Source organism: Novipirellula galeiformis (genome assembly GCF_007860095.1).
Classification (GTDB): domain Bacteria; phylum Planctomycetota; class Planctomycetia; order Pirellulales; family Pirellulaceae; genus Novipirellula; species Novipirellula galeiformis.
This window is the reverse complement of the sequence record NZ_SJPT01000019.1, coordinates 1-45,497: the sequence shown is the minus strand read 5'-3', so window position 1 is coordinate 45,497 and position 45,497 is coordinate 1. Positions and strand designations below refer to the sequence as shown.

Here is a 45,497-nt window from a genome sequence, read left to right as displayed (position 1 = left end):
CAATGTCACCGACTTGCAGGTTGCGAGCTTCCTCGAGCCGCAAGCCCATCGAGTAGGTCGTCCAAAAGAAGGCTGCAATCCGCTCGACTCGGCAGGCGTCGATGATGCGGTGGACCTGTTCGATGGTGAGTACTTCGGGCATCGTTTTGGACCGCTGCAGCTTCATTGTGGCGAGCGTCTGCCAGTTCCGCTTGCAGGTTCGCGAGTAGAAGAACTTGATACCTGAGAAGGCTACACGGATCGACCCGTACGCGAATTGTTTTTCGTTCTTGAGGTACAGGAAGTATCGCCGCAGTTCGGCTTCGGTGATCCGGTTGGGGCGTTTTTCGCAGTAGTCGGCCAGTTGTCGCACGGCTCGCAGGTAGCCGTGCACGGTGCGTTTGCTCATACCGGCAAGCTGCAGGTCTTCGTTCATGTTCTGATAGAGCTTGCCGTCGAAGTAGGGAGAAGCGGCAGGGAGGTTGTCGTAGTTGACCATGGTAGAACCTTGTTGAGAGGGTAAAGAAAACAACAAGGAAACATGCCTGCGCCGTGAGCACCTGCTAAACTAACGATCGAAAAACCCAACCACCCCGCCGCGATAGCGGCTTACTTGAACCATTGCGTGCACACCGAGCGGTGCTGGAGACCAGCTTCGCTTTCCAATCACACTGGTTTCCACCGCCAGGTGACGCCGAACGTTATCGCAATTAGGAAATCACTATGCAATGGATCGGAATCATCAGCTTGTCCATTGCTTGCTGCGTTGTTTATGGAATTTTGCATGACCAAGTTACTGCGAGAATTTGCGTCGAATACTTTACGATTGGTCATCCTCCAGTCTTTTCAACGCAAGACCCAACTTTGCTCGGCATCGGCTGGGGGGTAATCGCAACGTGGTGGGTAGGTGCTATTCTGGGTGTTCCACTTGCAATGGTGTCCCGCCTTGGCACAGCCCCAAGGAAATCAACCGCCCAGCTTTTTCGCCCGATGCTCATGCTAATGATGTTGAGTGCATCATTTGCGACTGTCATGGGGACGGTCGGATTCATCGCTGCTTGGAACGGTTGGGTATTTCTCGTCGACGAGTTGGCGACTCGCGTTCCTCCCGAAAAACACGTCGCGTTCATCACTGATCTCTGGGCTCACAGCGCCAGTTACTTTGCAGGATTCGTCGGAGGCATCATACTCATGGTTCATACTTGGCGTTCGCGACGCTTGAACACAACACCCACGAAGGCAGAACCAAGCGTAGGACACGAAGTGGCGGGCAACGCGTTTTGATTTTGGATAGTTTACTGGCCGCCACTCGGTCAACCCCAACGTTCATCGACCTGAAAACCCTGGAGACAAAAATGAAACGCAAACGACTCCTCTCTCTTAGTCTCGCGACTGCTGCAAGCTGCCTCGCGATTTTCGTCGTGGTCTACGCTTCGGTCGAACGTCCCACTCCCATCAATCCGCTTTTGACTGCTGTCACGAAAGTGACTCTCGGTTCCACTGCGGACCAAGCGGATGCCGCGATGGGGATGCCGCCCATTTCGGTAACCGAAACCAACGGCTATCTCATGAGCCCCATGGTGATGCTTGCATCCGAAAATGAACTCGCCCCAAAAGACAAAGTCGAACCGTTCTCACTTCGTAAATACGCGAGCGATGCGCACTACGCTGTTGTGGCTGTGCGACCCGACGGTCGGGTTGCGGGTAAATGGGCTGGTTCGATTCCGAACGAACGATAACAATTTAGGCTTTGACATCGCGGAGCGAGGCACGAGCGGAGCCGATGTTCAAGGCCTTGGTTCAAGAAGGCCGGTGGAACGCTTTGAAGATTCAGCGATCGCCTAGAGAATTCAAGTAGGGTTTTGCTTTCTTGTCGCGTGACCGCAGGGCTGAAGATGGTGGCGGAGATGGCCCGGGGTGCCACGTTGCAGCCAGCAACTGGGCCGCTTTGTGCGTTTCCTGATTGTCTGCCAGTGCGGCTGCGGGCCTCGTTTTTCGCGACCTGCGCAGACCGTCTGCGACCGCACTCCTGGTGACGCTTCGTTTTTGACGGTTCGAACGATCGTAAGCCGCATCGTTTAGCTCGCCTTTTCCAGCGGTGGCCCGCGGCTATAGATCACTCGGTGGTTTCGATCAGTGATCTTGATGACCGACAACGGACCACCGCAGTCCGTGCAGCGGCTCGCTGGAGGAGAGTGACTTTCCTTTCGAGCTAACATTGCCAGCGTGAACGTCCAGCCCAAGAACAACCAGACCATCCAACGGACTTCCTCGATACGGATCCGATGGTTGGGACTCATCCAGCCGTAGTAGCGAACTTTCTGAAAGCCGCGCGGCAGCACGTGTTGCAAGAACCCCAATGTGAAATCAAGACCGCTGACCGTCCGCCGCTTGCTTCGCTTCGTGCCCGAAGGCGTGTAGCGATACGTGACGGAGTCTTCGGTGCACGACACGATCCGGTTGTCGCTGATCGCGACGCGGTAAACGTATGGAGCCAAGTACTTCAGCACCGCTTGGCCGTTACCCACCGGTTTGATGTCAACATTCCACTTCTTTCGCCACACTTTCGGATCGACCTGATCAAGCAGCTCAAGTTCTTCCAATCGCGTTTTGAACTTCTCTTTGTAAACGCGACAGGGCGTACCGTGATGCATGAAAAAGTTTTCCGCAGTCGCTTGCCAACAGCCTTCGGTTTCGTTGACTCCGCCACCGGGGACCACGAAGTGCACGTGAGGATGGTAGACCATGGGATCGCGTCCCCAGGTGTGCAGGACGCCGAAGAAGCCGAGTTGGCACCCGGCGAGCGAACGCATGGCACCCGCCACGTCGCGAATCGTGTCACTACCGCAATCGAAGATGGCAGTGTAGCCTTCGCGACGATGGCCGCGCAGCAGCGAACGCAGTTCCTCCGGAACCGTAAAAGTGACCAGGAAGTGATGCACCGGCAACAGTCGTTCCGACTGCTTGGCGAGCCAACTCTGCGTCTTGTGCTTCTGGCAGTTGGGGCAGTGACGATTGCCACACGAGCGACCGATGAGGTGTTTCGCTTGACACCTCTCGCATTCGATCAGGACACGGCCCAACGCGCCAGTGCGGCAGCGGGTGATGGCATCCAGGACGATCCGCATGGGAAGCGGCACTCGGTTGCCGAAAGCTTGCAGCAGCGCCGGTGCGTGCTGTCGGAGGCAGCTCGCAGCGGTGGGCATCGCTTAACGTCTGCGAAAGATCTGTTCGATCGTTTCTCTGGCGTTAGCCTCGGCGGTGTCGGTCAGATGCAGGTAGATCATCGTGGTCTGCAGGCTGCTATGGCCGAGGTACTGCTGAATGACCTTTAAGGAGACGCCCGCTTCGAGTAGATGTGTGGCATAAGAATGTCGGAGTGTGTGGATACTGACACGCTTGGCAAACTTCAAGTCGACGGCGATTTTGGACATAGCTTTTTGGACGGTTGATGTTTGGATGGGCGTATCGGACGTGCCGGATTGTTGGTGATTTCGCCCTTCCGCGGGAAACAGGAAGCGGGGATGTTGATGCGTCACCCAGTGTTGCCGGAGCCAATGGAGAGTCGAAGTTGGCAGGGGCACGTAGCGATCTTTGGCTCCCTTGCCGCGATGGATATGGACCATCATTCGCTGGGAATCAATGTCACCGACTTGCAGGTTGCGAGCTTCCTCGAGCCGCAAGCCCATCGAGTAGGTCGTCCAAAAGAAGGCTGCAATCCGCTCGACTCGGCAGGCGTCGATGATGCGGTGGACCTGTTCGATGGTGAGTACTTCGGGCATCGTTTTGGACCGCTGCAGCTTCATCGTGGCGAGCGTCTGCCAGTTCCGCTTGCAGGTTCGCGAGTAGAAGAACTTGATACCTGAGAAGGCTACACGAATGGAACCGTAAGCGAATTGTTTTTCGTTTTTGAGGTACAGGAAGTATCGTCGCAGTTCGGCTTCGGTGATCCGGTTGGGACGTTTTTCACAGTAGTCGGCGAGTTGCCGAACGGCTCGGAGATAGCCGTGCACGGTGCGTTTGCTCATGCCTGCGAGCTGCAGGTCGTCGTTCATGTTCTGATAGAGCTTGCCGTCGAAGTAGGGAGAAGCGGCAGGGAGGTTGTCGTAGTTGACCATGGTGGAACCTTGTTGAGAGGGTAAAGAAAACAACAAGGAAACATGCCTGCGCCGTGAGCACCTGCTAAACTAACGATCGAAAAACCCAACCACCCCGCCGCGATAGCGGCTTACTTGAACCATGGCATTCACACGGAGCGGGGCTTGCGGCTCAGTTTGAAATGGACACTCTTACTCTCCCCGCCCGGTGATGCCGGACGTTCCCCGACTGAGATGCATGGCTGACGTCGATCCGTATCAACCGCCTGGCAGCGTCACGATTGAGAACGATCCATCACCACCAAGTGTATCCCGTTTTGCTGCAATCGCAGCGATCCTATTTCTCGTGCTTCCGATACTGTTCGGCGTTGCAGGGTTCGTTGGATATATCGCTCTCGCAATTTCCCTTGAACGCCAACCGGCAGAAAACGAAACGGTCCTTTCGCATGGCCAGCAAGCAATGTTGATCTCGCTACCGATCTGCACAATGATTGCAGCATCAGCCGGATTTGCGTTGGCCTTTGCTTTCGTGCGTCAACGCGCTTTGAGCATCATTCTTTTGTTCGCGACCTCCTTGTTGGGATGGCTGGTTACGCGGTCTCTCTGGAATTCGCAAATCGCCCAATACGGCCGTGACGCTTCTGAAACTGTTCTATACTATCCTCCCGCAGGCTATGCTGCGGCGGCCATGTGCCTTGGTTTGTTGCTCTTGCTTATTTCGACGGTTCGTCGCGCAAAACGCGGGGAACCATGAAATGCACGTGAGGACGGGAGTCGCGTTTATTGGTCTGCTTGCAAGTCTTTCTCCCGTCCCGCGTGATTTCTACCGATCTACACACCGTCAGACTGTAGCCATGCCAATCAGAAATGCAGCATCATTGATTGAAACGCTCATAGTTCTTGGCATCATAGGTGTCCTGGTTTCACTCCTACTGCCTGCCGTCCAATCTGCACGGGAACGAGCACGCGAAGCCGTCTGTAAGAACAATCTGCACCAAATCAAATTGGCACTCGCGAATTATCACAGCACCCATAAGAAATCGGCAATTCCGGGCCGTAAAACCCCCGGTGTCGTGGGGGGGGGTGGGCTATCGACCTCTTACCATTCCTTGAGCAGTCCAATCTCTCTAATCTTACACTCAATGGATCGGACCCCAACAACTGCCCTACGGAACTGAAGTCCCTACCGAGGATCATGCGATGCCCAAGCCAGGAAAGGCGTGACAATGGCGATATGGTCGATAATGCAAACTATGCGATCTACATGCCGGATACTCTAATACTGGACGTTCCTAATGGTTTTGCACACCCCTGGCTTGCTTCACCGATGGTCAAACGCAAGGATTTGTTAGTAATCCCCGGTCCGCACAATGGTGGATATTTTGATCATCATGGCAATTTCTTGCTGAATGGTAACTTCTCCGATGCAAACGGGAATTCTCATGGCAGCCTTTAAAATGTAGAACAAAGCGGATGCACCGCAGTCGCCGAGCCTGTCCGACTTACTAAACAATCAACCCCGGCGACGAGGTGATCCTCGTCGTTCTGGGATCGGAAAAATCGGACTCGTACTCAGGGCGCAGCCCGGTACTCGTACTCGTACTCGAAAAGGGGCACCAATGACCGAACCCATCTTCGACCACGATCGACTCGACGTGTACCGGTTGTCAATCGAATACGTCGCGGCATCGTTTTCCACCGCAAAAACACTTGGCGGTCTTCATCGTCACGCGCGACCAGTAGCTTCGTGCGGCTCAGTCGATCCCGCTAAACATTGCCGAGGGCAACGGCAAACGCAGTTTGAAGGATCGCAACCGTTTCCTCAACATCGCTCGGGGGTCCGCACTCGAATGTGCGGCAATCGGCGATGTGCTTTCAGCGACCGGCGGTCTTGACAAAGATCGGCAGGCCGAACTGAAACGCACGCTCAATCGCATCGTTTCGATGTTGACGCGGTTGATTGCTCGGGCCGATGCGGTATCGGAACCGGCAGTCGAGTACGAGCACGAGTACCGCGATGCTGAGTACGAGTACGACCCGAAAGTAGAGCGAGAACCCTGGGATGCAACGAAGCGGCGGCAACGTCGGTTCTTTACATCGACGTCCTCTTTCGCTGCTCGCTGATCCCAAACGTTCTGCTCTCATGATCGATCACCATCATGAAACACGTGCGACGGGATGATTCAAAACCCGTACGAACCGCCCACTTCGGTTGCAACGGTACCTCCCGTCCCGACATCATCATCGCTTCGAATAACAAGGTGGATGTCCGGCTTGTTGGCGCTGACCGGGGTCATTTTTCTACCGTCATTGATCTGGAGCATTTTTATTCCCGGTGGCATCGTCTGGTTGTGTTGGCTGCTGATTGCAGTCGGTGTAAAACGTATAAACAACAACTGGTTCTGGACATTTAGTGTGCTTTGGAACGTTGGCTGGCTCGCTTTCTTTCTCCCTGCGTTTCTAGATCATCCACCGGGGCCGGTGCTCGTTGTGGTACATTACTCTCTCGCGGTTGCGTTCTCACTGATCGCAATCACGTTGAACGTCGTAAAGGGCTAGCGAACAGCACCACCCACTGCACCCGAGCGGCGAAGTGGGGCGTTTTGAAAGCGGAGATCAACCGTCGCCGCCGGCTGATCGGTAATGTTCGTCGGACAGAGGAATCGCGATCCAATGCAATTCAGCCTGCAACACCTCCTGTATCTTACGTCCTTGGTCGCGGCACAATTGATGCTGCGCTCGTACTGGATTTCAACGGGCGTTCCGGCGAATGCCGCGATGATATCACTCTCGCTTGCGGCGATTATCGCTTTCTATCTCGGTTGGACGCGCCACCGGATCCTCCACGCAGGTTTGTTAGCGGGCGCGACTGCTATGCTCTCGGCGCTGGCGATCGCAACGGAAGTGATGTTCGGCTCGACTGCGACAAATTTCATTCCCGTAGACCAGAAGGGAATGTTGCCAAATCTGGTTGCCCTAGTGGTGATTTCAATTGCCGGTGTCGTGTTGGGTACATTTCTCGCGTATCTGTCATGCCTGATTCGGTCGTGGATTGCGTCGCATGATTCGTATCGAATGGCACGGATTGCCGCTGCTGCAGCAGTGCTTTCGTTGCTCGTGCTTTGCTGTTCCCCTCTCCGTGGCGTTTCAGACGCCCATGCAAAACGTGTGCGTTCGGCTATGAGCCAGCAACAAGTCGAAGCGATCCTGGGGCCTCCTAATCCGTTGCCCGACCTGCGTCGTAAGGGAGAATCGTTTTGGGACGCATTCACCCACTTTGGTCGGCGCTATGTGAGGGTTCACGTCATTTACGACAGCGACGGCATTGTGCTAAGCGCGGACAGCGATGGTTCCTGGACAACACGCCCGTGGCTATACTGGTAGCGTCAATCGACAATCAGTACGGAACATGCAAAGCGATTCATGACAACGAACTATCCCGTGGTCCGGAGCCGCGAAGACAGACGTTTTTGAAATGGACAATTTTTCGTCGCCGCCCGGTTACCGCTGGCGGTCGTCAGGTCAAGAGTTGCGCAGACGATTGATGCGCGGTCGACGTTTCAGTTGGCCGGTGTCTTTATACGACATGATTCACTTCTTTGATCAGCCAGGCTCTCGCTGATTGGGATACCGGGATTGGAATACCGGTTGTTCGCTGCATGCCGGTTTGGACAGCAGGGTTTCTTGTTGGCTAGAACGAATCCCGATGCTCGAAAAGATGCGCTGTCGATTTTGACCACGAATCACACGAATAAGTCCATGCTCGAAAAACATTCGTGTCATTCGTGGTTCAATTTTTTCCCACCTCGCACCAAATTGGCGTTGATGCCAAACGGTCGGTACAATTTTGCGCAAGGTGATAGGGCGATGGTCGCTCTTTCGCCGCTCCATCACAGACGCACCATTTGGTGCACCCGAGATCGCGAGCAGGCTTAGTTGGTCGCTAGAGAATCGCTCGCGCGATCCAGGGGACCATGGCCGTCCCCGACTGGCCGACTTCGACGCTTTGTACTGCATCTGCCCCATGTCCGATACATCCCCCCAACCTAACGCAACGCCGGCCCCCGACGAAATTGCTCGGGTGCGGGGCGTGGTTGCGTCTCGCGGGCTTGCTGGTGCGGCCAACGACACAAAGTGGGGACGTCTTCTTGACGCGATGCGGCAGCGATCGGCTTGGTGCCCGTCTTTCCGCTACAAGTGCGTCGATGGTCCCGCTTCAAACTGGGACACCGAATGGTGGTACCACGTACCGCTGCCGATGATCTCGGTCGAATGGCTTGACATATCCTTAACTCAACCTGTTCAGCGTGGAATGCTGCTCGAATCGGAGTCGATCGATCACTCCGCTTGGATCGTAACGCTGCTTGACGAATGCCGTTTCTGCTACGACATGGTGGGCGACGTCATTCGCATTCACGGCTATTTACCCAAATCGTTCGACCTCCTCGACGACCGCAATACGTGCGGATAACCATCCGAGGGTGACGGCGCGGCGGTGATCGCCGTTTTCGCCTGCTTGCAAGTCGTTCGCGCGGCCCCGCTGCCCCCTACCGAGCCTGCGGTCGTTGAGTGGTTGGTCGAACGCCAGACTCCATGATTGTTACTTGATCGTTTGCCACGCTCCGTTTCGGTGGCTCGATCGCTTGCCGCTGCCAACTAACGCGGGGCGAAGCCTCACGGCAAAGTCATTGGTGTGCGATGAGAGCAGATCAGTGTTCTCTCCGACTGGAACACTAATCGGCACTAATCAACACTAATCGATTCGCGGTCTTACCAATGCCGGCATACCAGCGCAGTTGGTGTGTCCGCTGATCGTTGCTGGTTTGCGAATTTGCTCGATCGATTGTTGCTCGGCCTTACTTCAGTCGGTATTTTGAAGGGACACGGAATCGATTCAGTTGGTGAGTCGTCCGCCACGTAAGCCCAGCGCAACAACCATGTGTTGCGCACGAGCGGCGGCAGCACGTTTTCCTGGAAACAACGTCGCGGGTCGCCGCCGTGTGAATTCCGCCGCTATCGGGACTGGCGATCCTGTCCCAAATGAATTCTACAACCACAATCATTCTGCCCGGACTCGACGGTACTGATCTGTTGCTTGCCGCCTTTTGCAAGATGGCCCCCGCATCTCGCGATGCAACCGCCTACACGCTTCTTGACGATCCAGCGGCGGACTACGGTACGCTTTGCGATCACTATTCTGAACGGATTCAGGCTCTCGAATCGTGTCACTTGGTAGCAGAATCGTTTTCGGGGCCGCTCGGAATCCTGCTCGCACACCGTCACCCCGAAATCATCAAACGCTTGACGCTAGTCGCCACTTTTGCAAAGTCGCCGGCCCCACTTGCAGCGTGGTTGATTCCATGGTCGATCCTCTTTCGACTTCCGATGCCAAACTTTGTTGCTCGCCGTTACTTCGTTGGCCCAAACCAATCGCTAATCAACGAATTAAGAAATGCCGTTCGCCAACCATCGCCTCGAACACTCGTTCGACGGATACATTGCTTGATGAATGTTGACGTCACAACGCAGCTCTCTGAACTAAAATGCGAACTCGTATATTTACGTCCGAAACATGATCGACTTGTTCCCTATCATTCACTGAATACAATCGTAAAAGCGAATCCATCTGTTTCCGTTTTCGAAATTGACGGTCCGCACCTGATTTTACAAACACAACCAAAACTAGCATGGGACTTTATCGTAGGTGGACACCGTCAACCGAATGCCCCGACTACAAAACGATGAACCGTCCCCGATTTGCATCGCGCGTTCGCGTCGCTCATCATACCTTTCACTCGGCCCGGTTATCTTGGTCGTTCGTCGACCTGAATACTTCACCTGATGAAATCGATCACCTGCGCGCGACCACGCCAATTTTCATTTCGATCGATGCTCGCAAGTATGGGATTTCTGGCGGTTTACCTCGCGTTGATTGTTCCGAACTACGTCGCATTTCGTCACGCATTGGCAAATTCTGCGTTTGGGATTCCTGCAATGTCACGCCAATACGCGCTGACTTGGTTCACCTTAATTGTCTGTACCGCTATTTTGCTGCCCCCGCTAATTAAGTTGCGACTAAAGACACCCACGATTGCCTTTTTAGTTGCATCGATGTTCGCGATGATCCTAAACGGCATCCTGCCAGCTGGTATGATGTGACATGTGGGCTGGGGAACTTTCGCCGCTCAAAATACGACGAACCCACTGATGAACCGCCGGCGGCCACGAGCGTTTGCTCCAGTGGTTACGTCGATCGGGTCGACGCGGTTATTGTCAACGTTCGCAGTCAAGCTCAGCTGGAAAATTCCGCAATGGATTTGACGTCCGCCCGCTTGCGACGCTCGCTTCTTCACGCGATGAAGGCGGGACTTGTTTCGACCCTGCTTACTTCCCTGTTGGCCATCGCGTACATCGTGACGCTCCCCGAGCCTGAAGCGGGAGCATCACAAGATGCTCGAGAGTCATACGCCGAATGGAAGCAATCGCTGTATATTCCTGTAGCGGTCGTGGCGTTCATAGAGGTTCCTTTGATTGTTGCCTCAGCACGTTTCGCATCCCTGTATCCGCCTCAGCCATTGAAATTCAAATGTTCACTCGGCCTCACGGCATTAGCTGCAGCAGTCGCTCACGTAGCAACCGCGTCGGTGAAAGGATCGCCGAATCACGCGACTGGTCTCGTTGGCGCTATCGCTGCTGTTATTCTCCTGACATCCATCGGATTTCGTCGTGAAGAAAGTCGGGAGTTAGGTCCGGGCAATCATCAAACCTAGAAAGGATGCGAACAAATCGGTGAATAGGAGGGCTCGGCGCAGTCAGTCCTGAAGTCATGTCCTCTCCTCGCCCCCGTTACCTCAACCGCTCGTCGTGTCGAATTGGTCTCCCGAAAGGGAAACTGACATTGGTCACCGGTCATTGCAACGATAAACTTTCGCAAGCTACTGTTTCCCTTCACGGAGGACGCCATGCGTTACATGAAATTGATCTTTGCGGTCACGCTCACTATTGTCTGTGCGATCGCCATTGTGAACCGGAGTCCGACGAAGGCTATTGCTGATGAAATCGCGGACGTTGACAAGGTCTTCCCTGTCTCTCATCGTCTCAACGACCTCCCGGTATGGAATCAGGACGGCAAGACATTTAATCCAATGATTCTGATGGCGTACCTCAAGGCATCTGCCGACACTGCTGGGTGGGGTAAGACGTCAACGATGGCTCCGTACCCTCCCGAGAAACCTTCGGTCTTGGTGATCTCGACAACGAGTGCCGACCATGATCTGATCGCTGACGCACTCAAACGGTTACGAGATTCAATGGTTCAAACTGACGTAGAATAGCGACGAACCCTCGATTGGCCCGGAGTGCTCAAAAGCGATTTCCCTAATGGTTGATCTCTCGTTCGCACTCGGTCAACCGTACCATTCGTCGGCAGAATGAGGCTGTATCGGCACCCGCAAACGCACGTGAGCTTCAAGCGGCGATCGGTGGCGTTAAATGGTGACATACGGCGAGACATTGCCCTCAAACTCACCGCAGCAGTCGCAGATCGAATTGCGCGTCTGAATCAAATTGGCGTACGCCTTGAGCCGCCCTTCGAAAGAAGTAAACGTGAACGATCCCGCGAACGCAGACGAAGGACCTGTGCCTTCGAGAACTTTGAACTGCAACCGAAGGACACGGCTGGTCATCCTGATCGGTGTGTGTTGCGTCGGCTTCTTCATCGCTGACGTGGCGACGCCAACCTGCTTCAAGGATGCGTTTCCGGCGATGCTTGCTTTGGGTGTCGTGACAGCACAACTGACCGTCATCTGTGTGTGGGGGACATTGGTTCGCGGCACGTTTTGGATTCGACTTCCGTGGACTTTGCTGCTACTCGTGCTTTCCTGGTGCGCGTTTGCGTGGGGGATCACGCTTGAGAATGGAAAACCTGATACCGAATCGATGCTCGGGACGGCTGTGCTTTTGATGTTTGGGTTCGTCACCAGCTTTGTGCCTTTGAAGATTGCTGCGATGTGCTTTCGATGGCAGATCGTCCAAGATTCTGCGGACGATCAAAACGCGGGACGAGACTCTCGCTACGCGATTCGTGACATCATGATCGGAACGCTCCTATTGGCACTATCAATGGGGATCGGGCGCGCGATGTTGCCGGATGAGGATATTAGCTTCACACGCGTCCTGCATGCGAGTGGCCTCGACAACGCTGAGCCATTGATTGCAATTACAATCTATGGGATTGTCAGTCTGCTCGTGAAGCTGCCCTGTATTTGGATCTCGCTCGGAGAAAAAGCAGAGAAGATTAAATCGAAAATCGGCTTGTGGGTTGTGTACTGCTTGGTGTTGGCGATTTTCGAGATTGGATTGCTGACTGCATTGCTCGGGAGCCCAGGAAGCCAATCCCAAGAACTGTTTGCGGGGATGATCATCAGCCATCAAATAATGGGCGCGATCATGTTGGGCGTATGCCTCGCGCTCCGTGGGCTGGGTTATCAGCTGGAGCGGTCCCTGAGCAGGAAAGCGGAGCACAAGTCGGAGGATGAATCCAATGCCACTACTTCCGTTCCCGACCCCGAATCTGTTTGAAGTAGAAGACGCTGCCAAGCTCAGTCACTCGAGAGTAATTTCACGGTATGATTCACCCACTAATGCGGTTAACCATCGCGATCGGGACCGGGGGGCCGGATCGCTCCGGCGGCCCTCTCCCACAGCACCGGACATGCGGGCCCGTATCCGGCGGCCCGAGCACGAGTTTTAAGTCATTGAACAACAGCCAACGCCACAATGAGTTGACCGACGGACGGCGGCCTGTCTCCGAAAAGCCTGACATGCGAGCGGACCGAAATACGTACTTGCTCGTTCCCTTCGGGCCTTTGCTGACCACATGGGCCGACTACGATGCCCTCTGCTGACTTCCAGTCGGCACCGAGCAACTTTCTAGTGCACGGCCCTGGCTTTCGGGCGAGCCCTACTCCCAGGTACGCCTACTGGATCTCCCCAGATAAGGGATCGTGATCTGTCCCCGCCCAAGTGCCACATCTACCTACGCTCCGTGTTTTTCCCAGGCATCTGCCGGGCTTCCGGTTCGGTTTCACAGTCAGCAGCCTGCTGTGATCTGATGAATCGCTCCGCGACAGGCCTGGAGTCATCGGCCTCCGATCGGGTTTCTGTTCGTAACAAACGCGGATCTTGGCGTGAAGATGGCCAGCGACGATTCGTTGCTGGTCTACCGAACATCTTCGCAGGCTCCTCCCCACCGATCGTCACCTCCGGCGCAGTTGCCGCGTCGTCCTGGCAATTGGCCTCGTACTGTTCATTACGAGCTATCCATTTTGCATCATGACTACCATAAAGAAACCGGAACTAAGTACTTGGGACTGGCTTCCCGCAAGGGAAGTGGCACCCCACAAGATCACGCCCATTGTTGGGTGTACTGCACACGAAGCACGGCTTGCGCGGGACTTGGCCATCACAACCGTTCTGCCAATGGAATGAAATTTCACAACGCAAGGTCGATGGTGACGTAAATGAGACGACACGAACTTGCAATTAAACGCCAAGCTCCCTGATTGTTGGTTGATCGACTGGCACGCTCCATGTCGGTTGTCCGATCGCTTGCCGCTGCCAACTAACGCTGGGCGAAGCCATTAGTGTGCGATTAGCGAAGATTAGTGGTCTTTCTTGCTGGAACACTAATTGCCACCCATGAGCACTAATCGATTCACGGTCTTGACAATGCGGGAATACCAACGCAGGCGATATGCCCGCTGATCGTCGCCGGCTTGCTAATTTGCTCGGTCGAATGTTGCCCGGCCTTACTTCGGTCGATATCTTGAAGAAACACGAAATCGATTCAGTTGATGAGTCGTCCGCCACGCAAACCCAGCGCAAGAACCATGTGTTGCACGCGAGATCGCGATCTGAGTTACTTGGCTGTTAGAGAATCGTCTGCGCGATCCGTGTGAATACCAATGTTACCCGAATCACGTGCGCATGATTAATGATTCACGCTCATTCGTATGGTTCGCGGGTAACGACGGCGTGGGACAATCTGCCCGCGAATCACGCAAATGAACGCCAATGTTGCACTGTCGAAACGGCGTGAACCGCATCGCGTTGGACCGCGCTGATCGAGATGTGATAAACTGCGGTTGGTTGTCCGGGACGGTCACGGGCGCCCCGATGCGTGAATAGCGAGGGGGGCATCGGTTGAACCGAAGTTCCGAACTATCTTTTCTAGGCCATCACAACGTCCACCGCCGGAACTCGATTCACTCTGACGTTCGTTGTCTTGGTAACAGTCGAAACAGAAAACGATCCGAGGTAAGCCGTGTTTGGAATCGGTCCGATGGAACTGTTGATCGTCTTGATTGTCGGCGTCTTGACAATCGGGATTCCCATCTGCATCGTTGTTTTGCTTGTTCTTCTGTTGCGAAAACAGAACAACGCGAGTGGAGACAGTCCCCAAATCTCGCAACTACAGCAAGAAAACCAGCGCCTTCGGGACGAATTGGCGACACTAAAAAGGACGTCCGAAGGGTGAACCAATGCATGCGATGTAAAGAGAACGAAGTCCTCACCGCTTCACCCCGACGAACAATCGCGTGCACCACGCGAACGCGGGTCGGGCGTTATCCGACTGAAGTCCCGGGGCCATTCCGGCAATGGCACATCGGCGGTGGTGATGGTTCTGCCCCCGGCTTTACCTGCACGCACTTTGCAGAAGCGATAGCCCCCTGCTTGACTCTTAAGGAAACATCCCGTCGGACGCTGCCTGACATCGCATTGGTGTTTGTGGTCACACTGATTTTCGCATCTCTTGTTTTTTTGCTGGGGTTTGCTTTCGCAGTGGGCCTGGCTTGGCACGAGCAGTCCCAATATCCCGATGACGCCTCAGCAGGAAGTGTCGCGGCCATCGCGATCGCGACGACTTCGTTTGGCGGTTTATTTGGGGAGACTTATCAGCTTCGTCGAGTCTCTCTCTCGGGTCATGAAAGGCCGCGAGCGTAAGAGCCAGCAAAGCAAATGCCATTTCCATGCACCGGAGCCGGTATACTGGTCGTTATGGGATGGAGAAAGCTACACAGTCGAATCGGTGCGCGTGATCTGCGCGGTCGATGATTTGATCGCAACATCGTGGGGCCGATCCAGTGGTCCGCGTTCGTACCGTCGGCGCTCGAAATCGTGGGACGTCGTAGACGCTTTGAATCGGACGACGCGCCGTCGAGGCTCTTTCTCCACTGCATGATTGGCAAAAACATATGGGGCAAAAAGATGCGTAACGTGTGGAAAGAGTTCAGCGTCGCTATCGCCCGGATCGATTCGTCATTTTTTGCCTTTAAATCGATCAGCGCGGTTGGATTGAACAGGAGGTCGCAGAGGACACGGAGCACAGGGCCGTTCTCGTCTGTCCTGTGTTTGCCCTAAAACGCCGCTAGTTCTTCTGAACGCTTGCATATTTGCTGGCCGACAGCCGTTCCCCACATCTTCTAACCTTCTATTTTCTAACCTGCCTGTCCGGCGCCCCGTATGGATGCTGCAACAACAAATTGGCTCAAGATGCTCTGTCCCCGTTGGCATGGGATGTTTTGCACCACTAATGAACACTGATAATCACTAATGGTGGCGCCCGAACTCGGCACATCTGAATTCATCAGACCTCGGTTTCCTGGGATTCGTATTTGAAGTCACGGTTTGATTGGTGCGCGGTCGGATTGAACAGGAGGTCGCAGAGGACACGGAGGCGATGGTCAATTCAGCTCGATTCCCTCCGTTGCCTCCTGTTCATTCATTTCTTCTTGCGGCGAGCAGCCCATGCTTGCTCGTACGCGGACAAACGTTGCCCTGGCGATCGAGCTTTCGTATCCTTTGGATGTGCAGTTGTCCTGGTGGCGGCTCGTCCGCTCGGACCGGGTGATTACCGCCGTTGACGCTGTTCATTGCTTGGAACGGGGGCTGAGATTAGTGTTCATTAGTGCCGATTAGCGGTTCGTGTTTCCGGATGTTTTGCACCACTAATGAACACTGATAATCACTAATGGTGGCGCCCGAACTCGGCACATCTGAATTCATCAGGCCTCGGTTTCCTGGGATTCGTATTTGAAGTCACGGTTTGATTGGTGCGCGGTCGGATTGAACAGGAGGTCGCAGAGCAAACGGAGGCGATGGTCAATTCAGCTCGGTTCCCTCCGTTGCCTCCTGTTTGTTTCTGTTCGCGGTGGACAGCCCACGTTCCAACGTACCAGGACGCATGTTGCGCTGACGAAAATCACCTTCGGCATCATTTGCTGTGAGTTGATGGGTGTATGGTAGATCCGGGCAACGAAAGCAAACCAACGTCTGCCGATTTGAACACGGGCGACCAACGCCTGAATTGTCGAGGCAGCTTGCGAGGTTCGATTGCCCTCGGCGATTCGGATCGAGACGGTGGTGGCGGCTTCGTCATATATCGCTTGCTGTCGTTTGCCTTGCGACGGTTCGGTATCGCGACTCGCTCCGATGATCAGATAGGCGATCAAGGAAGTTTTGCTCCCAAAACGAGAGCGGATTTCGCAGATTCAGCTGCGGATGGCAAACACTTCTACTTTTGCTCTCCATGCGATCAAGACATGGAAATTGATGAAAACGACCGGTGCGTGAGGTGCAGGTACACGGTTTAAATTCACCACAGCGGATAAAGTTTACATTCACCAAATGTACGCGGCCGGGAGCTTACAATTGGAGCATCGACCGTGCGTACTCGGTGATTTTAGACATTAGATGGCTGAGGGCCTAAAGCATGCGACAAGAGAATTCAAAACGAATTGGCCAAATTAGTAAATTGACGCGATATCCAGTCAAATCGATGGCTGGCGTTGAAATGGAACATTCCGACCTTGGATGGCATGGGCTGGTCGGAGATCGGCGATTCGGTGTTCGCCAGATGAAGAACGCCAGTGGATTGGCATGGCTAACGGCGAATCGAATGCCCGAGTTATTGATGTACCGTCCTTGCGACTTCGATACCGATTCTGGCGAACGACTCCCAACACGCGTTCAAAGTCCAGCGGGTGATGTGTTCGAAATCGAAGGCGACAAACTGAGGGCTGAGATACGCGATCAGATTGGCTGCGATGTCGAAGTAATGGCAATGAAAGACGGGATTTTCGACGATTCGCCAATCTCCGTTATCGCAACCCAAACCGTTTCGACGCTGTGCAATGAGGCCGGAGTGGCCGTTGACAGTAGGCGATTTCGGGCAAACATCGTTTTAAATTGTGACGAGGTTGCCCCTTTCCTTGAAGACGATTGGGTCGGTCGCGTGCTCATGTTTGGCGTGGGCAACAGTGCACCGGCGGTTCAGATAACGAAACGCGATGTGCGCTGCAAAATGATCGGTCTAAATCCCGATACAGCACAACACGACCCCTCGGTGGTGAAATCCGCAGTCAAGTTAAACGAGAACAATGCTGGCGTTTATGGCGACGTGATTCGCACTGGCACGATAAGCATTGGTGATCCGGTGTTTGTATTGGACAGCAATGCAGGCTAAGGATTGTCTAAAAACCCTCGTAACAACATGCTGCACTGGACTCCGCCGACCACATTTTTCAATGATACGATCGCACCAACGTCCCGATCATCATCGGGGCGTTATCCAAACGAGAATCTGACATGAAGCCACTTTGTTTTTTCATCACGTTTACACTCGCGGTTTCGTCGTGGCCTCCTTCCACGGGCGTCATTAACATTGCCGCCGAAGAAACATTGTCGTCGTCGCCGGCGGTGTTAGATGCCAAAATGGGACAGGCGTGGGAGGTCACATGGAACCGATTCTTCCAAAAGGATGTGCAGACATTTGCCGATTACTTGAGCAGTTATGAACCGGGGAAGGAGCTCTCCCACTTGCCCACGGCGGAGGAAGTGCGGCGACAGTATCCCAACCCTTGTGGTTACGGCACGGGGATGGAGGACGGAATGATCCTGGGCGGCGCGATGCTCAGCATTATTACTGACATGTACGCAGTCACCGAAGATGAAAGCCTCCGCGAAAGCGCCAAGCAGGTCTACAGCGGTGTGCGTCTCTGCGCCACGGTTCATGGTGTCCCCGGATTTCTCGCCAGGAATGTCTGTCGGGATGACCGCAAAAGCGTTTACATCAACTCTTCGCGAGACCAATACACGCATGGGGTACACGGACTCTGGAAATTCTATCGGAGCCCGCTGTCCGATGATCAGACCAAGGACGAGATTCGAAATATCCTGATGGCGGTGGCGGACCGAATGATTCAGTTTGTCACGCCGGAGAACGACTACGACTTTTGTCGCGCCGATGGACAACGGTGTCCTCTGGGGATCTGTCGCATGTGGAATGTACAGGCTCACGAAGCTGCCCGGCTGCCGATGATTTACGCCGCCGCCTGGGATGTCACCGCGGATCAGAAATACTATAGGCAATGGCGGAAATATGTGGCGAAGGCGGTACAGCAATCCACCGATCCCGATAAGAACACGCCTGCCTATGCAATTCTGCAAATGCAGTGCTCGTTGGAACTGCTCTATCAATTGGAACAGGATGATGACTTGAAGACGCAAATGAATGAGGTGATGCAACACCTGGCTAGATTGGCTGAAAAACGATCGAAGCGGGTCTCGGCGCAGCTCTCAGAGAAGACAGCGGAGGAGCGACGAATGCTTGGCCCAGACTGGCGCACGGTCGACAACTGGATCAACCAGAAGGGGTACCCCAACCCACAGTGGGGCTCCTATCGAGAAGTGTGGCATTTGACACGCGAAGCTGGCGAGGCAGCAATGGTGCCACTGATGGTGGATCATCCAGCGATTTCGGCCGAGCAAAGCAAGCGATTGAAGGAATTGATTCGGAGCACCGAATATTTACAAAACTCCAGTTGCGGGATCATCTATCACTTGGGTGCCTACTGGAAGGCTCGCTTGACCGGGAGCCTCTGAATCGACTTAGGCAAAGAGGCAACACGATGCATCGCAGCATTGGCTAATTAGAGGATTGCACGGGAGTGGCGGTAGCCGTGCGTATCGAAGTGGATGACCAGCTCCCGGTCGCCGTGAACTCAAATGTTCCATCAATACCTAATGACCGAAACTGAAAAACAAACTGCACGCTCAACTTCAAGCGATTTGCCGCGACGCTCGGTCGTTTCAGTCGTGGGTCTCAATTTTGCGATATTTGGTTTGATTGCGGCTGTTCTGTCGCCGTGGATTCTTGACGCGATCGCGCCCGAACGAAAACCGATGGATCAGGTGGCCGTCGAATTCGCCACTAAAGTGAAGGATCGACTCATCGCGAAGGCCAAAAAGCAAGAGTATGTACCGCCTGTACAACCGGACGAGGGTTTCGATATCGCGAAATGGTATCCCGCGGGCACGATTACACTCGGGTTGTGCGGCATCTGTCTTGGTGTCGGGGGTTTTTGCAGACAGGAAAACGTTCGCATTTCCGCTTCGTCGGTAGCCGTTGGTTTGGCTGCCATCGTTTTCCAATACTTCCTCCTGCTCGCAGCCACGATACTCTTCTTCTTACTGATCGGGATCATCTTGTCCGCATTGGGAATCGATCTGCCCTCGCCGTGATTATTCGCCGATAGGAAAGAGGACGGACATCAGGTTGCATCGGCGACTGGAACGCGAGCAATCGGAAGTGGCAAGTCACCCGCTTCCGACCCGCCGGCCCCTGGCCCCTGGCCCCTGGCGTTCGCCTACAAACACCTTGGCTCTCAATGAAACCCTTTCGCATATCGCTTTCCACTCTGTTTCTGCTTGTCGCAATTGCGGCTCTAACGATTGCATTGCTGCAATCGCGACTTCGCACAGCTCATCTGGAAGCAGAAATCAACTCGCTCACCCCCTTACGCGAACTCGACATTGCGGCACAGGTGGAAGCTGCGACTGCGGCCGTCGGCGTTCCCGCTACGGTGAATTCGTTGGCTTACGATCCCGCCGGTCCAACCTATCTCGTTTCCTACGCCTACCACGCGCCGGACACCGGGGCGCGGCAAACATCGAGCTTCCTCCTTACGTATCAAGGCGATGGCAAGTATTCCGGTCATTTGAGAACGGAACCGTACCTCCGTGAGGAGCCCGATGAAAAAGGGGAGCGTGGTATGCCAGTTGTAGTCTGGAACAAAGAAAACACGGTGGCGCCGAACGCGGGCGGTTGAGTCACGATTTGATTGCGATGCATCCAAGGAAACACATCGAACCGCAAATTGCACGGGAGTGGCGGTGACCGGGCGTATGGAAGTGGAAGGTCAACTTCCACATGCACGGTCCTGGATGTCGGGCCAGCCCCTGTTCCCAATTCCACTAGCTGAATCTCCCCCCGACATGAACGTATTCGGTGCCTGTCCATGTTCTCGATCCACCTCTATTTCAGCTCTCCGTTTGGTTTCACGTTGTCCTGCGTGTTCGCCCCGAAGGATCGGTCTTCGATGTGAATTCGGTACAAAACAATGCGTGGTTTGGTAAGCATGCGCCCGGCGGCGATACTCAGGCCGGCACTTACGCTCCCTTTCGTAGGCTTCCCCTCCACAATCGGTTGCCTCACCGTCGTTGCCGCGTTTACTAAGCAAGACGCGCCGTACTCTCATTCGTTATGATGATCATTTGGTATGCTGACTACTTAGAAAGAAACTGTGTGCCGGGGATTGGGTTCCCCAAGGAAGTGGCACCGCATTCGATCATGCCCATTATTGGGCGTACTGCAACGGAGCACGGGAATCGGACGTTTACAAATGGAAAATCAAACCACCGCCCCCGCTGACGCCGATCGTCATCCGACGAGATTGAATCCGACGGCAGGGAAAACCCGCCGTGAACTGAAATTCAACGAGCTTACTGACGCGGTGTCCGAATGCGAACGCTTGCTCGGGTCTGGATACGTTCGCAACGGCAATTGGTCTCTTGGGCAAATTTGTCGACACATGAAGTTGACAATCGAGGCCAACATGCATGGCTATCCAACGTGGATGTCAATTTTGGGATATCCCCTCCGACCGCTTTTGCGTTGGTTAGTTCTGCCACGTCTGCTTTCGGGCCATTCGCCTTCCGGCGTGAAGACGGCTCCAATGTTCGTGCCGCCAATGGATCTTGACGACGCCACCGAGGTCAGTGCGTTTACCGCTTGCGTTTTAAAGTTCCAATCAAACACTGGACCGCTGCATCCCCATCCGGGATTTGGTCCAATGGATCGCGACGGCTTCAATCAATTCCACGCGGCACATGCGGCCCACCACTTGAGATTCCTGGAGCCTGCAGTTGAGGATTCGTCGAAAAGCGTCGGACAACAATGCGACCAATCGATATCGCGGAGCCGGGTGACTTTGAAATAGACCCTCCGTGCTCGCAATCGAGTTATCGCGAGCGTTCACCGACAAAGAATATGTCAAGCAAATCCGACAAGTACGCCTCGTTTATTGACCATCCGAGATATGGCAGACGTCCGAACGTTACGGGACTGAACCCGAATCCAATGCATCGTGGCGTCCACTTGCATTGGAACACAACGTCCCATAACGAGATTGTTGCTCAATTCGAAGCAGTCGTTGGCAAGCCATGGCCATACGGAGACACCACTTCCTACACCGACCGCCCGAAACGCATCGCCAACACGGCAATCGTTGCAGACCTTTCCAGACAAACACCGGCTACGGTCCCCGTAACCCATTACTTTGACCTCGAGCGAAAATGTCGCGATTGCGAGCGACCATTCATTTTCTTCGCCAAGGAACAAAAGCACTGGTACGAAGTGCTTGGCTTCGGCCTAGACTCCGACTGCGTTCGCTGTGTCGATTGCCGAAAGAAGCTGCAAGGGATTGCGCGAACGCGAGAAATATTTGAGACGCTGTTCCATGTTGAAAGCAAAACGGTCGAGCAACGACTACAGATGGCCGATGCATGCCTTTTTCTGATCGAATCGAACGTGTTTTCTTCGCGTCAAACGGAGCGTGTGCGGCGTCTCTTGAATTCGATTCCAGATGACGCGGACGTGAGTGAACGGTCAAGGCATTTGGATAGGATGAATCGCATTCTGGCGGATGAAAGGAAGAGCAGCGAACCAAGCGTTGCACCCAAGTCACGCGAGTTGGGTCAATAAAAGCCGCGTCAATACCGTTTGACGATCACTTGGGCAAAACCAAGCTTCCAGCAGCCGTTCCCGCGTTGCGTTGACGGATGCCATGTCCGACTGAAACTCTCGCCTTCGCCGGCCGTCTGCTCACCGCTCGTTCTCGCGTCCCCACTGCGTCTCCGCAACAAAGACTTGATTGGTCGTTCCTGCGACCGACATGTCGGGACGCAGATAAGCAACGCGCGTCCCATCGGGTGAATAAACGACCGCCTCCGGACGAGGTTTAATCGCAGGATCCGTTGGGGACGTCAAAGGCGTCGTCTTGCCGTTGCAAACATCCACTTCACAGACGCAGCCCCCCACCACACAAGCGATCGCGAGACCATCGCATCGAAACGTAAACGCGGACTCGATCGAGAACTCGTTGTGCGTCAATTGACGAATACCTGGCTCGATTGGCGATGCGAGCCACAGTTGCGTGAGTCCGGCGTCGTCTCGCATTAAGAACGCAATTTTGCTGCCGTCGGGACTGCTGCGTGGCCAATGTCGAACGTTGCCAAGCCCTGGGTGTTTACGTTCCGCCGTATGGGTTAATCGCCGCTGAACCGTGCCCCGCGGCGGCTCCGGTCGCGTTGACGCAGTGCCACACAACGGCGCGTCGCCAGCCACCGTCACGTCGTCGGGGACATCCACCACGAACAACTCAGGAACGACGTCGCCACTCTGCGTCACCACGTCTCCGATAAAGGCCAACGCTCGGGTTTGCCGCGAGCGATCGCTACGAACGTAGCCGTTGCTTCCGACCCAAGCATCGCTGTAGGCTCGCAGGATTTCGTCGCTGCCCGGATTGGGCCGATCAACCGTCTTGGTGACAAGCACGCTAAAGGCTTCGCCCGCGTGATTGCGCGGGTGAGTGGCGGGGACTAAGACGGCAGAATCGGTCACCGAGACTCCAACATTGCGTTGGTTTTGTTGCGCATTGGCATCGGCGGAAGTTGCCAGAACATGGTCTTCGTAAGTAAAACTGATCCAACGGCCATCACCGCTAATGACGTGCACATGAGTACCACCGCGGAGCGCGCCGGCCGTATACGGCGGCACTAAGTCGCGAGCATCAAGATTAGCAACCGAGTGCGGCGTACCGGGGTTACGCGACTGCAGTTCGAGCGTCACGCCGCGACGATGCCAAGCGGCATAGGCCCAATCGTCGCTGGGGTTCTCTGGGCCATGGATGAAGACGATCTTGTCTTCACAGGGACTCGCCGTGACGACGCCGACGCAAGCCCCATGCTGGGCTTGGTAAACCACTTCGACATCACCGGATTCGACGTTGACTCGTTCAATCCGTGTACCATCAAACAACGAGCCTGCGGCATCACTGCGAACATCGTAATAAATCCAGTTGCCATCGTGCGACCAAACACCGAGGTTGGTTAACAGATGGTTAGTGGGGGCAAAGGTGATTTGCCGTTCGTGAAAACGATGGCTGTCAGCGGGAAGGAACGTTGTCATCATCAGCCAAAACAGTGAACCGATTACGAGGCACGCCCAATGCGTCTCGAGTTGCGTTTCACTTTAGTGTTTTCATGGCGTGATGTCATCGTCTCAATCCACCACGGGCAACGGCAGCCCTTCGACATATTGCCCCTGCAACATGTGCAATTGCAACGTGTGATTGATCACGATGTCATTGCGTCGTGCGAGCGTCCCGTCGGTTTCCTGCCACGCCCCTTCGATAAACGGATGGAGCGCTTCGCGGTTAAAGAAGCCGAGCTCAGCGACTCGATCGGGAGTCAGCCAATGGTCGATCATCTCCTGGACCGCGTTGCGTTTGACCGGATCGGTATGAGCCGGGGGTGCCATGAAGGCAAACTTTTTGCGTTCGTATAACTCGCGAGGCAATACGTTGACCATTGCTTCCCGCAGCACCCATTTTTCGACCCCGTCACGAATGCGAATCTCCGGCGGGATCGTCGTTGCGTACTCCGCTAAATGGTGGTCTAGGAACGCGGGCCGCGCCTCCATGCTGTTGGCCATATCCATGCGATCGCCCCCCCAAGTTAAAATTTGGCCTTCGAGCATCGTCTTGCTCCAGGTGTATTGGGAGATATCCAATCGATGTCGCCCGCGAACTTGATCTGGATCAATGGCCGCGGCGACGGCGGCGATCGGATCATATTCACGCAGCAAATCTTGCATCTCTGCGGACAACAAGGGACGAACCCGCTCGAGCACCAACATCCAAGGCTGCATGAAGGACGGCGTGAACCCACAGAGGTCTTCCCAAGCCGGATGCGTCAAATCCTCTTCGGATAAAATTGCGCCCGCGAACAAGCCGCCTTCGTCCTCGCGGCCCAACCAATCGCGTTTGAAAAACGGATAACCGCCGAACAATTCATCCGAGCCTTCGCCCGTGACGACGGCCTTGTAATTGCACGCGCGGACGCGGCGACTCATGTGCCATTTCGCCACCGCCAAGGTGTTATAGAACGTTCGCTCGGCGTGCCACGTCGCGCGTTCGAAGGCAGGGCCATAAAGCTCTTTCTCGGTCAACCGCAACAATTCCTGTTCCGCCCCAGTGCGATCGGCCATCAACTTGGCAATGTTCGACTCGTCGTACTCATCATTATCAAAGGCGATCGTAAACGCTTTGACGGGCGATTGTTGAAGCGTTGTAGCCAATCCTAAAATCGAACAACTATCGATCCCTCCGGACAGGTAACAGCCCACCGGCACATCCGCCTCTAAGCGTGTTGCGACCGCGTCGATCAAGCGATCTTGGACGCCTTGGACGTACTCCGCAGGATCGGGGTTCGGATCGTGGGAGGTGGGAAAGACAAAATCCCACCATCGTTTGGTCTTCGTTTCCAGTCGCCCATCGCGAAGCTCGACAATCAACATGTGTCCCGGCTGAAGTGCCTCGACACCTTCGAACGCGGTGGTCCCCGGCACCATCACTTGCATCATTTGATGCAGCGCCGCCCGCGGACACAATTTGGGAGTCACGTCGGGATGCTGCAAAATGGATTTGACCTCGGATCCCCAAACGACGCCATTCTCGTTCACGGCATAATAAAGCGGTTTAATCCCGAAACGATCACGGATCAGAATGAGGCGTTTCTCGCGATCGTCGTAAAGCACGATTGCAAACTCGCCGCGCAATTGGTCGACGAACGAAATGCCGTCTCGCAGGTAAAGTGGTAGTGCGACCGCGCTGTCACTCTTGCCGCTACACTCCCATTGCTGGCAAGCCAATTGCGTGCGAATGCGTTTGTATCCGTAGAGTTCGCCGTTCACCGTGATCGCATAGTCACCGGCGTCGGTTTCGATCGGCTGATGCCCATGGCTGAGACCGACGATCGAGAGCCGGGTGTGCCCCAAGGCAACGCCGTTTTCCAGATAGAATTTGCTCCCCCGTTCATCGGGACCACGGTGATCAAGCACATCCAACATTCGATCGAGCGTAAACCGCAACTCACGCTCATTCGTTCGCGATGGATTCCAAAACCCAGTAATGCCGCACATTCGATGTTCCTCTTTGAGATTGAATTGTTATGAAGGGGGCGCAAGCGGCAACCTTGGCCGAAGAACGCCAATGCGTTTCACGCCCCGTGACGGATCATCATTCGACCCGAATTAGATTCCGCTGATTCGATTCAATCGATCCAGCACGGCGGTCAAGAGAGCTTGCCGCACGAACACCGCACCTGCCGCTTGGGCAAAATAAAGATTGTGTTCGGTTTGGTCCAAGTCTTCGGACAACTCATCATTGCGTGCCAACGGATGCATGATCACGGCGTCCGATTTCAGATTGCTACTGCGATCCAACTTGTAGCGTCCGTCAAGATTCCGATAACTGTCCCCCAGAAACGCGATGGAATTCACATACACCACGTCCAGGTGTGGCAGGACTTCTTGGGCATCGTTGGTGATATCGATCGGAATGGGCGACTCTTCGATGGGCTCGGTTAAATCCAATCCCACCGGATCCGCCATCTCAGAGATCAGCGTGATCCGTTTCACCGAATTGGTGAACATCAACGACAAGCGGAGAAAACTCTTGACCGCTCGCATCGAGCCTGGGGTGCCGATGATTCCCAAGTGCACGCGGCGATCTTCGGGGCAATTTTCGAGAGAAAGCTCGGGACGCCATTTGAGCAGCGCGTACCAGTCGATCAGCGCCTGAGTGGGATGATGCCCCGATCCGTTGCCTGCGTTGATCAGCGGGCGTTGCAAATTGCGACGAATTTCATCCATGCTGTCGGTATCGGGATGCCGCATGATGACCACGTCACCATAGGTATTGAACATCTCACCGATATCCGCCAACGACTCTCCCTTGGCGACCCCGGTCACTTGTCCATCGGGTACCGAGAGCACCTTTCCATCGAGACGTTGCACCGCGCTTTCGAATGATAAACGGGTGCGAGTGCTCGCTTCGAAAAAGGCGGTGATGGCAATCTTGCCATCAAGCGGTTTATCGATTTCGACGTTTCGCATTTCCAAAACGGCCGCTAGTTGAGCGATCGCAATGACGGTCCTGCGATCGAATTGGCGAGGGTTCAAGATCGATTGTCCCGCGAGCGCTTCGAGCGCAGCGCGATCAATATTACCGTCGCTGACGTCCAACAAGTCCGCAGGATTCAACTGCTTACCTTTTGAATTAACCGCAATCTTCATTGAACTGTGAGGTGTTTGAGAGTTTGGAATTGTGCTCACGTTCTTCACCAAATTTTCTTGTCTCGAGAATCAAAAAAAAGAAACGCGACAAGAATCAAAACGCCGACGCTGCAAAGCACCAACGCACCGATCACAAGCCACTCTAGAAAGGCGACAGAAAACATCATAACAAACGGTCCTCTACGGCATCACGCTGATGCAAGCAATCCACACCTCCGTCGTCCACTCGCTCGCTCGAGAGTGAAGCGAAATCAAAACGAGCAGGAGCAATCAGTGTGCCCAAACCAAACACGACCCCGGAAACCGCCGCACCGACTAATGAACCGACAAACCACCCGATCCAATGATACGCAGCCAACCCCAACACACTTCCCGAAATCATCGCAGCACAGGCAGCCACGGCACTCGGGCGGCGAAAATACAAACCACCCACGATGGGCCAAATACAGCTGCCGACCATCGGCCCGGCAAAGAACAAGACGGTCGCCAAGGTGCCTCGATTGGGCCAAGCGAGCGCCCAAGCCAAACCCCCTAGAAAAATGATACTGATCGCGGAATAACGTCGCTTGGAGGCATCGTCGATGGGATCCCGCAGCAACGGCTCGACAATGTCATTGACGATTAAATCCGAAGTTGCCGCCAACAAACTATCGATGCTCGAGGCCAGCGAACAAAACACGATCACAAACACCAACAACGCTCCGCCCCAACCCAACAAGGTCGCTGCGACCAAGGGGCCGACGGTATCCGGTTGGCTGATGCCGATTCCGAGCGTGGGAGCGGCCAATCCTAAAAAGCCTGCCAAAATCGGCACCGGCAACCACAGCAATCCTCCGATCGCGTACGCCTTCGGGCCGACCCCCTCACGCATCGCGAACGCTCGGCTCCACCAAACATTGCTATGAAAGATCTCGCCAAAACTGAACAACATATTATTGAACAACGACATCAAGGCGGCGGGAAATAGCACCCACAACAACATCGGTCGATCCAATGTTAATTTTTCATGCACATCGGCAATGTCAATTTTGACAAGCACGGCGATCGCGACCACCACTAACCCGACCAAAATGATCAAACTTTGGATAAAGTCGGTGCCGATCACCGCGTACATACCACCGAACAACGTGTACAGCACGCATACCGAAACGACCACCGACATACCGACCTCGTAGGGAATCCCCGACAGCACGTTCAATAGCTTGCCGCCCGCCATCGACATCGAAATCAACCATGTCAACGCGTAAAAGATCGAGATGATCAGAAACGGAATCGTTCCCCAGACCCCATAGCGGCGGCGCACAAACTCGACCGCCGTGTACCCCTTGGGCATCAATTGGCGAATGCGGCCACTCATCGGTGCAAACGCAAACAAACCAAAGCTGGCCGTCGCGTACGCAACCGCTCCCCAAACGCCAAGTTGCAACGCGAACTGAGGCGCGAGCATCGTCGTGTTGGAGGTGATCCAAGTCGCCACCGCAGTCGCGGTGGCCAGCGCCAATCCCACGTTCCGGCCGGCAACCGCAAAGCCATCGTATGACTTTGCGCGTCTTCCCCACCAAATGCCAAGTGAGATCCAAAGCACGCTAAAGAGCGCCAACATCACATAACCCGCAGCCGAGCTGAGGATCGGAGCCGCAGCCACTATCATTTCAACTCCTCGACGCGGAGGTCCGTCTCGACGCGGCCATCGGTATCACGCCCACTAGAAAGCGACTCTTGCGAGTCGGTCCCCGCGGCAACCGGCGGCACCGAACGGGGGCGTGTCGAGCCACGTACAATTAAAGCCAATAGCGTGACAAAGACTGCCAAACCAACGACAAACAATCCGATCGCGTACCTCATCGGCCAATGCTCTACCACCACAACGGCGGGATCCCGAGTTGTCGCAATCACACTTCCATCCGCATCCAACGCTTGAACATGAAACGGATGAGTCCCATCGGATAACCCCGAGACGAACGCAACGGGGAATGCACCGCGGTAGAGTTCACGTTGCTGTTGGTCGACTAGAATGTATTGAGTCGCGTCTGAAATCTCGTTCCAACGGAGCGACAGATAGCCTTCTTTGTTGAGGGAGAACGAGGTCTCCTCGAACGCCAAGGATTGCTTTTCAGAGTGGAGCAGACCTTCCATTGCGTCGGCCCCGTCGCCGCGGTGCGCGAGTGGGCGATTGACCAGCGGCGAAGGATCGAGCGGCTCAACCGACGGATCTTGACCGAAAACAGGCGAAACCTGAACAAGCAGGAGGGTGAGAAACAACCGCGTCAATGACGCAGAAAAGCTCCAATTAAACGTTATGCCATGACGGCAAAAAAACACCGCATCTCCCGTGAAAACAACTTGCGATTTAAATTACGTCGCGGTTCGTGCAAAATCTCGTGCAATGACGTGAACCCCACTGGCAATTTTTTTGCCACGTGAAGTGTTCGCACGAACCCTCACCAGTCTCTCAAGGAGGCGTGCATCAACGTCGTCCAAGTGGACCGTCAAACTGGATCAGCTCAACTAGGATTTTTGATCATTTTGATAAAAATGATCGCCTTTCGATGGGGCAAGGATAACAAATTTCCGAAGCCGCCAAAACCCGACCCGGCGTTTCTCGTCCTCAAATGCATCGTGTCGATCATGATAAAAAGTGCAGGGAGTCGACAAAAAACGCGTTTTGGTGTGGCGTCATTTTATTCAGCGGTCTGACGGGAATGAGGCGACGATTCTCGCAAACCGCTCACGATTTTGAATCGCCGCGAGCGCCCGTACTTGTTAGAAAGGAGACGCGGCGATTGAACCTTTTCAATGCTCCGAGCCCCGAAACGGTGGCCTGGGTTGGGCAAGCATCAAACCACGCTTTGCCGGCGAGAAACGGCCGCCCGAAACGGCCGCTCAAAACAGAGGCGGCCGCTCCCTACCAACCCCGACGTGGTGTCGCTGTGAAGCTCCCGGGTCACAGCGACGTAACATCCCTCACGTAACATCCCTCACGTAACATCCCTCACGCGACATCACCCGCCTGGGATCACCCGCCTGGCGAAGCGGAGAGGGGCGGGAAACAAGCCTCGCGCGTGACGTGGAGCCCCCCCCCTCGCTGCCCCCCTCGCTGCTCGCCTCGCTGCTCGCCTCGCTTGATGTCCCCTTTTTTCATCGGCAGCTCTCTTTACTTCGAGGGACGAATTGTTCAAGTTCTGTGCTCGCCCGCAACGTTGCCGCAAAGCGTTATACTGTGAAGTGGTTCGGAGAAGTGGTTTGGAAACAACCTCGTCATTTGCCTCTTCTCCCTCCCCCCGGCAACCCAAAGCGAGCGAGAGGAATGAACTCTCGGCAGAGGAAAATTGCTAAGTTTTTTCTAAACCAATCCCCCTCGGTGCGCGTTCCTTGTGGGATCTCCCCCACCGCCGAAACGGACCGTCGTCGAGAGTGACCACGAGCGTTTTTTCGGGGGGGAAACCGTAACCAATATCGATTTCGGCGAATATCGCCAATCTGGACCACCGTGTCGGAGACACCCTGCTGAGGTGACCAATTCAATGACCAAACGAATCTTGTTTGTATGCCTGGGAAACATCTGTCGATCGCCGGCCGGTGAGGCCGTGATGAAACGGTTTGCACAAGAGTATGGAGTCGATATGGAAGTCGATTCCGCCGCCACGCATGCCTACCATGTCGGCAAACTTGCCGATCCAAGAATGCGATCGGCTGCCGAATCTCGCGGCTACGAATTGACCAGCCGTGCTCGAGTGGTGACGCCCGAAGACCTCGACCCCAAACGCTTCGACTTGGTCCTGGCGATGGATTCCGAGATCCATGCGGCGCTGCACGGCATGAGAAACGGATCGAAATTGCACATCCGCATGTTCGGCGATTACCTTGACGATCATTGGCCCAAGGATGTTCCCGATCCGTACTATGGCGAAGACGACGGGTTCGGCGAGGTCCTTGATATGCTCGAGGAAGGATGTCCGATCATCATGCAAACGCTTGCTGGCGAAGACATTTTCGAAGGCGAATTTGATGAAGATGCCTAATCAGCCCGTATCCTAAGCGATACCGACGGTTCAAGTTGCGTCCCCCCCAAGTCTCCGGCGTCCCCGCAAAAAACCCCAGTCTCCGGACGCAATGTGAATGCATTGGGATTGCGCCGGGGGTTGATCCTACTCAGGCCCGATGCCGGCCATCCCTCATTTTCCCAGACCGATTTTAATGCGAATCCTGTTTCTCGGTGACGTCGTCGGTAAACCTGGCTACACGGCCGTGCTGCAACACGCGAAACCGCTCCGCAAGGAACTTCGCCTGGATGCGTTGATCATCAACGCAGAAAATGCAGCCGACGGATCGGGGTTGACCTCGCGCCAGTATCGACGGTTGATTGAAGCGGGTGTCGATGCAATGACGATGGGCGACCACATCTATCGCGAGAAAGAGATCACCAAAACGCTACAAACCAGTGAGCGGATCCTCAAACCCGCCAACTTCCCCTCCGACGCTCCCGGCAAATGTTGGACGATCATCAAAACGGGCTCGGGCGGTTCGCTGGGCATCATCTCGCTGCTGGGCCGTGTGTTCATGCGACCTGTCGATTGCCCGTTCGCGGCGGTTGACCGCGTCCTGAAGGAAATCGACGGAAAAACGAACCACATCCTCGTCGATATTCATGCCGAAGCGACCAGCGACAAACAGACGCTCGGACGATACCTCGATGGCCGCGTGACCGCCGTGCTCGGCACCCACACCCACGTCCCCACCGCCGATGCCTGTATTTTTCCCGGCGGAACCGCGTTTCAATGCGATGTAGGGATGTGCGGCCCTTATACCAGCATCATTGGCCGTGACATTCAACGCGTGACCCGCACCTCCCGCACCTTTGAACCGTGCCATTTCCATGTCGCAACCGAAGACGTTCGGCTCTGTGGCGCGATCGTCGAAACCAATGCCCTAGGGCGAGCGACGTCCATCGAGCGATTTGAACGCCGGATCGACAACTAGCCGCATCGACGACTCGCCGGATTGCCCCCCCGATCGCTTGCGTCCCATGCGGGAAGCCCGGGCCCAAGTCCCGGCCTAAACCTTGGCCCTGGCACGCGCGTTGCCACCATCCGAACTATAATCGTTGGGTGAGAGACGAAGTGGATGGCGGCAATCAATCACAACCACCTCGCCTGCTTCTCCTTCTAAACCGGCACACTTTTTCAACGCCCCACTGATCCCGAGACGAATCCATGAAGCGACGCCACTTTATTCAAAACGTATTGGCAGCGGGAACCAGCGTTTCGCTCGCCTGCAATTCACTTGCACTCCGCTCGACAGCACGCGAACCGATTGCCCGAACCGGCCCACCGCGATTCCAGCTCGGCTTGGCTGCCTACTCGTTCCGCAGCTACTTTTCGTTCACGAGAAAGGGAGCTCAAACGCCTGCGACCGGCGGAGCGGCAATGGACATGGGGGCGTTCCTCAACTACTGCGCCGTCCATGGATTCGACGCTGCCGAATTGACAAGCTATTTTTTCGAGCCCAACCCTACGGCCGACTACTTTCTCGAACTGAAGCGAAAAGCCTTTGAGCGAGGCGTCGCAATCTCGGGCACCGCGATCGGCAACGACTTTACGGTTGGCAAAGGGCCCAAGCTGGAGCGTCAAATTGAAGACGCGATGACTTGGATCGACAACGCCGCGATTCTCGGCGCGCCCCACATCCGCTTCTTCGCAGGCACTCGGAAACAGATTGATGAGCAACCCGAACGAATGGTCGATGCGATCGAAGCGTTGGAGAAATGTGCCAAACACGCCGCATCGAAAGGCATTTACCTTGGCGTCGAAAATCATGGCCAACTGACCGCCGAGCAGTGTTTGACGATCATGAAAGAAGTCAACAATCCATGGATCGGCATGAATCTTGACACCGGCAACTTCAACTCGGACGATCCCTATGCGGATATCCAGCGGTGCGTGCCTTACGCGGTCAACATTCAAGTCAAAACGATGATGAAGTCGCCCACGGGCAAAAAGAGCCCCGCGGACTTGGAACGGATCGGCAAGATTTTAAGAGACGGCGGTTACCAAGGGTTCGTCGTGCTCGAATACGAAGAGGAAGCCCCGTACGATCACGTTCCTAAAATCGCGGATCAATTGCGTTCCGCGCTGCAGGCATAACGCTGCGGATAGCAGGGCAGTCGTAACGATGCAGTCATCGCACGCATCGCGGTACCATCAGGGGCACGCGCGACGTCCTCGCTCAACGTCCACGCTCGATACCGGGGAGCGAACTACACCGCTTGCAACAAACGCACCCAGCGCAGCAATGTTTCCCGGTCGACGTCGCCTCCTCGAATTACCGGGTAACCCGATTTTTGTAGCGTGGGCGCCCAGGAGGGTAGCTCGACGTCCTTGCCGATCGGCAACATGATCTGCAGCGATGCTTCGGCATCGTTTTCCCGCAATCGAACCGCCGGTGGCCGTGTTTCCGCTGCCACGGCAACCCCATAAAACGTTCGACTCGCCGAGATCGCGACCGCCAGTGCCATCGAGTCGGAGGCCTCCGCTTTTACTCCCGAAATCGCTCCGGGAGCGACCACGGCAACCGCCAATGGCGCGATTGCCGATGACTTTTGGATCGAGGCCACCAAACGGCCAATCACTTCGATTTCCTTCGGCTGCCACCGCTTGTTGTCCTCGGCCGCTACCGCACAGACCACCACTCCGGTCTTCTCGGCAACCTCACTCCATGACTGCAACACTTCCTGCGGAGCGGATTCGCCGGGGTTCATTAACAACACCATCAACCCCATTCGCGTCAACGACTCGTCGGCCTCCGGCGCCAACACGGCGGCCACGTTCGCGGCATCGGGAAGCTTCAGTTCATTGATCGACCACTTGCCGCCCGCATCGCTCCACGCTTTCGGGATGGCCGTCACGATCGCGTTGTCGATCGACTCGGGGGTCAACGAAATCGTTTCACTGGCATCCCCATCCTTGGCACCTGCTCGACGCACCGTCAACTCAATCACCTTGCCCGGCTCAGCCGAAATCATTTGTCGCCGCAGTGACTCGACATCATCAATCTCGAATGCCCCAATCTTTTCGAGCACGTCACCGGCCCGCAGCTTCCCGTCCGCTGGAGTCCCTGCGATGGATTCACTGACGACAACCCGTGTGGTTTGTTTGCCATCCTTGGATTCGGCAGCAGGAGCGTTGTCCGCATTGGCTTTAGGGGCATCGGAGGCCTTAGCAGACTCGGGCGTGGTATCGATCGCGATCACTCCCAACCGCTGCGGCTTGAGCGGTGGAATGGAATCGGCCAAAGTAACGTCAAACGTGATGATCTCGCCTTCTCGATCGACCTCGATCGAGATCGAGTCGCCCGCATCGTACCGGCCCAATAACAAACGCACGTCTTGATACCGCTGGACCTTGCTTCCATTGACCGATCGCACCTTGTCCCCGGCCTTCAATCCCGCAGCCTCGGCGGGCGAACGCAGACGAATGGCGGCAAGTTCGGTCTGGTTTTCGTACGGATCTTTGCTTTTCGAAACGATCCCAATCAAGCCTTTTTTGATATCGTTGCCCGCTCGCATGCGAGCCAGATTCTTTTTGACCCGATCCAAAGGGATAGCAAAAGCGATACCCGAGTCGTACCAATCCGTGTCCGCCTCGGCTCCGCCTTCGGCAACGGCGGGAATCAGAATCCCCAACGGATTGCCATACAGATCGACGAGCACGCCCCCGTAAAACGAAGCCGAGACGCGCGCGTCGGCTTGCAACGCGATGCCATCGAGCCGATCGTTTCCGCTCATCACCCCGCGACTGATCAGCGGCGAGGCATCGATTCCGTAGCGTGCAACGGCAACTGCGGTTTGCCCCGTCCGCACGTTGATTTGATCGGGCAATGCGATCGCATTCAACTTGGTATCCGTCTTGATCCGCAGCAGCACCAAGTCGCGATGCTCGTCCTTGGCAACCGCTTCAGCGGCATGACGCGTGCCATCGGGCAGTACGACCAAGATACTGGCCGAGGCGCGACGCACGACGATGCTCGAAGCGAGAATATAGCCCTCTTCATCCACAATCACGCCACTGGTCGGTGCATCCTGTTGCACCTCACCATTAGCACTGCCGCTGGCACCAATCACTTCGACAACGACCACCGACGGCAGCACGTGATTGGCGGTCGCTCGAACCGCCTCAGCCATCGCCCGACGATACTCCCCATCCTCTGCCAGCGTTTGCCCGGAAACCGTCCCCGCGATCAGGAAAAGCGATGCAACGTGAACCATCGATATTGCGACCCAACGCGATCGAGGCGGCCGCCGACCACTGACAAGCGTCTCCAAGCAACGCGTCGTCTGGCATCGGAGCGCCAAGCAACGCGTCCTCAGACAACGGGCCCCAGCACGCCAAAATGGATTGCTTCGGCAGCCAAACCGGGTTGCCCTGGATCGCTCGTTTAGACTTCGTACGTTCAAGAATTTCGCCATTGAATCCACAGGACGTTAAAAAGGAAAATCAATCACTTAGCGCGAAGCGTGACAGGGATGATTTGCGAACCCCGCTGAATCGTTAGCTCAACGGGGTCGCGGCGATCGATCGAGCGAAGCAGAGTTCGTAGGGATCGTTGGCTTTCCACGCGGCGGCCATTCAACAGGAGAATCAAATCATCCACCCGCACCTCAGCCCGCGAGGCCCAACTTCCGACGACGACATCATCCACAAACGCAGGGGTCAACTCGAGCACATCGGGCACCATCACCAAGCCCAACGTCGCCAACGTATGCGATTGGTCTCGCGGCAACATCGGTTCGCTATCGTCGGCGCGCTGAACCAACCGCCCGGCGATAATGTCACCGATTGTTTTACGAAACGCGGATGCCGGCAACGCATAGTTAAGCCAAACGCCGGTCGAGGCATCACGCAGTTCTTTGCCCAACATGCCCACGAGTGCTCCGTCTACATTGACCAGGGCTCCTCCGGCCGCGCCAGGGTTATTTGCCACCAGGTCCAGAATCAAAACCTTGCCGCGATACGGCGTTTTGAAGGTTCCCCGCCGCGCATCGAGCGTCGTCTCAGCCGCCACGCTGCCTTGCATCACACTGGCCGGTTCTCGGCCCGTGGCAATGCCAAACAAATTGCTGACCGCGATCACCGGGTCGCCCCACTGGGCCACCGAGTCCTGGCCGACTTCGAAATAGGGCAACTCGGACGCATCGATCTTCAACACCGCCAATTCCAATGACGGCTCAAAACCGACGATCTCGGCATCGAAACGACGCCCGTCATCGAGAATCACCGTGGGCGAAACATCCAACACGTAACTCCACGCCGTGGCGATGTGCCCCACCGGAGACACCAGGAAACCACTTTGATACGCCTCTAACCCCGCCAAGCCACCGGCGCCGTAGATCTTCACCACGCGCTTTTGCGCATGGCTAGCCGCTTGGTCCAACGATGGTTCCGCAACCGCCGTCGAGACGAACAACCCAATGAAACATCCGATCGCAAGCATGCGACTTATTCGATTCGTACTCAACCTTGCGTCTCCGATTGATTCTGTTTCGCTGTCGTGTCGTCGCTGGATGCTTTGTCCGCCGCGTCACGTTTTTTGTCGCTTGCATCGCCTGCGTCCTCAGCGGACTTTTGCTCCTCGAGGGCCTCCCATGAATCGACTTTCATTTGAAAGACCGAATCGATCCCGTAGCGAATCTCCAATCCCGCAGGCATGTTAGCGGGATCATCCGAGTCGCGAACGACCCACAACTCAGCGGGATCCTCGTCTCGATCGGCAAACACCTCGACACACTCGATCAATTTGCTGCTGGGGTGCGTCATCCAGCGGATCTCAAACTCGCCGTCGCTGCCCACGACGCAATCGCGCAGCGGCCGCTCGCCTGCGAGTGGCATTGTGCCCCAATAAACCGTTTCGCCAAATTTCTTGGGCCCCTTCGCCAACATCCGTCGCCAGGCATCGAGTGCAGGCAGGGCGCCGGCGAACGACCTCCCTTCGACGCTGTCGTAAAGATCCATCTTCGTCACCGCTTCGATTGGCGTCTCGCCGACCACCATCGACAAACGCTGATCTGAAACATAGATGAAGACTTCTTGGCCATCGGGTGTTTTGCCTTTGATCGACCAAGCGACCGAATCTCCCGCGGCGCCGCGAGGAAACTGAGTCCTTAAGCCACCGATAAAATCGTTCTGTTTCTGCTGATTGGCAAAGTAGTTGGCAAATCCGCGTCGCTCTTCGTAGACCGCCAGTACGGCCGCAGGCACATCGCCCGCGCCACTCTTCGCACCGGGGTGATCGCCTGGCGTCGATTCTCCATCTTCGTCATCGCCGCCTTTCTTAGGCACCTCACGAGGTGGCGGCGGGGGCATCGCGCCGGCCATCTTGGTCAGCAATTCATCTTGCCCGTGGACGCTTCGCAATCGAACCAAGGTGTGGACGGTTTGACCTTCGTTGCGATAGACAATTTTCACGCGCCAACCACTCGGCAACGTCGCGAGCACGTTCTGGACATCGTTTGCCGTGTGTACCACGCGACCATCGATCTCGATGATCTCCGCCGAATAGCGCAACCCACGTCGATAGGCGTCACTGGATTCCAAGATATTCGAAACTCGCACTCCCCCTTCGCTGTCCGTCGCCACGGTCGCACCGAGCGTGGCATGATCCACGATGCGGCCGCTGTGCAAATACCCCAGAAAGTTCATTGCTTGATTGATGCTGATCGCATAACCGACCCCAACGTTCACACGCCCTCGTTTTTCGAACGAAGCGCGACCGACAATGCCAAGCAAGCGTCCATCGGCCGAGTAGAGCGGGCCACCCGAGTTGCCCGGGTTGATCGACGCATCGGTTTGCAAACAATCGGCATACTCCAACAACGTTCCCGAGGGATATTGATATCGGCTGACGCCGCTAAGAATGCCCCACGTGACAGTGGGCTGAAGATTCGAGGCCAACAGAAACGGGTTCCCGATCACCATGCACCAATCGCCAGCCTTGGCTTTACGGCTGTCGGCAATTTCGGCGTAGGGAAAATCATCTCGACCGAGTAAACGAATCAGCGCCAAATCGCCGACCGGGTCGATGCCGATGATCACGGCGTCATAGATATTGCCATCGCTTAACCCGCACCGCATGTAGTTTCCCGCTGGGCTGGAAACGTGAAAGTTCGTCAGCGCGTACCCATCGGGTGAAATCAAAACTCCGCTTCCCCCTCCGCCCCCGCCCGGCACAAACACACACACGGTCGACGGCATGGCCCGCTCGATCCCCTGGATCCGTTGCTCTTCGGCCTCGGCGAGCAGCGGCGATAGCTTCAGCGGGCCCTCAGCAGCCTCCGCCGCGAAAAGCACGCACAGCGAACTGCAGCCCCAAACGAGCAAGCCAAGAAGCAGCTTCGCCGGCCGGTTAGACAGCACGGATTCGGTTCTCATTACAGCATCGCTCACGATCGAATTCCCTAACATGTTCATCTTTTTTCGAGACGTCGCGTTCATCACACGCTTTGCCACTCTTCCCCGCCTCCTCGCCGCGCTCACCGCGATGCGGCGAGACACAAAACTCGCTGCGATTTCCCGCAGTCGGTCGAACTGCGACTATCGCAAGAATCTTGGTCGCACGATCCGAATCGTGCCACCAAGGTCTCCCTGTGAACCGGGATCCACTTCGATCTTTAATCGACTGCCCTCCGCGACCGACAACTCGAGCCCGAGCGGGCGATCGCCTTGGACCGTTTCCTCCCACAGCATTTTGTCGTCGACATAGACACGCACGATCGCATCATTTGCTTTACTGACCGATCCATCGCGACGCACGCCTGCAGCAAACGTTTTAAATCCTTCGTCGATGCGATATTCGATCGTCGAGCGGCCGTACATCAACAAATCTTGTCCCGTTTCCGAATCGGCCTTGGGGTCGAACCACGCTTTCAACATGCCGCGATCGAGCTTCGTCTCAATGAATTCGGTGTGCGAGACGCTTGCGGGCTGGAGCGTTGCCAAGAGCGACAATCCCCCGGTCCAGCGAATCGACTCGACTTGATCCATCGGCAACGTGTGTGCGATCGAGTCGGCCAGCTTCAACTTCAACGGCTCGTCCGCTTCGCTCGGCAGTAACGAGGCGACCGACCAACGGGATCCGTAGGTATCAACGATTTGGATGTCGCCTGGGTTAGTGGCGACCGACGTTCCCCCAAAGATAACGCCTTCGAGCCGGGCAAGCGGTGCCTCGATCTCGTCTCCATCAATCTCGACACGCACCGACTCGGATGAAATTGCGGTCACGACCCCTTCGATAAAGTCAAGCTTGTCGCCTTCGCGCCGGATCGCGAGCGTATCACCGCGTCGATTATCTTCGAGCTTTGCCAACCAAGCGGGGTTCACCGCCGCGGTAGCCGCGCGAAACCGAATCGCCCGCACCTGTTTGATCGGCACCTGTAAGGTTGCTTGCCGCCGAGGCTCGATCGTCAACGTCTCGTCCTCGAGCGACAAATCTTGAGCCGCAATCACGGAGCCTGACGACAACATCACCCGCATCGTCGGTCCGGTCTCTTCGGGAACCTGCTCGGGCATCAGCAGCGACAGACCATCAAACGAAAACGTCTGTGCTTCCCCCGCCACCTGCATTCGCAACTCGCCAGAGCCCATGCCTGCAAAGTCGCCTTTGAACGCATCGCCATCGGACGTCGTAACACGCACCGGAATCACGCTCAGCAAGATTAGCAAAACTGTATTTGTCAGCATCAATGCGACTCGTTATGGGAAGGGAACACGCCTGCGACGCTCCCATTCTAGCGCAAGAGCACCTGATTGTCTGCTACGAACCAGACAACCGGCCACGCGACTGGCCACTCAACCGGTTTGTAAAGTCACCTGCGGGTTCCGTAGCCTTCCATCGGCCCTTTTGCCTCGGCCCTTCTGCATCGGCGACTCGGCGCACAATCCGGGGGGGCAATACAGCCCAATCCATCCGTCGTGCGGCCCAGGCGGCTGGTCGGGCGGGCGACTGGTCGGTAGGAACGCTGATAAGGCGGGCGGCTGGGATCCAACACACCTCAATTGCCAAGCTTGCGATCGTTTCGTTAACCTGCACGTTATGAACAAGCAACGCTACGCAATCATTGGTGCTGGTGCCCTCGGCGGACTCTACGGAGGCATGTTGGCTCGGCAAGGTTTCGAGGTCCACTTCCTTCTGCACAGCGACTTTCAGCATGTCACCGAGCATGGGCTAAAGGTCGAGAGCATTTGGGGGGATTTTCACCTGCGTGATCTTCACGTGCACGCCACTGCGGCGACCATGCCAGCCTGTGACGTCACCCTGGTCGGGCTGAAAACGACTCAAAATCACCTGCTCGCCGAACTGTTGCCGCCCCCGACACGCGACGGCGGAACCGTGCTCGTGCTACAAAACGGGCTGAACGTCGAGCAGGATTCGGCCAAAGTCGTAGGCCCCGAACGGGTTTTCGGAGGCTGCTGCTTTTTATGCAGCAACAAAGTCGGCCCAGGCCACATTCGCCATATCGACCACGGCAAGATCGTATTTGGCAAGTACTTCGCCCAGGCCTCCTCGGCCAACTCACGCCTCGATCATGACGAGAGCGTGGGGCAGGGCGAGACCGCAGGCCAGGGCGAGAGCGTGGGCCAGGACGAGAGCGTGGGTAAAATTGGCCAGCAAATTTGCGACGACCTCAACTCCGCGGGCATCCCCACCGAGTTCTCCGGCGACCTCGCCATGGTCCGCTGGCGAAAACTGCTGTGGAACATTCCTTTCAACAGTCTGTCAGTGATCCTGAACGCGTCGACCAAACAGATCATGGACAATCCGCACGCCAGTGCGATGGCTGAATCGATCGTCAACGAAGTGCACCAGGCTGCCGCAGCCTGTGGGGTCGATATCCCCACAAAGTTCATCGAGACCACCCTCGAGCAAACTCGCAAAATGGCGCCGTACGACAGTAGTATGCGACTGGATTACCTGAACAAACGACCGATGGAAGCCGAAGCGATCCTGGGCAACCCCGTCTTGGCGGCCCAAAAAGCGGGGTACACGATGCAGCGCGTCGAAATGCTTTACCAGCAGCTCAAGTACATCGATTACAGCAATTCTTGATCGATTTCGTCGTCCAGTGTGACGCCCAGCCCGCGCAATACGGCACTCAGTTTTGCATCGAGCGCATCGAGCTCTGCCAACACTTCGTCCTGGCGCCGCTCGAGCTCATTGAGAAGCTGGCCGGGTTCCATTGTATCGACGCTAGAGGTGGGAGTCGGCGACATGGCAAAAGCACACTGGTACGAGGGAGTCGATGCAAGACAGGCGAGAAAGCGAGAGCCACTACCGGAACACTGCAAACGAGAAGCGTTGCGAGTGATTGGGTGACAGTGCGAAGCATCGGCCAAACGCAACCGCATTCACGAACCGCGTGCCGGTTACTCCCGTCGGCAAAGCGAGGCAAACTTTGCCGGATATTCCGGGCGATCGGATCAGGCGATCAGTACCGCCCAAGAGCCAACTACTCAGAGGCCAACTACTCACAGGCCAACTACTCACAGGCCAGCCACTCATAGGCCAACCACTCAGGCAATCGGCTGCGATGATGGAAACGGCGATAACAGAAACGGCGAAGTCGGAGACTGTGATTTCTCTCAAGCCGTCGATTCCCCCAACCTGTCGGGGCAACCCGTAGGGCCAGAGTTCCCCATCGACCAGCCCCCCCTGCGGGCCAGCTCCGCCAAATCGGTAGCGACTCGGGCACCATTTCGCCTCATGCCGCGGAGAATATGCCGCTGAGAATTCAGCGGAGAAAAGTATTGGTAAAACACAATCGCAGCGTGCTTTCCCGCGTCATCGCTCCGTCCTCCGTAACGATTGCCAACAATTTCCGATGAAACGGCCTCTTAGCCAATTCAAAACCGCGTCCATTGCCGATAGATTAGAGTTCACCCGCCGTGGTTGGCGGGGTGTGATCGCGGCAAAATGTCGCCGTTTGGTGAGTTTTCGGTCACTTGGCTGAAAAAGGTTTGCTTTTTCGAGTGATGGGCATTGCCATTTGGGTTACTAGGTGGGTAAACTTCCGCACTTCGCTGGTAACCGCTAGCGAAATCAACACTTACATTTCGTATTTGACATTTCCTCGGCCAGATGGGGAGTTAGAAAGATAGCGATGAAATCGGAGACAAAATGGTAAAGTTAGTGGTTCGTGACCGTGAAACGATTCAGGAGGCAGTACGTCGATTCCGCAAGTTAGTCGAGCGAAGTGGCATCAAGAAAGAGATGCGTCGTCGTGAGTACTACGAAAAGCCTAGCGAAACCAATCGTCGTAACCGCCTGCGAGCCGAGCGTCGTTCTCGCCGAACCCGTTTACTAAGCCGATAGTCTATCTGAGGAGGACGGCCAGCCAATCCGTCCTCTGGCATTGTCAAGATTGGGGCGTTTAGCTCAGTTGGCTAGAGCATCTCGTTTACACCGAGAGGGTCGGGGGTTCGAGTCCCTCAACGCCCATTCTTCTTCCCTACGGGGGGAACGCACGAGCCGCTTAACGCGGCTTTTTTCGTGCGCCAACTTCCCCCTGATTCTCTTCGTGGGCCATCGCCCCCCTTGGATTGATTCAAGAACGCTTGGCGGCAGCACCGCATCTCGAAGGGCACCGCCCCTCGCCTCAGGAAAAACGCTGGCGACCGCAAAGCTTCGATTCATCAGCACTTGCCATAATCGGCTGCAGTCCTTGCGATCACCTGGCCGCGTCGTTTAATTCCCTCGATCCATGATCGCTGGCCAGCGGGCGAGTGCTGCCGCAGGGACGCAGGTGGATGCAACGACTAAGGATCCAGCCCCCAAGAAACGCTCATCACTTTGGACTAGAAAGCTTCCGTAACGCCCTTGGCGCAAATGCCCTGGGTACAAACGCAATGCTTTTCTCCGGGGGGGGCGAGACGCCCCGTCGCGCCCACGGCGACGTCCGTTTTTTCCGGTTTTGTGGATTAATTGGCGGCACCGTGGCGGACTCGGGCGGCAGGTGCTCATTCACACTGGCAGGCGCGCAATCCAAGGACTGTCCTCCTCGCGTCTCTACCTTTTCTCCCCATGGAAAACACTTGATGTTTTTGAACCCTCGTTCGCCTCGATTCCTGACTCGCTCTCTCGCGATGGCATTCGCCGTCGCATGCGGAGTATCCCTGTCATCCGTTGCCCAGGCACAAATGGCCACAGGAAGCGGCTGCACCAATTGCGGTGGAGCCAGCTCCCCGGTGGTGACCTACAGCTCGGCCGCACCGGCCCAATACAGCCAGTCGATGACGCAGCAGAGCTATCCGGCCAGCACCACGGTCGTGCGTTCCTATCCGAGCAGCTCGCACTGGAGCTGTGCCAGCACGCAGCGACGGTGCTCGTCCTCTCGCCGATCGGCCGTGCACTATCGCCAACCAAGCAGCTCGTGCGGAACCACCTATTCTAACGCAGCTGTCTATTCCAGCGGCAGCTGCGGCTCCGGCTGCGGCTCCTCTACCACGGTCAACCGCTACCCAACGAGCGGCGTGAGCAACAACGCGATCCAAGTTTCCGCGCCCGTGATGCAAACCGGTGCTGGCTGCGCAAGCGGTAATTGCCGATAAAAAAATGGCCGCATAGACGTCGGGCGTTGCCCCGATTCTCAGCGACACAGTTAATCGATTGGGGCAGTCGGCATGCCGACTGCCCCAATTTCACTTTCGGATTGGTGCCACCCACCACCTTCCGATTGGTGCCACCCACCAAATTTTTTACCCCAACGATCGCTTTGCTAGCTTGACTTGCTCGCGCTAGCAAGATTTTTGTGGGTGGCGTCAACTCCGCGACACTTGGGATCACCCCACGAGCTCGAACCCGCTGGGGCGTGCTGGGGAACGAAAGCTTGAAATGCAGAGCAGCGAAGGACGCGGAGTCAACGACCGACACTTGTTCTCCGCGTTTTATCCGACCGCGCGACGACAGGAAGATTTCCAGGACCGTGCCTTTCTTCCTCCGCGCACCTCGCTGACGCTTGCGGCTAGTGTGCCATTCGTGCTGCCATTCGTGCCATTCGTGCCATTCGTGCCATCCACCAAATGCCATTCGTGCCACCCACCAAATAAGAACGCGCACTGGGCGCTCCATCCCCTATTGCTTGCAATAATTCACAGCGACTCTACATACCAGGAGCTCGCGTTGGGTGATAAAAACAGCCGCCGGGCCGCTTGCACTGAAGGGACATGTCGCCGAAACGCCGACACCGTCCTACGAATGCACCGGAGCAGTGACGTCCGTGGCTGCCACAACACGCGACCGATCAAACGAAACAAGTCGATGCACTCGCTTGGCCACGATGCCATTGGTGCTTCGTTCGCGCCGCATCGGCTCGCATCGACTCAGGCCGCCCCACACAGGACGATCTACCGAAGTACTGCTTCCAGCGCCAAACCAAGTCACGCCACATCGACGCATCAATGCCTAGCGCGGTCAGCGTTCGCGCCAGCCCCGCTGGGACTTTCTTCCCGCCGACGCCCTGGCGGGCGGTCCAGCGCAACAGACGCAAGTAGTCCCCAATAGACAGACTCAGAAAACCGCGATCGCTGCTGCGAAACCCTGCAGTGTGTGTCTGTGGATCGGTTGAAAGCGTGCTCGGCTGGAGCGTCAAAGGAGCAAGCCACGCGTCGCGAAGCATATTGCGTCCAGTAGGACTACGACGTTTGGCTCGTCGCTGCTGACGCCGTTCGTCAAGCGGTGTTTCCCTGAGCTGCTTCGCTGCCTCCGCTGTGGGAATTGGTTGCAAATCAAAGGCCGCCGATTCGATTCTCTTGCCCTTTCCCGCTTCGATGCGGTCGAATGCGGAGGTGTGGGGTGAATGGTCGGGGGAATCGGCCATCGCAGCTCTAACCGGGTTCAGGTCGACGTACATACTACAGGCCAACAGTCCGGCCTCGTCGACGATCCGTTGAGCTTTAAAACGTCCCTCCCAAAAATGACCAGTGCACTCGTCAACCTTGTTGGCCCTGCGGGCAATCGGCTCAGAGAGCGCTCGCATGAACCATGAGATGTCCGACAGACGTCGCCGGATGGTGGCCAACCGATCCTTGTCGCGGCAGAGCGTCTGGACGTCATTTTCGGTTGGCTCGGCCAGATGTTCTTCGAGTCGACGGCCTGGAAAGACTTTGAGCCAGCGGAGGGCGACTTCGCTGTCGGTCCAATCGGCCACGACATCGGGCCGGTTGCGGATGATCAGGTGCAGATGGCTACTCATCACGGCGTAGCTAAGCACGTCGATGGCGAGGACCGAGGCCAATGCTTCCATTCGCCTGCGAATCCACTCGCGGCGACAGGAATAATCTTTCCCGGTGGCCGCGTCGACACCCGCTAGGTAGGCGCGTCGAACACAACGCTGTACAGCATGGACGACACACACTTCATCGGGCGTGAATTGTTCGGCACGAGGCGGTCGCGTCATCGGACACCTCCGAGACTTCGAGGGACGAATCGACTACTGCCATTAGACCCGGCGAACGCGTCACCTGTCAAATTTTGGTGGGTGGCACCAAAAGCGGTTACAGCGATGCACGGCATCGGCTCAGCTTGAAGGCAGCTCATTGGTTCCAAGAGCGTGTCGCGTCGTCGATCGTTAACTCGACGGCGCCGACATGGGGTGACCGGCGTGTGTTCTTGATCGATGG

The 45,497-nt window shown here is 55.9% G+C and carries 37 protein-coding genes, 1 tRNA gene and 1 pseudogene; 25 read left to right on the top strand and 14 right to left on the bottom strand.

Annotated features, from left to right (window positions below; all coding sequences use genetic code 11):
- On the bottom strand, nucleotides 1–478 hold a 478-nt coding region (locus tag Pla52o_RS26125; RefSeq protein WP_197169547.1), incomplete at its 3' end, for a site-specific integrase.
- A 224-nt stretch (nucleotides 479–702) separates the two neighbouring features.
- Between Pla52o_RS26125 and Pla52o_RS26120 the strand changes: the two genes are divergently transcribed.
- Nucleotides 703–1,263, top strand: coding sequence for a hypothetical protein (locus Pla52o_RS26120; RefSeq protein WP_197169546.1), 561 nt, complete (start codon nucleotides 703–705; stop codon nucleotides 1,261–1,263).
- 71 nt (nucleotides 1,264–1,334) lie between these two features.
- Nucleotides 1,335–1,718, top strand: coding sequence for a hypothetical protein (locus Pla52o_RS26115; RefSeq protein ID WP_146597583.1), 384 nt, complete (start codon nucleotides 1,335–1,337; stop codon nucleotides 1,716–1,718).
- Nucleotides 1,719–2,057: 339 nt separating this feature from the next.
- Here the strand turns inward: Pla52o_RS26115 and Pla52o_RS26110 are convergent, their stop codons facing one another.
- Nucleotides 2,058–3,185 (bottom strand): IS91 family transposase, encoded by a 1,128-nt coding sequence (locus tag Pla52o_RS26110; RefSeq protein WP_146597582.1) that lies wholly within the window; start codon nucleotides 3,183–3,185, stop codon nucleotides 2,058–2,060.
- Between the two features lie 3 nt (nucleotides 3,186–3,188).
- Nucleotides 3,189–4,097, bottom strand: a complete 909-nt coding sequence (locus Pla52o_RS26105) for a site-specific integrase (protein ID WP_146597581.1) — start codon at nucleotides 4,095–4,097, stop codon at nucleotides 3,189–3,191.
- 653 nt (nucleotides 4,098–4,750) lie between these two features.
- Between Pla52o_RS26105 and Pla52o_RS27795 the strand changes: the two genes are divergently transcribed.
- From Pla52o_RS27795 to Pla52o_RS26025, 16 genes and pseudogenes are all read left to right on the top strand, one after another.
- Nucleotides 4,751–5,254: a type II secretion system protein gene (locus tag Pla52o_RS27795; protein WP_315852975.1), complete on the top strand. Its 504-nt coding sequence runs from the start codon at nucleotides 4,751–4,753 to the stop codon at nucleotides 5,252–5,254.
- Nucleotides 5,164–5,532 (top strand): annotated as a pseudogene (locus Pla52o_RS26095) (hypothetical protein); the annotation flags it as partial. The gene Pla52o_RS27795 and the pseudogene Pla52o_RS26095, both read left to right, overlap by 91 nt.
- Nucleotides 5,533–5,876: 344 nt before the next feature.
- The gene (locus Pla52o_RS27595) at nucleotides 5,877–6,200 is read left to right on the top strand and encodes a four helix bundle protein (RefSeq protein WP_231612674.1); all 324 of its coding nucleotides are present in this window, start codon (nucleotides 5,877–5,879) and stop codon (nucleotides 6,198–6,200) included.
- 141 nt (nucleotides 6,201–6,341) lie between these two features.
- Nucleotides 6,342–6,635, top strand: a complete 294-nt coding sequence (locus Pla52o_RS26085) for a hypothetical protein (protein WP_146597579.1) — start codon at nucleotides 6,342–6,344, stop codon at nucleotides 6,633–6,635.
- A 114-nt stretch (nucleotides 6,636–6,749) separates the two neighbouring features.
- Complete coding sequence (locus Pla52o_RS26080) at nucleotides 6,750–7,460, top strand: hypothetical protein (RefSeq protein ID WP_146597578.1); 711 nt, start codon at nucleotides 6,750–6,752, stop codon at nucleotides 7,458–7,460.
- A gap of 640 nt (nucleotides 7,461–8,100) precedes the next feature.
- Nucleotides 8,101–8,547, top strand: coding sequence for a DUF6678 family protein (locus Pla52o_RS26075; protein WP_146597577.1), 447 nt, complete (start codon nucleotides 8,101–8,103; stop codon nucleotides 8,545–8,547).
- Between the two features lie 1,418 nt (nucleotides 8,548–9,965).
- Entirely contained in the window at nucleotides 9,966–10,235 is a 270-nt protein-coding gene (locus Pla52o_RS26070) for a hypothetical protein (protein WP_146597576.1), read from the top strand.
- Between the two features lie 152 nt (nucleotides 10,236–10,387).
- Nucleotides 10,388–10,846, top strand: coding sequence for a hypothetical protein (locus Pla52o_RS26065; RefSeq protein WP_146597575.1), 459 nt, complete (start codon nucleotides 10,388–10,390; stop codon nucleotides 10,844–10,846).
- 192 nt (nucleotides 10,847–11,038) lie between these two features.
- Nucleotides 11,039–11,410: a hypothetical protein gene (locus Pla52o_RS26060; protein WP_146597574.1), complete on the top strand. Its 372-nt coding sequence runs from the start codon at nucleotides 11,039–11,041 to the stop codon at nucleotides 11,408–11,410.
- Between the two features lie 271 nt (nucleotides 11,411–11,681).
- On the top strand, nucleotides 11,682–12,656 hold the full coding sequence (locus Pla52o_RS26055; RefSeq protein ID WP_146597573.1) for a hypothetical protein: 975 nt from the start codon (nucleotides 11,682–11,684) through the stop codon (nucleotides 12,654–12,656).
- A gap of 4,192 nt (nucleotides 12,657–16,848) precedes the next feature.
- Nucleotides 16,849–17,601: an MOSC domain-containing protein gene (locus Pla52o_RS26050; RefSeq protein ID WP_146597572.1), complete on the top strand. Its 753-nt coding sequence runs from the start codon at nucleotides 16,849–16,851 to the stop codon at nucleotides 17,599–17,601.
- 122 nt (nucleotides 17,602–17,723) lie between these two features.
- Nucleotides 17,724–19,019, top strand: coding sequence for a hypothetical protein (locus Pla52o_RS26045; RefSeq protein ID WP_231612673.1), 1,296 nt, complete (start codon nucleotides 17,724–17,726; stop codon nucleotides 19,017–19,019).
- 141 nt (nucleotides 19,020–19,160) lie between these two features.
- Nucleotides 19,161–19,658, top strand: a complete 498-nt coding sequence (locus Pla52o_RS26040; protein ID WP_146597571.1) for a hypothetical protein — start codon at nucleotides 19,161–19,163, stop codon at nucleotides 19,656–19,658.
- A gap of 146 nt (nucleotides 19,659–19,804) precedes the next feature.
- On the top strand, nucleotides 19,805–20,245 hold the full coding sequence (locus Pla52o_RS26035; RefSeq protein WP_146597570.1) for a hypothetical protein: 441 nt from the start codon (nucleotides 19,805–19,807) through the stop codon (nucleotides 20,243–20,245).
- 573 nt (nucleotides 20,246–20,818) lie between these two features.
- Nucleotides 20,819–21,415, top strand: coding sequence for a DUF1569 domain-containing protein (locus Pla52o_RS26030; RefSeq protein ID WP_315852974.1), 597 nt, complete (start codon nucleotides 20,819–20,821; stop codon nucleotides 21,413–21,415).
- A 50-nt stretch (nucleotides 21,416–21,465) separates the two neighbouring features.
- Entirely contained in the window at nucleotides 21,466–22,179 is a 714-nt protein-coding gene (locus Pla52o_RS26025) for a zinc-ribbon domain-containing protein (protein ID WP_197169543.1), read from the top strand.
- A 120-nt stretch (nucleotides 22,180–22,299) separates the two neighbouring features.
- Here Pla52o_RS26025 and Pla52o_RS26020 read toward each other — a convergent pair whose 3' ends face one another.
- The 5 genes from Pla52o_RS26020 to Pla52o_RS26000 all read right to left on the bottom strand — a co-directional run bounded on the left by Pla52o_RS26020 (nucleotide 22,300) and on the right by Pla52o_RS26000 (nucleotide 29,094).
- Complete coding sequence (locus Pla52o_RS26020; protein ID WP_231612672.1) at nucleotides 22,300–23,664, bottom strand: DUF3748 domain-containing protein; 1,365 nt, start codon at nucleotides 23,662–23,664, stop codon at nucleotides 22,300–22,302.
- A gap of 93 nt (nucleotides 23,665–23,757) precedes the next feature.
- The gene (asnB, locus tag Pla52o_RS26015; protein ID WP_146597567.1) at nucleotides 23,758–25,677 is read right to left on the bottom strand and encodes an asparagine synthase (glutamine-hydrolyzing); all 1,920 of its coding nucleotides are present in this window, start codon (nucleotides 25,675–25,677) and stop codon (nucleotides 23,758–23,760) included.
- Between the two features lie 111 nt (nucleotides 25,678–25,788).
- On the bottom strand, nucleotides 25,789–26,832 hold the full coding sequence (locus Pla52o_RS26010; RefSeq protein ID WP_146597566.1) for an aspartate/ornithine carbamoyltransferase family protein: 1,044 nt from the start codon (nucleotides 26,830–26,832) through the stop codon (nucleotides 25,789–25,791).
- A gap of 163 nt (nucleotides 26,833–26,995) precedes the next feature.
- Entirely contained in the window at nucleotides 26,996–28,483 is a 1,488-nt protein-coding gene (locus Pla52o_RS26005) for a sodium:solute symporter family transporter (RefSeq protein ID WP_146597565.1), read from the bottom strand.
- Nucleotides 28,480–29,094, bottom strand: coding sequence for a hypothetical protein (locus Pla52o_RS26000; RefSeq protein WP_146597564.1), 615 nt, complete (start codon nucleotides 29,092–29,094; stop codon nucleotides 28,480–28,482). The genes Pla52o_RS26005 and Pla52o_RS26000 overlap by 4 nt, the downstream gene beginning before the upstream one ends.
- Nucleotides 29,095–30,356: 1,262 nt before the next feature.
- On the opposite strand from Pla52o_RS26000, the gene Pla52o_RS25995 reads away from it, so the two are divergent.
- From Pla52o_RS25995 to Pla52o_RS25985, 3 genes are all read left to right on the top strand, one after another.
- Entirely contained in the window at nucleotides 30,357–30,854 is a 498-nt protein-coding gene (locus tag Pla52o_RS25995) for a low molecular weight protein-tyrosine-phosphatase (RefSeq protein WP_146597563.1), read from the top strand.
- Nucleotides 30,855–31,029: 175 nt separating this feature from the next.
- Nucleotides 31,030–31,812: a TIGR00282 family metallophosphoesterase gene (locus Pla52o_RS25990; RefSeq protein ID WP_146597562.1), complete on the top strand. Its 783-nt coding sequence runs from the start codon at nucleotides 31,030–31,032 to the stop codon at nucleotides 31,810–31,812.
- Nucleotides 31,813–32,045: 233 nt separating this feature from the next.
- Nucleotides 32,046–32,975 (top strand): sugar phosphate isomerase/epimerase family protein, encoded by a 930-nt coding sequence (locus tag Pla52o_RS25985; RefSeq protein WP_146597561.1) that lies wholly within the window; start codon nucleotides 32,046–32,048, stop codon nucleotides 32,973–32,975.
- A 113-nt stretch (nucleotides 32,976–33,088) separates the two neighbouring features.
- On the opposite strand, the gene Pla52o_RS25980 is transcribed toward Pla52o_RS25985, so the two are convergent.
- The 4 genes from Pla52o_RS25980 to Pla52o_RS25965 all read right to left on the bottom strand — a co-directional run bounded on the left by Pla52o_RS25980 (nucleotide 33,089) and on the right by Pla52o_RS25965 (nucleotide 39,563).
- Nucleotides 33,089–35,095 carry a PDZ domain-containing protein gene (locus Pla52o_RS25980; RefSeq protein ID WP_197169542.1) on the bottom strand — a complete coding sequence of 669 codons (2,007 nt, stop codon included), beginning with the start codon at nucleotides 35,093–35,095 and terminating at the stop codon, nucleotides 33,089–33,091.
- A 233-nt stretch (nucleotides 35,096–35,328) separates the two neighbouring features.
- The gene (locus tag Pla52o_RS25975) at nucleotides 35,329–36,321 is read right to left on the bottom strand and encodes a S1C family serine protease (protein WP_146597559.1); all 993 of its coding nucleotides are present in this window, start codon (nucleotides 36,319–36,321) and stop codon (nucleotides 35,329–35,331) included.
- Nucleotides 36,322–36,341: 20 nt separating this feature from the next.
- Nucleotides 36,342–38,255 (bottom strand): S1C family serine protease, encoded by a 1,914-nt coding sequence (locus Pla52o_RS25970; RefSeq protein WP_146597558.1) that lies wholly within the window; start codon nucleotides 38,253–38,255, stop codon nucleotides 36,342–36,344.
- A 162-nt stretch (nucleotides 38,256–38,417) separates the two neighbouring features.
- Entirely contained in the window at nucleotides 38,418–39,563 is a 1,146-nt protein-coding gene (locus Pla52o_RS25965; protein WP_146597557.1) for an NPCBM/NEW2 domain-containing protein, read from the bottom strand.
- A gap of 352 nt (nucleotides 39,564–39,915) precedes the next feature.
- On the opposite strand from Pla52o_RS25965, the gene Pla52o_RS25960 reads away from it, so the two are divergent.
- A complete protein-coding gene (locus tag Pla52o_RS25960) occupies nucleotides 39,916–40,929 on the top strand; it encodes a 2-dehydropantoate 2-reductase (RefSeq protein WP_146597556.1) in 1,014 nt (337 codons plus the stop codon).
- Here the strand turns inward: Pla52o_RS25960 and Pla52o_RS25955 are convergent.
- Entirely contained in the window at nucleotides 40,914–41,093 is a 180-nt protein-coding gene (locus Pla52o_RS25955; protein ID WP_146597555.1) for a hypothetical protein, read from the bottom strand. The two genes, Pla52o_RS25960 and Pla52o_RS25955, sit on opposite strands and share 16 nt — an antisense overlap.
- A 904-nt stretch (nucleotides 41,094–41,997) precedes the next feature.
- Here Pla52o_RS25955 and rpsU point away from each other — a divergent pair.
- The 3 genes from rpsU to Pla52o_RS25940 all read left to right on the top strand — a co-directional run bounded on the left by rpsU (nucleotide 41,998) and on the right by Pla52o_RS25940 (nucleotide 43,427).
- Nucleotides 41,998–42,192: a 30S ribosomal protein S21 gene (gene rpsU, locus Pla52o_RS25950; protein ID WP_081614312.1), complete on the top strand. Its 195-nt coding sequence runs from the start codon at nucleotides 41,998–42,000 to the stop codon at nucleotides 42,190–42,192.
- Between the two features lie 52 nt (nucleotides 42,193–42,244).
- A tRNA-Val gene (locus Pla52o_RS25945) sits at nucleotides 42,245–42,318 on the top strand.
- Nucleotides 42,319–42,914: 596 nt separating this feature from the next.
- Nucleotides 42,915–43,427 (top strand): hypothetical protein, encoded by a 513-nt coding sequence (locus Pla52o_RS25940; RefSeq protein ID WP_146597554.1) that lies wholly within the window; start codon nucleotides 42,915–42,917, stop codon nucleotides 43,425–43,427.
- Between the two features lie 692 nt (nucleotides 43,428–44,119).
- Here the strand turns inward: Pla52o_RS25940 and Pla52o_RS25935 are convergent.
- A complete protein-coding gene (locus tag Pla52o_RS25935; RefSeq protein WP_146597553.1) occupies nucleotides 44,120–45,274 on the bottom strand; it encodes a hypothetical protein in 1,155 nt (384 codons plus the stop codon).
- Between the last annotated feature and the right edge of the window lie 223 nt (nucleotides 45,275–45,497).

Coding starts and splice junctions, on each gene's coding strand:
- Pla52o_RS25985 (WP_146597561.1), top strand. CDS start 32,046: ATGAAGCGACGCCACTTTATTCAAAACGTATTGGCAGCGGGAACCAGC.
- Pla52o_RS25935 (WP_146597553.1), bottom strand. CDS start 45,274: ATGACGCGACCGCCTCGTGCCGAACAATTCACGCCCGATGAAGTGTGT.
- Pla52o_RS26060 (WP_146597574.1), top strand. CDS start 11,039: ATGCGTTACATGAAATTGATCTTTGCGGTCACGCTCACTATTGTCTGT.
- Pla52o_RS26070 (WP_146597576.1), top strand. CDS start 9,966: ATGCTCGCAAGTATGGGATTTCTGGCGGTTTACCTCGCGTTGATTGTT.
- Pla52o_RS26115 (WP_146597583.1), top strand. CDS start 1,335: ATGAAACGCAAACGACTCCTCTCTCTTAGTCTCGCGACTGCTGCAAGC.
- Pla52o_RS26040 (WP_146597571.1), top strand. CDS start 19,161: ATGACCGAAACTGAAAAACAAACTGCACGCTCAACTTCAAGCGATTTG.
- asnB (WP_146597567.1), bottom strand. CDS start 25,677: ATGTGCGGCATTACTGGGTTTTGGAATCCATCGCGAACGAATGAGCGT.
- Pla52o_RS26110 (WP_146597582.1), bottom strand. CDS start 3,185: ATGCCCACCGCTGCGAGCTGCCTCCGACAGCACGCACCGGCGCTGCTG.
- rpsU (WP_081614312.1), top strand. CDS start 41,998: ATGGTAAAGTTAGTGGTTCGTGACCGTGAAACGATTCAGGAGGCAGTA.
- Pla52o_RS25975 (WP_146597559.1), bottom strand. CDS start 36,321: ATGCTTGCGATCGGATGTTTCATTGGGTTGTTCGTCTCGACGGCGGTT.
- Pla52o_RS26065 (WP_146597575.1), top strand. CDS start 10,388: ATGGATTTGACGTCCGCCCGCTTGCGACGCTCGCTTCTTCACGCGATG.
- Pla52o_RS25995 (WP_146597563.1), top strand. CDS start 30,357: ATGACCAAACGAATCTTGTTTGTATGCCTGGGAAACATCTGTCGATCG.
- Pla52o_RS26025 (WP_197169543.1), top strand. CDS start 21,466: ATGTCAAGCAAATCCGACAAGTACGCCTCGTTTATTGACCATCCGAGA.
- Pla52o_RS26075 (WP_146597577.1), top strand. CDS start 8,101: ATGTCCGATACATCCCCCCAACCTAACGCAACGCCGGCCCCCGACGAA.
- Pla52o_RS25970 (WP_146597558.1), bottom strand. CDS start 38,255: ATGAGAACCGAATCCGTGCTGTCTAACCGGCCGGCGAAGCTGCTTCTT.
- Pla52o_RS25940 (WP_146597554.1), top strand. CDS start 42,915: ATGTTTTTGAACCCTCGTTCGCCTCGATTCCTGACTCGCTCTCTCGCG.
- Pla52o_RS26120 (WP_197169546.1), top strand. CDS start 703: ATGCAATGGATCGGAATCATCAGCTTGTCCATTGCTTGCTGCGTTGTT.
- Pla52o_RS25955 (WP_146597555.1), bottom strand. CDS start 41,093: ATGTCGCCGACTCCCACCTCTAGCGTCGATACAATGGAACCCGGCCAG.
- Pla52o_RS26050 (WP_146597572.1), top strand. CDS start 16,849: ATGCGACAAGAGAATTCAAAACGAATTGGCCAAATTAGTAAATTGACG.
- Pla52o_RS25980 (WP_197169542.1), bottom strand. CDS start 35,095: ATGGTTCACGTTGCATCGCTTTTCCTGATCGCGGGGACGGTTTCCGGG.
- Pla52o_RS26080 (WP_146597578.1), top strand. CDS start 6,750: ATGCAATTCAGCCTGCAACACCTCCTGTATCTTACGTCCTTGGTCGCG.
- Pla52o_RS26035 (WP_146597570.1), top strand. CDS start 19,805: ATGAAACCCTTTCGCATATCGCTTTCCACTCTGTTTCTGCTTGTCGCA.
- Pla52o_RS25965 (WP_146597557.1), bottom strand. CDS start 39,563: ATGCTGACAAATACAGTTTTGCTAATCTTGCTGAGCGTGATTCCGGTG.
- Pla52o_RS26005 (WP_146597565.1), bottom strand. CDS start 28,483: ATGATAGTGGCTGCGGCTCCGATCCTCAGCTCGGCTGCGGGTTATGTG.
- Pla52o_RS26105 (WP_146597581.1), bottom strand. CDS start 4,097: ATGGTCAACTACGACAACCTCCCTGCCGCTTCTCCCTACTTCGACGGC.
- Pla52o_RS25990 (WP_146597562.1), top strand. CDS start 31,030: ATGCGAATCCTGTTTCTCGGTGACGTCGTCGGTAAACCTGGCTACACG.
- Pla52o_RS25960 (WP_146597556.1), top strand. CDS start 39,916: ATGAACAAGCAACGCTACGCAATCATTGGTGCTGGTGCCCTCGGCGGA.
- Pla52o_RS26045 (WP_231612673.1), top strand. CDS start 17,724: ATGAAGCCACTTTGTTTTTTCATCACGTTTACACTCGCGGTTTCGTCG.
- Pla52o_RS26020 (WP_231612672.1), bottom strand. CDS start 23,664: ATGACAACGTTCCTTCCCGCTGACAGCCATCGTTTTCACGAACGGCAA.
- Pla52o_RS26085 (WP_146597579.1), top strand. CDS start 6,342: ATGTCCGGCTTGTTGGCGCTGACCGGGGTCATTTTTCTACCGTCATTG.
- Pla52o_RS26010 (WP_146597566.1), bottom strand. CDS start 26,832: ATGAAGATTGCGGTTAATTCAAAAGGTAAGCAGTTGAATCCTGCGGAC.
- Pla52o_RS26030 (WP_315852974.1), top strand. CDS start 20,819: ATGGAAAATCAAACCACCGCCCCCGCTGACGCCGATCGTCATCCGACG.
- Pla52o_RS27795 (WP_315852975.1), top strand. CDS start 4,751: ATGCTGCGGCGGCCATGTGCCTTGGTTTGTTGCTCTTGCTTATTTCGA.